The following is a 57,671-nucleotide window of genomic DNA, read 5'->3' on the forward strand; positions in this document are numbered from 1 at the left end:
GGTACCTGGTTTCTCTGAGCATGTATTCAGTGGCCAGCTTTACTATCAAGTGGGTGACTTCGATACGGCACTTATCTACAAATATCGTAGTGAGTACTTCCAGCCCTACACAAGTAACGGAACAAGATTACGTTTTGTTGATGAAGTGGGCGTTTGGGAGGCGAGAGCTTCTTACAAAATCAGCAAAAACATTCGTGTGAAAGTTGAAGCAATTAACTTGTTCAGTGAGCCGAAATCACAAGATTTCTATGTTCAGGGTAATTTAGGTGAAGTTAACGACTACGGTCCTCGTTTATTCGCGGGTATTAGCTTCAAGTACTAATAGAGCAAAGTGCTTATATCACATACACATTTGCCCACAGTGTTGGGCAAATAAGTAACAAATTAGAAGTAAATCTTTCAGGAGTAGAAAGTATGTTTAAGAAATCTCTTATACCCCTTGTTGTTGCAACAGCCTTAGTCGGCTGTGGTAGCGATGACAAGGCAGAGTTAGATAGTAATAGACCCGGCAGTATAGCGATCACGGGCAGTGATTTTATTGCGGGTGCTGAATTATCAGCGCTGATCACTGATGCAAACGGTGTTTCAGCACAATCAGTTAGCTACGCTTGGTCTACTGGCGCCACTGGCACAACATATACAATTACCGAAGCAGACGAAGGGACAGTGATTTCTGTGTCAGCAGTCTATACAGATGAGGCTGGTTTCACTGAGGGCGTAGGTGCATCGACACCCGTCATTAATCCTACTCTAGACGTATCAGCGAATGTCGTTAAAGGACCCGTGAGCGGTGCCAGCTGTGAAATTTTCGCAGTAGACGACAGTGGTGCAGCGGTAACACCAGCACAAAGTACAGCAAGCTCTGATGCAACTGGCGCAATTACCTTTAGTGACGTGCATTTTGAAGGTGCCGGTTTAGTGTCTTGTACTGGTGGTACTTATACTGATGAATCGACCGGCGAAACGCTAGACGCGCCATTAATGAGATCGGTAGTAGATGTAGTTGAAGGCGATATGGAAACACCGGCGCCTTCTTACGTTGTGTCTCCGTTAACTGAAATGACAGTGCAAGCTGCAGGTGCTAACTTAAATAATTTTGCTGCTGAAGCTGACATCATTAATGCTCGCTTTGGTATTCGCTTTGACACGACCCAAGTACTGCCTACCGCGGTCGGTGAAGTTCCTTTAGGTGCAGATGGGGCAGAGAATGCAGATCGTTACGGTTCTGTACTTGCGCTTTTATCTCAGCTTGATGCTGACGATGATGCAAAAGATATTGCTACGGTCATTGCAAATATAGTTGCAGATTTAGCCGATGGCGAGTTTTCAGAAGAAACATTAGATGCATTTGAGACAGCGCAAACGAATCTGCAAACGAGCTCAGAAGTTGCAGGTGATGTTGATGAATCATTACTCGATGTTATCGGTTCTGCAATTGGCTATAACAATGACCCTGTCACAGCAATTATTGAAGGTGTGTTGAGTGGCACTGTGCAAAATACTGCAACAGATCCACTCACGGGTACGGTTATTGTTACCGATCCAAACTTCGAAGAAGATGCGATTATTGCTCAAACAGATGTTGCTCTCGACTATGGTACTTTTAGTATCACAGCGGAAGGGAACTGGTCATATACAGTCGATACTGCAAACGAAACTGTGGCTAGTTTAGAAGTAGGAAATTCGGTGAATGATACAGTCACGATTACTTCTATTGACGGCACCACTGCAGAAATTGAAGTGCGAGTTGCTGCTTTAACCCAAGTGGTTAAAATTTCCGATATTGGCAACGACACGGGTGAAATTAGATTTAGCGTAAATAATTTACGCCAAGGTAAACTAAGTGCTTCGTTCTCGAAAGAAGAAGCATTAGGCAGTGACGGCAATGTGAAAGATGCTTACATTACCCTTTACGGTAGCTCGGGAAGCTCAAGTGAATCACTTATCGATTTGCGTATTCAAGGCACGCAAACTGACGGTGCAGGCAACGAGATAATGCCTCGCTTCTTTGTACGTAACACTGATAGTGACGCGTATCCTGGTGATATCATCACAGCGCCATTTGTTGAAAATCAATTCTACGATGTTGAAATCACTTGGGACTTAGACTCAACTGAACAGTTAACCGTATCGATTGACGGTGAAGTGATTGGTGGCGGTTCATTCTCAACTGCTGCGGTTGTTGACTCTGACTTCCAGAATTTAGACCAATGGTTTGAGGAAGGTATAAGAGCCATTCAATTTAGATTTGGTGATAACGATAGAACGATTCCTTTTGGTTCATTCTTTGTAGATAACATTGAAGTGTTCTCTGATACTGCTGGCACAGTGAGCGTATTTGAAGATGACTTTGAGAGCTACAGCGTGGGTGAAACCTTAGCTTCTGATGCTAGCCTTTACAGCTTATCTATTTATTCTGAAGTGGTCGTATTTGATGTAGGCGATGGCACATCTGAACCAACTCCGGCGGTATTCTTTGATCTCACTGGTACGTTACCAAGTGATCAAGTTGACCCTCTAACGGGTGTTGTCAGTGTGCTTGACCCGGACGAAGGTGAAGCATTTATCATTCCTTCTTCGGCAACGATGACTTATGGTTCATTCTCAATATTAGAAGATGGGTCATGGACTTATACCTTAGATACAAGTAACCCGATTATTGCTGCGCTGCTGGTTGGAGAGCGTGAGACAGATACCGTTACTATTGAATCTGTGGATGGCAGTACCGCCGAACTAGCGATTACCATTACAGGTACAATTGCGGTTGATACTGGAGCTAATAATGTTGCTGTCATTATCGATACTGACCCAGGTGATACTGGAGAGTTACGTTATGCTCTTGGAGATGGTGGTCCATTAGCTGCAGGTAGAGTGACCGCTAAAATTAAGCGCTTAGATGATGACTTGGGTAACGGCGATGCATTTATTACTCTGTTCAACTCTGCAACAAATAACGACGGTGCTATTTTAGACTTGCGTATTAGGGATGACAGCTTTGGTGTGCGCAGTCCTAGTGATACTGATACGAGTGCGGCAACTGTCTTGCTAGATCAGTTCATGGACGTAGTCATAACTTGGGAATACCCAGGCGGCGACTTAACAGTTAATCCATTGGTTACAGTAGAAGTAGACGGTGTTCGCTTCACAGCCGACGGTTTTACACCGGATAACAACTCAATTGGTGGCGTGACTCACGTATCCTTCAGATTTGGTGACAATGGTGGTGTGAGAGAAGCAACAGGTAAATTCACTGTTGACGACTTGTTCATCTATTCTGATACAGCTGGCACAACGGAAGTTTTCTCGGACGACTTTGAATCTTACGTTGATGGCGATTCATTAGATACAGACAACCCTGTTTCTCCATATAACTCCAGTACTTCTGAAGCTACCGTTGAAACTATCGGTGAAGTAGGTGGGCCGGGTACCGAAGGCAACAAAATCGGTGAAATCCGTGATACAGACCCAGGTGACACAGGTGAGCTTCGCTATGCCTTAGGTGACAATGGTCCACTGGCCCAAGGGCGATTTGAAGTTGCGATTAAGCGTTTAGATGATGACCTTGGTAACGGTGATGCATTTATTACCCTATTCAACTCTGCTACTAATAATGACGGTGCTCTTTTAGACCTGCGTATTAGAGATAACTCATTTGGTGTTAGGAGTCCTAGTGACTTAGATACGTCGGCTGCCACTGTAGTGTTGGACCAGTATATGAATGTGGTGATTACTTGGGAATATCCTGGTGGCGACTTAACCGTTAACCCTCTGATTACTGTTGAAGTTGATGGTGTCAGATTGACGACCGACGGTTTTACCCCGGATAATAACTCGATTGGTGGTTTGACCCACGTCTCAGTGAGATTTGGTGATAATGGCGGCACAAGAGAAGCAACGGGTGTTGTATCAGTAGATAATTTTGCAGTTTACTCTGATACGGCGGGCACAACTTCCGTATTCTTTGATGATTTTGAGTCTTATATGGCAGGTGATTCCCTAGACACCGACAATGCAGTTTCGCCTTATAACTCATCGACATCTGAAGCTGTTGTTGCGGTTGAGTAAGTGTTCAAAACCTCTATAAAAAATCCCCGCTAGTGTTAACTAGCGGGGATTTTTTTATCTTCCTATAGGTTTTTTTAATCTGCTCTTTTCCAGCAATTCTTGCCTTCTTTTTTCGCTTTGTACAAGGCATCATCGGCTCTTGCAAAGAGGTCACTGGCAGTATTCTTTTGGTTTGGAATCAGCGATGACACACCAATGCTGATAGAAAATTTACTCATTTTCAATAAATGATTGTGTGTCATATTTAACTTATTGAAGCGTTCGACCAAATCCCTCGCAATCTTGGATGCGCCATCATAGTTGCAGTCAGGGAGTAAAAAGATGAATTCATCGCCGCCGTAACGTGCTACCACATCTGAGCTTCGTTTATGCGCTTTCTTGAGGGTTTCAGAAGCTAACAATATGAGTTCATCACCTTTAGCATGGCCAAATTTATCGTTAAACTCTTTAAAATTGTCTATGTCTATAATTAGCATGCTGATCGTCTTTTTCGTACGTTTGCAGCGAGCCCATTCATTAATTAAGGCATAGTTATAACCACGGCGATTGATCAAGCCAGAAAGGTCATCTTTAAAAGCCATTTCCATGACTTCTTGATGACATAAGGCACTTTGTACTTTCGATTGCACTCGAGCTGCAAATTCCCTGGGGTCTATCGGTAATGAAATAAAGTCGTCACAACCTAGGGTAAAAGCTCTAATCTTATCGTCCGGGCATTGGTTGATGCAGTCGCAGAATAGTATTACCGGGATGGTTTTGCTTAATTCTGACTGCTTTAAACGTACCAATAACCTATCAACGTTCACCATTTTGCTGTGGCTATTTACCATAATAAGAGAAGGCAAACCTACATTGTAATTGAGATGATTTCCGAGTTTTGTATAGTCTATTAGATGTTCAATATCGTAGGGCAGCGTTTGTAAAGAAAGAACGATGTCGGAACTTTCTTCATCTATAAGCAGCACTTTGGGGTGCCGCTCACTACCATCATTTTGCAGATGATATATCTCTGGTTGATCAGCTACTCGATTCATCTCTTCTTACTCACAAAGGCGGCTACTAAAAAGTATTACTCTCCACGACAAACAGTGTTTATCATCCTTGCTAGCGTAAATACAGCACTTTCAGACAACTGATGATAACGTTTTCGCATCCTACACTGTAAACTTAATCGTTTATATGTCGACTCATTATCAAACTAAAGTTTATAAAATGTTACAATTTTTGATCCACATCAATCATGCTTTTATGTAGATGGCTAAGCGAAAAGCGCGTAGGATCCATTGCACTCATTTGGGGCGTTGTGGTTTTTTAAGAGGCATATGTCCTCAAACTTCCTCGTCATAATATTAAAAATAACGCCATCACTGCTTGGGAAAACTTTTTGAAATCGTTCTATATCATTATTAGCCTACTTGCTTCGATGTTCTTTCTGAGTCCTTTCAATAAAGCGCAAGCTGAATTCCCAGAGAACAAAAAGAAACCCCACATAGTCAAACAAAAATTGGTCGTGCCATTCGTTGATGAAACCATTACTGTTGATGGTAACTTATCTGATAGCGCTTGGGCTCAAGCTCATACTGTGAAGCTAAATTTTGTCCATCGACCTTTCGACAATACTAAGCCGCCGGTTACTACTACAGCTTACTTTTATGAAGATGGAAGTACACTCTTTGTTGCGTTTCGCGCGCATGATAGCGACCCTGAGCAAATTCGCTCATTTTTGCGTGACCGTGATAGTACCTGGGGACAGGATATGGTGGGTGTCAAAATCGATACGTACAACGACGGGCGGCTAGCTTACCAGTTTTATGTTAACCCATTGGGTGTGCAAACCGACAGTATTGAAAATGAAATGACGGGTAATGAAAGTGCCAGCTGGAATGGCATATGGGAGTCACAAGGTCAGCTTACAGAAGATGGCTATCAAGTAGAAATGGCCATTCCATTACGCTTACTAAACTTCGAAGAAACCAAGGATATCAAAAAGTGGGGCATTGAGTTTGTCCGCTTTTATCCGCGTAGCGATGAGTACCGTATTTCTCATCTGCCTTTCAATCGCAACAACGCCTGTGTTTTATGTCAATTGGGCGATGCCAGTGGTTTTGAACAAGCCAAGCAGGGGAATAATTTGGCTATTGTACCCACTGCTGTGCTCGGTGCGACGCGAGAGCGTGATCCAACTGCCACTAATGAATGGGAATACGATAACGCGCAAGAAATTGGACTCGATGTCAATTGGGCGATAAGTCCCGAGATGAGCTTACAGGGCACACTCAATCCTGACTTCTCTCAAGTAGAAGCCGATTCAGCACAATTAAATATTAACAATACTTTTGCGCTGTTTTTTGACGAGCAGCGTCCGTTTTTCGTTGAAAATGCCGACTACTTCACTTCATTTCAAAATCTGATATATACCCGAAATGTGAATTCGCCCGATTACGGATTGAAGCTCACTGGGCGAAAAGACCAACACTCAGTAGGTGTTTTCGTTGCGAATGATGAACAAACCACCTTTTTAGTTCCTGGTAATTTGGGCTCTAGTGTCGCTAATTTCGATGCTAAATCAACTAACCTTGCTGCGCGATATCGTTTCGATTACTCAGATAAACTCGCCATTGGTGCCGTTGTCACGGCCAGAGATGCAGAGAATTATCATAATTATGTGACCTCTATCGATATTAAATATCGTTTGAGTGATCAAGATACCTTGCGGGCGCAAGTCATTCATACTGACACTTTGTATCCTGAAGGTTTGTTTGAAAATTTTTGTGATAATAATTGTTCGCGCGATGAAGACTTTAGTGAAGCTGCATTGCGCACGCAGAAAAACGAAAGTTTCACTGGGCGCTCTTATTATTTGGACTATCGACATGAAACGAGTGACTACGATTTTCGTGCAACACGTTTAGAAACTGACGAAAACTATCGGGCCGATTTAGGTTTTCAATCACGAGTCGATCGGAAGGTCACCATTATAGGTGGTGGTTATAATTGGTGGAATGAGGACTCATGGTGGAATAGGATCAGGCTCAGCGGTGATTGGGACCAAGCTCATAATATGAATGGAGAGCTTCTTGAGAGAGAAATTGAAGCCCAAATTAATATCCGCGGCGATTATCAGTCCTACGCACAATTTGGTGCATTAAAGCGAACTAGGGTGGGTTTGCGAGAGTTCAACAACAGACTCGATATCATTAATAACGCCACTTATTTTGAAGAGGAGTCGATGTCACTCTATTTGGAAACAAAACCTAATCAGTATTTCTTTATCGGAAACTTTATTCGTGTTGGCGACGCGATCGACTTCGCGAATAACCGATTAGGTGACCAAGTTTTTATCGAACCGACAATCGATCTGAATTTAGGTACTCACGCACGTCTTCGTATTCGTCATACATATAGCAAATTAGATTCAAATAATGACAAGCTATTTGTTGCAAACCTGACTGACTTCCGCCTGACCTACCAGTTTGATCAACGCCAATTTTTTAGAGTGACCTTGGCTTACTCCGATATCAGTAGGAACTTAGATAATTATATTGTAGCGCCAGGAGAAGATTTGGGTCTTGATGCTGATTCACAACAGCTGGGTGTGCAACTCCTCTATTCATATAAACTCAATCCGCTCACTAAATTCTTTATTGGTTACGCTGATAGTGCATTTGATAATGACGACTTAAATAAGCTGAAAACCAACGGCCAGTCAGTGTTTATGAAATTCAGTTATGCATGGTTACAGTAGCCTGGGGCCAGCCTATCTCTAATCATAACAAAGCCTAGTCTATCGGGACGCTGATTGATTCCCCTGGTACTGAAAAGTAAGGTTTACCTGTTTGGATGAGTTGCGCGGGGACTTTCAAAGGTACATGAACACCTACACTTCGTTTTGCATTGATTCTGTAGTCGAGAATATAATTCCCCTCGCTGGATAAAAAGAACCAGTAAGGTGGAAATGCAAGGTCAGTCTCTTGCTTTTGCCAATACGACAATAATGGACGAAAGTGAGTATCGTTTGGGTCTGCATCGCCCATGTGAATATAGGTAGTGGCGTGTTCTTTTGATGGTAAGGTGACTCTGAACACGATATTACTGACATCTGCTCGTCCCGGCCAGCCTGCATGGGGTATGCGCACTGCATCAATAATAATATCCTTCACTTTAAATGAAACTGGCTTGTCCTTGTATTCTAGTGCAATAGCTTCAATTCGCGTTTCTATCTCTTTGAACCCCTCCAATACCGCCAGTTTTTGTATTGCCTGAGAAGGCGCCACCAAATGAACGGTATTGTGTTCTTGAAGATATGCAAGCATGTCGTCTGCATTGAAGTGGTCACCATGAGCGTGGCTAACAAAAACAATGTCTATATCATTGTAGGGAGCTTCGTTAGCCATAATAGCAGCCAATATTTTTTCTGGGACAAGTTGATAGGTTCCATAATCATTATGGAAAAATGGATCGAACAGGACTTTGTACTCTCCTGCTTCAACCATGATCCCCTCATTAGCTAGATAGTGCGCTGTTCCATGTTTTCCCGTCGTTGTCTCGTGTGAGTAGGCGTGAAGACTTGTTACCAACATGGGAAAGATCAAGGCTAGTTGCATTATTCTTTGATATTTTTTCATGAGTGGCAGGTTTTTTGTCTTGTTATCACTCGATAGTAGCACATTTTACAAAATAATTTATTGTACCCCTTGACCCGTGGGTACAAGTGGTGTTTAATTGTACCATCTAACCAAGGGGTACAATTGTTAATGATTACTATCGATCTTGACTCACCAGAACCACTTTTTCATCAATTGGTTTTGCAGATAAAGCAGGCGATCGAGAATAAGCAACTTCAGGCTGGAGATGCTCTACCCTCGATTAGGCAGCTTGCGGCAGATTTAGATATTAATGCAAAAACCGTCGCGAAGGCTTACAGGTTGCTCGAACGTGACAGCGTGATTGAATCAAAAGGCTATCGCGGTTCTTTTGTTCGCAGCGATGCCTTAGACAACTTGCATATTGATATTAACGAATGGCTTGGCTCAACTATGTTGGTCGATATTGAAAAATATCGGAAAGCGGGCGCGACAGATTCAGAAATTAGAAATGCATTTACCCAAGCGATGTCTCGCTAGAGTAATGCACACTATTTACATATTGGAGAAAAATTATGTCTGATTGGTTACCTCAATCAAATTACTTGCTCATGCTAATGCAAGTAGGCTTCACGCTTATCCTGATACCAGTGCTGAGCTATTTTAAATTAACAAACATAGCCTTAAACTATGGCATTAATCGATACCCGCAATCAGAAGCTCATGTCAAAGAATGTCTGGCCAAAGCTACCAAGGTTTATTGGAGTTCAGTTGCATTTATCTTGATAGTCGTCGGTGCTATGGTACTTCACGCTATTTTCAATGGAACTGAGCTTCTCAATTGGGATGACCATATGGGCGTGATGATAATGTACTTATTGGCGATGATCCCTGTCGTTGTAATGGTATTCATGCATAAGCGTCTTTTTACTATATTTAAGCAGTATGCGGGAAGCAAACGTAGCGCATCATTGCGTGTTAGAAGCTGGCAAGACTACATACCCATGTCTTTGCTAGTACTAATAGGCATAGCTAACCTCGTGTTTGTAGCCACCATATTATACTTTGTAAATCACCCATTCGAAGGTTTTGCTGGCTATGCAAATTTACTCGGCTTATTGGTTATAAATGGTATCTTTTTTGCGATTGTTATCTACTTGTATAGAGGTGAGAACAGCCAGGGTTATTATCACCCAGAGCACCGTGATGCGATAAAAAAGAGAGCCATTCAGATCAATCTGCTTATTTTGGCTCTCGCTTTATTTCATATCTCTTTGAGTATTTGGGTACAAGGTTCTTATTTAGTTGAGTATAAATTAATAGTGCAATCCTTGTATTTACAGCTTATTCTGGCGCTATCTGCTTTTGCACTGACCCTGCCTAAGTCAGTTTTTGATGAGAGTAGTGATTCTGAGCGCATGAAATAAGTCACAAGGAATGTAATGTATATCCCGAAAAATTTAATGCTAACCGACCCATTAGCAATTGAAAATCTTATTTCAGAATATGGTTTCGGCTTGTTGATTTCCCAAGACCTTGAAACCACTCGTTTGCCTCTTTTATACAACGCTAAAGAGGGTGATAAAGGAACGGTGATCGGTCATATGGCGCGCGCCAACCCCCAATGGCGAAACTTGAGTGGACAGAGAGTGTCCGTGGTCTTTAGTGGTCCACACTCGTACATTTCACCTACTTGGTACGTATCAAGACCCGGTGTATCTACTTGGAATTATGCGTCAGTACAATGCTTTGGTACTTTTCAGGAATTAAACAAAGAAGATACCGTTAATGCGATTGATGCTCTAATACAAAAATACGAGCCTGAAATTGCCCACAATAAAACCTTAATGCCCACTGATTATATTGAAAAACTATTAAAAGCCGTGATTGGGTTTAAGGTGGTGGTCGACGAAATTCAGGCTAAAGAGAAATTAGGCCAACAGAAAAAAACAGAGGATCAATTAGGTGTATATGAGGCGCTGCGCCACAGCGTACATAGTGAATCCCGTCAGTTGGCAGAGTATATGAAAAAACGTGGCCTAGGTGATGGCAGCAAGTAAGTTGTAAAATCATGTACCTTGCTTAACTGCGTCTGTGTATTAAGCTAACAATAAATGCTCAAAAAGCCTTGTCTCAAGGGCTTTGCGTATGTATAATGCGCGCCCTTGAAGTCAACATCTCAGTTCCTTGTCTCCATATAGACGGCTTCACTATCCGAGACTATAACCGTAGGGAGCAATAATGCGTCATTACGAAATCGTATTCATGGTTCACCCAGATCAGAGTGAACAAGTACCAGGCATGATTGAAAAATACACTGGTATCCTCGAACAAGACGGCGGTAAAATCCACCGTTTAGAAGACTGGGGTCGCCGTCAATTGGCATACCCAATCGAAAAACTTCACAAAGCACACTATGTACTACTTAATGCAGAAGCAAATGCTGAAGCAGTAGAAGAGTTGGAAACGGCTTTCCGTTACAACGACATCGTGCTACGTAACATGGTAATGCGCACTAAAGCTGCTGTGACTGAACAGTCACCAATGGCTAAAGAAGAGCGTCGCGATGATCGTAGACCTCAGCGTGAAGAAAGATCTTACGATGCTCCAGCAGCAACGGAAGAAGCTAAAACAGAAGAAGGAGACGAATAATGGCTCGTTTTTTCAGACGTCGTAAATTCTGCCGTTTTTCAGCTGAAGGTGTAGCAGAGATTGATTATAAAGATATCTCTATGTTGAAAAACTACATCACTGAAAGTGGTAAAATCGTTCCTAGCCGTATTACTGGTACTAGCGCTAAATATCAGCGCCAGTTAGCAACTGCAATTAAGCGCGCGCGCTTCTTAGCATTGTTACCGTATACAGACTCACATAAATAAGATTGGCATAGAGGTAGCAAGATGGAAATCATACTACTAGACAAAGTCGCCAACTTAGGCGGTCTAGGTGACACAGTCACAGTAAAATCAGGTTACGCACGTAACTTTTTATTCCCACAGCAAAAAGCTGTTCCAGCAACTAAAGCTAACGTTGAGAAGTTTGAAGCTCGTCGCGCTGAGTTGGAAGCTAAAATTGCTGAGCAATTGGCCGCTGCGCAAGCACGTGCTGATAAGCTTTCTGCACTAGAAGCAGTCACTATCGCATCTCCAGCTGGTGATGAAGGTAAGTTGTTTGGTTCTGTTGGTACTCGTGATATCGCTGATGCAGTTACTGCAGCTGGCGTTGACGTTGCTAAGTCAGAAGTTAAATTGCCTACGGGTACATTGCGTGAAACAGGTGAGTTTGAAATTGATATTCAACTACACTCTGAAGTCATGACTTCAATCAAATTGGTTATTATCCAAGAAGCATAAGTCATTGGCCGTAAGGCGCATTATTAACACTTAGGTGTTGATGCAAAAATATCAAGGCTGAGTATTGTTACTCGGCCTTTTTTTTGCGTGATTAATACTTGTATGTACGATTACTTAAATCCAGCTTCGCTATCTTGCTGTCTAAGGAAACGCTGATAGCCACTTATTTTTTCGCAGAGCTCTGAATTTATCTGTTGCTTAATATCTCGACCTACTTCAAGTTCGCGGATAAGCGCAGGTGAAGCGGCATAGTTGCCACATTGTATATAGTGCAATTCGTGTGGGTTTAAGCCTTGCGGATTAAAGTAAACGGGAATGTTAGTTTGCTTAATATCATCTAATGCTTCAAATGACTTCATCATACTGAGCCAATACACAATACCATTTTCTAATTCATCCACACCTCCAAAGCCAATCCCTTCATTAATGAACCATGCCACAGCACTTTTATTGCCAAAACGAACAGCATTTAACATATCCAGTTCGTCAAAAACTAAGCCCATATTACTGGATTTCACAAAAGCATTCGGATCCTTAGAGAAAATGACAACCATCATTTTTACCAAGCCCTTTTGCTCCTCAGTAAGTGCTTCTGAAAATAACTTTGAAATTGAATCACTATCCTCACCACCGAAGGCTTCGGCTGCCTTCATAAAAAACTCTCTATCTTTTTCTTCGCCAAATTCTTCATACTTTACTTTTAAGCGAGACGAGTAATAGAGTAAGTGAGCTCTTTGTACATAAAGCCTAGAGATTTTTACTAACTCCTCGTCAGCAGCCTTTAAATCATCCTTGCTTTCAATACGTTGCTCGTACCACCTTATCAACTCTTCGCCAGTCCAGTGGAATTCAGTTTCATTCTGGCAGCTTGAGTTCGGGTTTAAGCGTAAAATATAGTGGGGCCATTGAGTTTGTGCTTCTGATAGGCGTTTATCTATTTCTTCTTCACTGAAACCTGACAAGTTCTCGTTCACTGAACTCAGTAAGTATTCGTTAATATCAATGCCATATTGAATAAACATCTCTTTGGGATCTCTTTCCAGTACTTGGCTGATAGCAATTACGTCGTTAGCACTGGGTAAACCAACAATATCTGAAATCTGCCTGACTAATGCCCTGAACTCTTGTCTTCCTTCATCAGTGGGCTCTAATCTGAATGAAGTGCCGACCTTAAGTGCGTAATACAGAGATTGTGATTGCTTAGGAGTCACGCTTAAGCCAAGTGATAAGGCGTGGTGAAGGCTGTCGAAATTACCATTGAGTAATATTCTAAACAGTAAGTGAGTGCCGCTTTTGTCAGCAGATGAAGGCAAGGGGCTCTGCATATCGACTCTCTTCATGAATAAGTCGAGGAGCTCTGCTTGCGAGTTGCGCAATTCATATAAGACATCGTAGGCGAAAGTGCGGTCAAACCCAGGATGCCTGTCAAGTAGCGCTGAAAACTGAGCCTGACTCAAACCGTAAGGATTGAAGTGTAAACTAGTTAGCACCAAACTCAGGTCGTCTTTATACTGCTCGATAATGAGGTCAGCGTCTCTTTCACCTGTGCTAAACGCCATTGCAGGTTCACTGTTATATAGTAACTCCTGAACTTCCGAATTACCTTTCTCTTGAATGAAGCTAGTGCCATATTGACTCTTCATATTTTCGGCTTCATAGTGGCGATATTGTGGGTTGGTTACCAGATCTACTGTTGATAATGACCGCCAGTTTACACTTCTAGTCTTGATCGCAGCGGACATTTGGTCCCAGTCAAAGCCTACTACTTCAAGATCCGGAGCGGCACAATACGATAAGCTTGTGGTTTGCTCTGGTGCAATGGTTTTTTGAGTGATTTGTTTTTTAGTCGGCGCCTTTTCAAGGTCTTCTATCGCTTCAATTGCACTCGTTGGAGTAGTACTCATTTCTCGATTTTGCTGAACGGGTAAATCTTCATAAGGCGCGTATAGAGTATAAGTGACACCAGCAATGACAAGTAGTAGGGCAAGCAGAACCACTGTAAACAGAGTGATCCTACCGCTTTGTTTGCGACCTTGATATGAGTCCTGACGCTGAAAAAATTCGCCAGCTAGATTAAGGTTCTTTGGAATCAATATTACCCTCTTCGCTCTCTTTGTCAGCCTCTTTTTTGTCGCCCGACCACACTCGACTGAGCAGTTGCATTGCCGCCGCAACACGATTAATGGGGCGAATTAAGTCACCCGTATCAGACTGCTGCATATCTACTTTTATTGCTTCTAAAGCACCAGCCATTTGTGACAATTGCCGCACAGCCTGCAGTTGTGGATCGCCTTCAATATTCTGCGATTGCTTACTGTCAAACGCACTGCAAATATGCTCCCAACGTTGCCGCTGTTGTTCCGTCATCACGCCACGCAGCATGGCTAACTTTAACAAGTTCTCTTCCGCGCCAGAAGTCAACGTTTGGGCTTCACCAGTGTAGTGATCACCAATCAACTGCATGAGTTCCTGATGATTCATAACCGCTGAGACTTTCTCAGTCATTTTATTCATGTTGCGATAACTGCCTTGCAACTTAAATGGCGGCTCTTCGCGATAGTCTTCTGCAGTTGCTGCCGATTCAATATATTGTAGATTCACTTTTAGAATGACTTCTTGAATCGCTTGCAAGTGCTTTAATACCGATACGATTTCGTTGGTTTCGGCACCGCTATACTGATGACTAAATTCACTGCTAGCCACTTCTTCGCCATTTGCCATCGCCACAAATTGATAAACATCTTTCATATCTCTTAACGCAAGAGGCGCTAAAACAGGGTTAGATGTGAGCGCATTTTCTATGTAGCTGAGGGCGAACTGTTCTTCTTTACCACCAAGCACATCACCTAGGTTATAGATGTCGGCCCGGTTAGCTAGCATGTCTGGCACTTTAAAGACATCACCAGATTCAGTGTAAGGGTTACCGGCCATGACGACACAGAACTTCTTACCGCGCATATCATATGTTTTACTCTCGCCTTTCCAAACACCTTCAATACGACGCGTGCCATCACAAAGAGCGATAAATTTCTGCAAAAACTCAGGGTGCGTATGCTGGATATCGTCCAAATACAGCATAACGTTATTACCCATCTCTAAACCAAGATTGAGTTTTTCAAGTTCTTGCTTTGCAGTTGCGTTCGGCGCATTACCAGGATCAATTGAAGTAACATCATGGCCAAGAGACGGACAATTAATCTTCATGAAGACCAAACCGAGCCGGTCTGCAATGTATTCCATTAAGGTTGTTTTACCATAACCTGGCGGAGAGATTAGCAACAATAAGCCCATTAAATCGGTGCGCTTGTCATCACCAACGGTGCCCATTTGTTTCGCAAGGTTGTCGCCAATGATAGGCAGATAGACTTCATTGATAAGCCGATTCCTAACAAAAGAGCTTAAAGGCTTCGCGTTATAAGCTTCAAGTTGAAGCTCTTTGCGACTTTCCTTCATGAGACTATTTCTAAGCTGATGATAGCGCTCGAAGTTCAATACATGTGTTGTGTGATAATGACTTAGGCGTTGATTAAATTCATCAACGGACAGATGTAACTCACCATTTTTAATACGAGGATGGTCGCTTAATAAATCGGTGATCTTTGCGTTTAGTTTAATGGATGTCACGCGAACAGGTAAGTTTGTACCAGCAATAACCAAGGCCGCAGCCTCTTCAATATAATGCTTTTGTTGCACCAGTTCGAGGTCTGCGGTGGGTTCGCCATCAGCCTGTTGACCTAAAGTTGCCTCAATCCAAGCGCAAGCGAGTGTCCACTGTTCATGCAAGCCAGCGATTGTTGCTTGCGTTGATTTGCTTGAAAGCGCTTTGCGTCCGTCGGCTAAACGACGCTCGAACTGTTGCATTGCATCGCGGAAGTCTTTTTCGTGACCTAAGCTTTTAATTGCTTCCTCAAACTGTCGCTTGATATCAGTACCTGATTGACTGGTCACAAACTCGAGTTTATCTTGCGCCAATTCTAAACTCAGATAATCAACGGCTTGATCGATATTAGTATCGTCAAAGTGCAGTGTATAAGTGCAGACAAATGCTTTCATCGCCTGAACAAGTTGTGCTCTTAGTTGCTTAAATCCAGCCAAGGTAGAGAAAGACTTAGAAAGTATCAATGCACTTTGGGCATGACTGCACCATAGCGTACGCTGGTTGTCATCAGCTAAACTGTGTGTCCAAAACATTATCGCTAGTGCTCTAGCTTTCGGTGCGAAGCGCAACAAGTCAGCTTTTTGATGAATAGGCAATAAGGCTTGAAGTAAGCGCAAAGCATCAGCATCGTGTATGCCTTTTTCGTAGCCCTCTTGATAGCGCGCTGTCATATAATCTCGAATAATTTTCGACAATGCTGCGCTTTTATCTTTGTCTTTTGGATCGGATGCTAAGTCATATAGCTGCGTCAAACTGAGTTCATTTCGCTGGTTCTCGGCATCTTGAAGGATCACCGAGCACAAGTATTCTGCTCGACTAACCTCTGCGTTTTCTGACACTGAGTTTTGTTGCCAGTAAGGCTTTAAGGTGCTTAATTCTTCGTTTTCAACACGCTCATAATAGTCAGTACCGACTAAATGCCGGTATAAGCCATCGTCGCGTGGTAACAAAGTGAGATCTAAGTTCTGCGTATTCACACTAAACTTATGTTTACCTAACTTAATGACTGCGCCGCCGTCTTCGAAAATATCTTGTTTATCACGAAGAGAACGTATTCCTTGTTCCTTCACGGCTTTGAGTTGTGATTCTAAGTCGTCTGCTTTGATCTGATCGTTCAATTCACGCAATTGCTGTGCAAGTTCAGCGATCTTTAAGATCATAGGATCGGAAGCGAAATAAGTGTTTAAATCGGTGGGGTCGTTGAAACCATTTGCTCGCCGACTGACACCCTTGAGAATGCGCTCCGCCGCACTAAAGATATTCTGGGCACGACGTTGCTGCTCTTCCATCAGGCTTTGTTTGCGACTTTCGAATGCACTGTGAAGCTCTTCTCGCTTCTCCATGATATCGCCGAGGAACTCATCGAACTCACTGAATTTAGATTCAAGTTCTTCTAACTGAATCAACAAGCGAGACAGTTGCTCTTCAGCTTTATCGGGTGTGTCGACCATTGCAAGGGCACTACTGATACTTTGTGAGAACAGTCTAAATTGTGCAGCGAATTCAGCGCTTGCTTCACTCGAACCTAGGTTCTTACGTCGATTACGTCCTTGAGCTTTAACCTTGTTGAGTTTGCTATAGATTTCGGAAATATCATCAAGGATTTTGGTGCGCTTTGTGGCATCGTCAATTTTTAAGCCATTGAGAACTTCGGTTAATAAATCTAAGCCGAGCGATAGCGATTCTAATTCTTCGTTAACCTCATTGATAACGACCACCAGTTCAGCCGTTTCGATGCGTTTCTCAAGTGTTGTCACGCTGTCTATATAAGGTTGAAGCGCACTGTCATCGGATAAAAAGGTTACTGTAGCATTACTGACTTCATCAAAGGCGGTTTGCACTGCATCATCGAGTTCGGTAATCCGTTCTTTGTCGATGTAACGCTGGTCTTTTAGGGTGACTAAAAAGCCGCGCTGCTTGCGCAAATTCATTAAGCAATCAACGAATTCTTGTGGTGTACTCCAAGAGGTAGTGCGGATACTGCCAATCACCGCTTGTTGTTTTTCTTCTGCTTCGCTTAAAGCAAGTATCGCTTGATGGCGAATTTGCTCGACTTTTTCAAACTCATCTATCACTAGTTCGGCAGTACTGGTGATTTCTTTTATCACCTCACCTAGGCCATCTACCTCTGCATCGGCAATCCAATAGTATGTATCGAACATGGATTTCGCTGTTTTAATCAGGTCTTCATACGAAGCGCGGCTAGGGTTATTGCTGTTGATATTGCGATGTATCGAAACGATATCAGAGATACCGCGCACCAACTCTTTATTGCCAATACGGCTATAGAAACTATCTTTATTGGGTTGCTTAGCTGCGAATTCATCACTGTAATAAGGTGTTTCCCATACCTGCATAGGGTGGACGCGAGTCGCTTCATCTTCCGAGCTGAAAATAACCATTTTGCCATTGTCGAAAATGCTAAACCCGTGGGCATAAATGGGGTTTTGTAACTCTTTGCGAATAAGGTTATACGAATACAGACCGGCTAAACCAGACTCTGGTTCGTAAAAAATAAACAGAACATCCTCACCATTAGGCGAGCGAATACTGCGTTTAAAAGTCAGGCCATCAATTTCGTCAGGAAACTTTTTAGTCTCACCGTTTTGTAAATAATAACCACCTGGGAAAATAATACCGTGGTCTTCAGGTAATGAAATACAGGCTAGACCAATTGCATCGATGCGATTGACCTTTTGAGTGCGCACATTGAAAACAAGATAACGATAGTTTTTTTCGCGGTAGGGCAATATTTTCAGAAGAATTAAGCTACCGACTTGAGCATATTGGACAGTGGCGTCTGCGAGGCTTTGGGTTTCGTCGTCTACCTCTTCATTATAAATACCTAGACCGTCTTCTGTGTTGTTTTCCACCTTGATCGTCAGTTGACCATTAATTGTTTCAACGAAAACCTGATCAAGCACGTTAATATGCGGGTGGCTGCCGGTTTCGTGATGTTCGCGTCCCGCAGTTTTCCATTCAAAATCGTGAGAGGGGGCCTTCTTAATTGCACGTTCGCCCCGATTATCTATGTAGTTGGCGCTACCGTCTTTCTCAATACGCCATTGGAATACTCTAATATCTTCAAGTTTGCGACCAATTTGGAATACCGCAAATAAGGTTTGATTTTGTACTTTTAGCTGAATTAAGCGAGCTTCTTTGTAGTATACGTAAAGCTCATTAAATTCTTTTACAAAGCTCGGGTCCGCTAGAAATGAACCGGCTAGGTCTTTTTGTTCAAGCTCATAAGTGCCGTCTTGTTCTACCAAATGATAGAGACTAAAAACATCAGCCACTTGTGTTTCTTTCTTCAAGCCGATAAAAACGTTGTAACCAAATAGGAGATCCTTTCCAACTGGAACAATATCGCGTGCCACACAGTTATTTTCTGTGCGGACTCTGACTCGCCCTGCAACCTCCAGTTTGGCCTGGCCAAATTCTTCAATACGGGCGTTATTTAGGTTATCGACTTTGGTTTTTAGGGTACTTGCTTGCGAGATGAGACGCGCACGAATGACTTCATACGCACCGCCATCGGCAACAGCTTGGTCGAGTTGCTCTTGATCACTGGCCATAAATCAGTACCTATTAACTAGACGTACTATCGCTACTAGGTTTACCTTTTTGACTCAAGGCATTCGTGACCAACTCCATCAATTGAGGATTATCACCATTGTCTTTCAAGAACTTGGCAATCATCGCTGTCACTGCCGCATCTTTTGCATTTCCACTGGCACTGCCGAAACCTGCGACCAGTTCTTTCGCGTCCTCAACAAAGCTAGCCTCACCATTAAAGTGATCTTCAAAAGCCGTACCTAAGGTTTCAGACTTGCCAATGGTGCCGTCAATTGCTTTACCTACAGACAATGACTTCACAAAGCTATCGAAATAAGCCGTGTCTCCACCAACAATATCAATGTTAGCTTGTTTCAATGCTTCACCCAAGACAAGTGCTTGATGACCAGCAATGTCGACATTGGTTTCGATAGACTTGATAATTTGCTCATGTTGTTTATCTAGGCGCATTCTAAATTCTTCGTGCGCTTTTTGCTCGTCAGACATGGTCGCCATTGCTGCGAATTTCTTGGTCATGCCCTCAGCTTCTGCCTCGGCTTTCTTCGCCATGACTTCCGCTTCTGCAACACCACTTTTCTCAATTGCATCAGCCATGGCTTCTTTCACGCGAACGTCAGCCATGCCTTCTTGTTCTTTTGCAACTGCTTGCGCTTCCATGACTTTCGCTTCTGCTAGGCCATCAGCAGCACTAAGGGCTTCTTGCCCTTCTGCTTGTTTACGTTCAGAAAGCGCGCGTTTTTCAGCAACTTCCAAGTCAGCCGCTGCCGTAATCGACTTCTCTTTGGCGTGATATTCGGCTGCTTTCTCAGCGGCTTCAGCGGCTTTGATGTCTTTCACTAAGGCTTCTTCAGCTTCTGCTTCAGCATGAATCACTTTGGCTTTCTTATTGCGGTCAGCTTCAGCAACCACACGAAGTTCATTGATTTCTTCTTCGCGCTCGGCCACGGTCTTATCGACTTCAACTCTTGTTCTTATTACTTCGGCAATTTCACGTTTTTCATGTTCTACGAGCTTTTCATTAGCAATACGTTGTAATGAGGCTTCTTTTTCACGATCAATTTGTTCTAGCTCACGCGCTCGGATAACGCGTTCTTCTTCAATCGCTACAGCACGTAAACGGTTATTTTCGGCCACTTCTACTTCGCGTTGTTTGTTCTGTTCTTGTACTTGAATTTCTTGCTCAGACTGCACTCGTGCTTGTTCAGCTTTCAGGTTTTCCTCATGCTGTACGCGCTCAGTTTCGGCTTTTTCACGCGACTTAACCGTTTCTACTTCACGTTGTTGCTTCGCAGTTGCATCGGCTTCTTGGCGCTCAAGCTCTAAAATAGCTTCACGTGTTTCAACATCTTTGCGTTTGATTTTCATTTCTTCATCACGCTGGAAGATATTGGTTTGAATATGCTGCTCGGCAGTGAGTTGCGTGATCTTGCGAATACCTTGCGAATCAAGAATATTATTGGGATCAAGCTTCTCGATAGGTGTTTGTTCGAGGTAATCAATGGCAACATCTTCAAGCACGTAGCCATTGAGGTCGGTGCCGATGTTGTCGATAATTAAGTCTCTGAAGTTATCTCGCTTAGCGTATAGGTCTTCAAACTCGAGTGATTTACCCACTGTTTTTAGGGCTTCTGAGAATTTTGCGCTGAATAAATCTTCTAGGGTGGCGATATTTGATGCACGTTCACAACCGATTGCTTGAGCCACTTTAAGTACATCATCACTGTTTTTGTTTACCTTGACGAAAAAGCCCACTTTGATATCTGCTCGAATATTGTCCTTACAGATCAAACCGTCAGAGCCGCTGCGGTCAACTTCAATCGTTTTGAGAGAGATATCCATGATTTCAAGTTTATGGAAGACCGGTATAACAATACCACCTGTAAAGGTTACTTTAGGTTCCGCACGCATGGTGTTGACGATCATTGCTCGGCCTTGCTCGACCTTTCGGTAAAGCTTACCCATAATCAAGACAACCAATAGGAAAAGAACAACAATGGCAATAGCCACTGAACCCCAAAATATAATGATATCGCTCATTCGTTTACTCCTTAAACTTCACGATACTTGACTGCCAAAATACAGACCAAGTGCGAGATAAAACTTAAATTAAATTAAATGTGTTGGGTTGATGACATGGCCATCAATTCTGCTTCGGTGACGACAGTAAAAGTGTCATTGTCTTTGTTGAAATCGATAAGTACAACACGAGAGCCACCAGCAATTTGATGGTCGGGTGCTGTTCTCACACTGTAAACCATGCCGTCTTCGGCTCTTGCTTGCCCGAAACTTTCGTTAACCGTTTGTGTGGTGACAATGCAATAGGTGCCAATTAAATCAGACTTTGTGACGGCTTCGTGGGTGATAAAAATTTTGCGAAAAGGCCGGCTTGTGTAGGTCGCAAACGGTAAGGCTATTACCAGGGCGAGTACAGCGACCACAAAACCAGCAGCGGTTGCCGTAAGCACGCCATCAAATAGAGGCATGATGAACTTTCTCGCCAGATAGGCGAAGGCAAAACCGTAGATTTCGACAATAGTAATAGCGACGGTAAGCGGCACGCCATCGAGACCAAGCGATTCAAGAAAGGAAGAACCCGTAGAGTCGGTGCTTTCGGCGTCTGCGTCACCAGTGAAATCAAGAATTTCTATATCGAGCATACCGATGAGTGCAAATACCCAAAACACTATCATGATCATTAACGGGATGGTGAATGCTACGATTGGCATACTGAAGATGTATTCGAGGAAGACTTCCATTTCTCGTCCTTGCCTTAAATGTCCATATAGAAGAACCATTGAAATTACCCTGTGTGGTGGAATCTGTCAATCGTTTGCGCCCCGTTTTACGCTTATTTCAAAGTAACTATAAGTCAACTAAATTTATTTTTATAAGAAAGCAAAATGCTCGATAGCTTGCTATCAGTTTGGTTTAGTTTCACTATCGCTTAACTAACTTGAGTGTACGTGGATAACATGCCCACTCAAATATCTTGCTAACTGAGGGTAAACAAATGAAAGAAGCTGTCATTGTATCAACTGCACGCACGCCAATTGGTCGCGCTTATCGCGGCGCATTTAATAACATAAAATCACCAACCTTAACTGCGCACGCGATTCAGCACGCGGTTGAAAGGGCTGGCGTAGAAGGTGCAGAAATTGATGATGTCATCATTGGTTCTGTACTCAACGCGGGTAGCGCAGGATCGAATGTTGCTCGACTTGCCGCGCTAGCTGCCGGTTTACCTTATTCAGCTTCCGGGCAAACGATTGATCGTCAATGTTCATCAGGTTTGATGGCGATAGCGACGGCGGCTAAACAAGTCATGGTTGACGGTATGGATGTTGTGGTAGCTGGTGGTCAAGAAAACATCTCAGAAATCCAAGCAAAGTATTTTGAATGGGTTAGCAAGAGCTTAGATAAAAATGTGACTGATAAAGCCCAGCACGCCTACATGCCAATGCTATATACCGCTGAGAATGTTGCTAAAAAGTACAACATTTCACGTGAAGCGCAGGACGAATATGCATTGATGTCGCAACAGCGCACAGCTGCGGCACAAGCTGCGGGCAAATTTGACGATGAAATTGTGCCAATGACGTCTACTATGGGCATCATGGATAAAGAAACCAAAGAAGTTTCTTTTAAAGAAGTGACCCTAGCAAAAGACGAGGGTAACCGCCCATCGACGACATTAGAAAGTTTGCAATCACTTAAACCAGTCATCGACGGTGGTTGTATTACTGCTGGAAACGCGAGTCAATTGTCAGATGGTGCCTCTGCCTGCGTAGTGATGGAATCTAAGTTAGCAGAACAACGTGGTTTGGCGCCTTTGGGTATCTATCGTGGCATGATGGTTGCGGGAAATGAGCCTGAAGAAATGGGTATAGGTCCAATCTACGCCATTCCTAAATTACTAAAAGCCAATGGTTTAACTATGAATGATATTGGCCTATGGGAGCTGAATGAAGCCTTTGCATGTCAAGCTTTATACTGTCGTGATAAATTGGGTATCGACCCTGAGATCTACAATGTTAACGGTGGTGCAATTTCAATCGGCCACCCATATGGAATGACAGGTGCGCGTGCAGTCGGTCATGCCTTGATTGAAGGTAAACGTCGTGGCGTAAAATATGTAGTTGTAACGATGTGTGTGGGCGGCGGAATGGGCGCTGCAGGTTTGTTTGAGATAGCGTAAACGACCTACAACATTACGTAGATTAGTTACTACGATAGACGACGACCAAACCTTCGGGCAGCGGCGTCGTCGATTTTATGTAGGTGATGGTACCCGCATTAGCTGTCACATATTCAAGTGCTTGCGCTTCATTTTCTGCAGTATCCGGTTGTTGCTTCCTACCTGAAAACCGCATTTGCGCCCAGTATGATCTTACTCTAGCGTCTGTAAGGCCTAGTACTCGTGCATGAAATAAGGTGCGTTCTTTATTCGCTGCGGTTAAGGTAATAGGCCTTAAGTCGTAGTCAATGACACCACCCATGAACAGGTTTTTTACCTCTTGCTTAGTGAGTGAAAGTTCAGAGTCAACATTGGCGACTATAAGTAATTTAGTTGATCGCAAGCTTTCCTCAGCGCAAACTCGCTTACTTATGCCACAGCAAGCAATAGAAAGAAGTGTCAATACAACAACCGAAAAGCGCATTAGAACACCCATTCCACGGCAACTTGGAAAAAGTTAGCTTTGTTGCCCGGGTTGCTCACGCTGTTTTCTGTAAATAGACCTCTCGCATTGTCATCACCATTAAGCTTAGCCAGCTCAGTCTTAAACGCGACATTATCACTATAATCGTATCTAAGCCCTAATGTGACGCTTTCTAAACCATCACTGTTAAGCTGCATCAGGATTTGATCAAAACCAAAAGAAAGTGCATCTAATTCCGAATTGATCCCCACTGGGATGAGATTATCGGGTCGGTCATATTCTTCGACGCTGTTTGCATATGTTAGGTGGAGTGAATAAGGGTAAAAATTATAACCTAGGGTAATGTAGCCGTTCTTAACATCGGGAAAGGCGAGGAAATCGGAGTCGTATCGGGTTAGTTCAGTTTTCATAAAATAGTCAAAACTGTCATAACTAAGACTAAGCTGGGAAAACTCGATGCTGCCCTCTACACCAATTGAGTCGGCTGCGTCATTTAGTTCTGCTGAGCGCAAAATATCGCGAAATTCGACGATTGGCTTAAGGCCTAAATCTACTTGAGTAATATGATGGGAAGCACGAAATGTAAAACTATCGTAGTTGAGCTTCAGAATTAAACCACGACTGTTATTCAGCTTAGTCTGACTGCTTGTTTCTGCTACTGTTAATTCGCCTTCAAATTCTCCAAAGTAGCTTTCAATTGCCCCTGAAACATCCTTGCCAGAAAATTCATAACTGGCCATGATTCCATCGATGTCGAAAAACAAAAAGTCTGTGTAGACTTGAATGGGTGGTGTTATCCAAGGGTAAGCGAATCCGACATCATTTGTCTCGCTAAAGTCGAAAAATGGCATTCGTTGTCTACCCAAGCGAACACTTAAAGAACGAGAGGCTTGATACTGTAGGTATAGCCATTGCACTTCGTTCTCTCGAATAGTCCCAGTATGCAAAATACCTTGGGTAACTAATTTGAGCTTATCGCTTAAGTGAGCATCAACACGCAGCGCCAATAAGCTTTGCTCAGTGAAACTTAAATTATTTTGATAATGTTGAAATGCTAAGTCTTTATCATCTAAGTAACCGCCCACTATTCTGCCAAAACCTGAAAACTCGATGGTTTCTTTTGTGTCGAATATATTCTCGCGTGCGGAAGCCGTTTGCATGCATTGGCAAAAAAGAAGAATAGCGACAAGAAAAGTACGTGATATAGACAAAATGAAAGCGCAGCTCTGTTTAAAGTGACTCTAAGAACTTATCGGGCGTAATCCCAGTTTGTTGAGATTAAATCTGGCGAGTGAACGAGATAATCGAGTTTTACTTATAGTTGGCAGTGACTTACGCACTAAAACTTCTTCAGCTTACTTACCCACTCTTTTGCTAAGGCTGGAATTTCAGCGGCTATTAGGCGTGCATGTAAGTCTTTGTCTTTATCTCTGACTAATCTAATGATGTCTTTCACCGACTTGGTGTTCTGTAGCCGATGCACTAATTTCATTTGGTCGCCGACTTTTATTGTCCCTGTTTCCAATACTCGGAAATACCAGCCAGTAATCCCTTTCTGAGCGACGAAGACATCAACGTTTTTGGTTTTATATCGTTGATTGATCTTAACGCAAGGGGCGCGAGGCGAGTTAACTTGTATTACCACATCACCAATTTCATAAGTATCGCCAATATAGACGTTTTCATCGTTCATATCGGGCGCAGAGATATTTTCGCCTATACTGCCTGGCGTGAGTTTATCTGCAATTTCTGGAAATCGTTTTTGTAAGACGGCGTAGCTTTCTAATGAATACTGATGAAGTGCCATTTCTGGACCTCCATGGAGCTTTTTATTGCCTTGCTCATCTTCAAGTGCACCATCCAACTCAATTGTAAGTTGATCATGGGGTGTTTTAATAATGCTACTGGGCTTTTGTCTAGGACCAAAGGCTTGCGGCTTTCCAGCATACAGTGCTTGAATAATCATATATTCTCAAATGGTTAAATGGATATAAAGCTGCTGGACTCTTATGCAGAGACAACACTCAACAGTGATACCGGTGGCATATATTTAGCCAGAGTTCAGCACAAGTAGTATAGTCCTAAAGTACGCTTTCTTATTGTCTCAAGTCAACTGACTCTGAGAGTTTTTAAATTATTTAAACCTTTTTGAGTAGCCTTGCGACTTACTCTTTGAAGCCGAAATATAAACCGAGAATGATACGCATATTATGCCAGCTGATTTAACACTGATAAAAAAACAAGTGTCACGATCTTCAGAACAACAAGTTGAAGAAACGCAGCTTATTGCAGCGGCTAAGCAGCAGGATGTGAAAGCATTTAAAGCACTTTATGATCAATACCTCAATATGGTTTATGGCTTATGTTTACGATTGTGCGCAGATAAATCCCTAGCAGAGGATGCGACGCAAGAGGTATTTATTCAGCTGTGGCGCAAAATAGATAATTTTGATGGAAACAGCCAGTTCAGCACTTGGCTGCATAGTGTGACCTCCAATGTCACTATTTCCTATATTAGAAAGCAGCGTGGCTGGTGGCAAAAAATGATCAATATTGAACAGTCTAGTGCGTTTGAGGAAGTCACCTATGGCTGCCTCGAAGATGTTCAATTGGAAAAGTACATATATAAATTACCAGAGCGAGCCAGATGGGTTTTTGTGCTGCATGCTCTTGAAGGTTATCGTCATGAAGAGATCGCAAAAACTTTAGGTATGGCAGTGGGGTCAAGCAAAGCCCAGTTTCATCGAGCAAAAAATTTACTACAAGGGTGGATAAGTGATGAGCAGTAATTCACAACAAAAACTGGATCAAATGGTAAAGAAAGGAACTTGTGAACTTGCGCCCGAGCGAGAGCTATGGACTGGTATTGAGCAGGCCATAAACCAAGCCAACAATCATGAAAACAGCGATACGGGAAACAATATCGAGAAAGTGGGGAAAGCAGCTTGGCGAGCACCTACTTTTGCCATTGCTGCAAGTGTTTTTGTGGCGATAACAGTCGGCTTATTTGCTTATGAAACAGGAAAGTCAGTGCAAGGTGATGCCTTAATTGCGGCGATTAGCGAGCAACACCAAAACCAAAAACAATCTTTACTTATTCGTTTTAAGGATAGGCCTGCAGCAACTAATAATTGGCAACAGCAGTTGGATGAATTAGATGAAGCAGCGGCCGCAATTAAGAAAGCGCTTGAAGAAGAGCCTAATAACCCCGCACTGTTAAAAATGTTAAAAAATGTATACGAACAACAAATGGCCATTATTGAACGCGTACATGCACCTACTTGGAATCAAGCGTAAACGTAGAATTTCAACATATTAATCTCTCTGAGTAAGAGTTAGGAGTCATACAAATGAACGTAAGAATACAAAGACTAGCACCGTACTTTTGTGCGTTAACGCTTCTCGTTTTAAGCAGTGTTTCGGCACAAGCAAAACAATCTGTAGATGAAAAAATGGCAGCTGACCCGAACGGTAGCGTCGAAATTGAGCATCAGAATGGAAGGGCGAAAGTCATTGGTTGGGATAAAAGTGAGGTCTCAGTTGTTGGTGAACTAGGTGACAATACCGAAGAGTTCCAGTTTGAAAGAAATGGCTCTTCTATTGTGATTCATGTGAAAACGAAAAAGAATAGAGGCTGGGGAAACTGGGGTAGCAACGATGGCGATAATGGAGACTATTTAACGATACATGTGCCTAAAAATAGTAAAGTGGAATATACCTCGGTGAATGCAGATGTGGATGCAAATAATATCCATGGTGGATTATCGGTAACCGTTGTCAATGGCAATATGGATATAGAAGACCTTAGTGGACGTATTCGTTTGCAGTCGGTCAATGGTGACATTGATGCCGATAAATTAAATGGTGACCTTGCTATTGAGACCGTTAATGGTGATATCGATGGTAAGCAAATGAACACCCAAGGCAGTGAGAATGAACTGAAGGTAAGCACCGTTAATGGCGACATAGAGATGGAAAGTAACAGCACAGAAGTTGAAGCTGAAACCGTCAATGGCAGCATCGAACTTAACCTACAAGAAGTAGAAGAATTAGAGCTAAACACGGTGAATGGTTCTATTGATGTTCAAATGCATCTTCTAGCGGATGGGAGCGTTGACGCAAGTTCAGTAGGGGGCACTATTGAGTTGATATTTCAAAAAGGGGTTGGGGCTCGTTTCGACATAGAAGCGCACGCCGGTGGTTCGATTAAAAATAAGATTACAGATGATAAGCAAAAGCGCGCTGAACATGGGCCAAGACGTTGGTTAGAATTTAGTACCGCCAACCCAACAGCGTCAGTTGAAGTATCCACCGTACATGGCAACATTCGCCTTAACACGAAATAGCTATGGGGAACGGGATTCCTGCCTTCGCAGGAATGACGGTGGTTTATAGTCATCCCCGCGAATGCGGGGACTGGATTCCTGCCCCTGCAGGAATGACGATGGTTTATGTGCTACTCTAGCGTTTCAAGTCACTTCTGTTGGTAAGCTTTTATATGTATAAACACTACTTTTTGGCCGCGTTGGCGCTCTCGTTACTCTCAAATACGGGTCATGCCACGGCAAAACAGTCCTCCGAAGTGGACTCGTTTTGTAAGTCAATTATAGATACTGAAATAAGGAGAGGAGCAAAAGCTTTCACGGAGAGTATGGTGCAGCGAATGACCAAGCGCGTGATGAAAAAGCATAAGGTGACAACAACTGAACAAGCCAAGCGCTGCATTATCATGCAGCTCATTGAACACAAAGTACCGTTTGAAGACTAGAGATTTTGCTGGTTGATTTGAAAAGTTAAGCGAAAGATTACGCCGCGGACATTCCTTTAGGCCAAAATGTCGTTATACTAAAACTACTTTTTCGATAGATCTTAAAACAAGCCCGACAGCCCATGACTGAAGAACTCGTCAAAGCCGAAATATCCAATATTATATACTTTGTTGGTGGTGGCGCAGATAAAACACGTGAACGATTTGGTGTTGTGCGCTGGGGTCCCACCAATTTGATGGGCTTTGCACAAGTTGCATTCAACATGAAAAAAGGTCCTTACTCGGAAACGGCCTATTTCGGTTATCTTGATAAAAAGAAAATCATCCAAGATATCGTAAAGCGTAAACTCGCTAACCCCAAAATTCGGATTAACCTGATTGGGCATAGTAGAGGCGGAGCTGTGGCCAAAGATATTGCGATGAAAGAACTCAGAAAGCTGAATATCAAAGCCAATATTGTTATTTCCCTCGATCCTGTGAAAGCAAAACGGCGACACCCATTTCGTGTCCCTTCTAAGAAAGGGGTAAAAAACGTGAAAACATATGTTTGTATATTTGCGAATCCGAGCCGTCGCGACCCTACCGATTTTATTGCAAAAGTTGGCGGGCAATATGGTTTTCGTTTGCAAACACAAAGTCACTATTTTGTTGAGGCCGATCTAAATCACGGGCAGCCTATACCTATGATGCAGTTTCCTTTGAACGATAAAGGGAAAACTGTTTTCGATATTTTACTTAAAGAATCCAATAAAAAATGACCGGCTTAGTAAGATCACAGAAAGCTGATCTGCGAACCATATTCGTTTCTTTCCTAACTCTTGGCTGTGTTGCGTTTGGCGGGCCGGTGGCTCATCTAGCCTTCTTTCAACAAGAGTTTGTTGAAAAAAGAGCTTGGTTTAGCAAAGATGAATACGCTGAAATCGTTGCTTTATGCCAGTTCTTGCCCGGGCCGGCAAGCAGTCAAGTGGGTATATCAATTGGCCTGTTGAAAGGCGGATATTCTGGAGCCGTGCTTGCCTGGTTTGCTTTTACTTTGCCTTCAGCGCTTCTACTATTTGGTGTTGCAATGGCGCTAGTTTATGGGTCTGAACAAATACCTAAACTAGTACTATTGAGCTTAAAAGCCGTAACGGTTGCCGTTGTTGTAAATGCGGTGTGGGGAATGGCTAGCAGCATTTGTCATGATGCTGGGCGAAAAACCATCGCGGTAATTGCTGCGTGTGCTGTGTTGTGGTTTGAATACAGTGCAACGCCTATTATATTGATAGTCTTAAGTGGCGTGTTCGGCGCGATAGTTTACCAGAGGGAATGCGTGCCAAAGACCACGATGGTCCAGTTTGGCGCATCGAGAAAAACAGGTTTTATTTTCTTATTGACCTTCGTCTTACTTTTAGTGTTTTTACCTATACTAGCGACTATGTTTTCCCATACAGAACTGACGCTGTTTTCTTCCTTTTTTCAAGTGGGTAGTTTGGTGTTTGGCGGAGGGCATGTTGTTTTGCCTATGCTTGAGGCGGAGGTCCTTGATAAAGCTTGGATGAGTCGCGAAACTTTTCTCGTTGGTTATGGAGCAACACAAGCAGTTCCCGGACCATTGTTCACGTTTGCTACCTTTATCGGTGCAGTTTCACCGCTTGGTATTTCGGCCTTGACTGGTGCATTGATAGCAACGATTGGCATATTCCTGCCTTCTTTTTTGTTGGTATTTGGGGTGATGCCCCTATGGCAAAGCACGCGAACGAAATCAGTTTTTCGTGGCGCATTGGCCGCAATCAACGCCAGCGTAGTCGGTTTGTTGCTTGCGGCTTTATATCGGCCAGTATTTACTGCAGGTGTGCAAGATGCCGATAATCCGGTCCTGCAACTCATCATTGTTCTGGTTGCATGGCTAGCGCTAGCCGTTTGGAAGCTCCCACCTTGGCTAGTTGTTTTGTCAGCCGTAGGTTTTGCTTATGTCTTCAGCTTTATCTAAGTATGTGTCGTTATCGAAAAATAGAACGGTGATAAATTAGTTTCTTTTGGCGCAGACAATTCATATTTTTTCACGCATAATAGCAGGCCGAAATTTTTAAGCCATTGTGTAAAAGTAACCAGTTTGAAATTCCAAGAAGACAAAAAAAAGAGCGACGTCGAACAGCTGAAAATACCGCCTCATTCTATTGAAGCGGAACAATCAGTGCTGGGTAGTATGATGATTGCGCCTGATTCTTGGGATAAAGTTGCTGAAATAGTGGTTGAGGACGATTTTTACAATCGCTCACATCGTATTATCTTCAATGCGATCATTAAGCTACTGAATAACAACCAATCGGTAGATACCGTTACTGTGAAGGACACCTTGTCACAGAATGGTATGTTGGATGAAGCCGGTGGATTTGCTTATCTCATTGAACTCGCCAAAAACACGCCAAGTGCTGCAAACGTGAGTGCATATGCCAACGTGATAAGAGAGCGAGCTGTTGTTCGCGAGCTAATCGGGGTTGCACATGATATTGCAGACGTGGGATATAATCCTGAAGGTCGAGATAGCGCAGATATTCTAGATTTAGCCGAAACAAAAGTGTTTGAAATTGCTGAGAAACGCACTGGTGAAAACGAAGGTCCAAAAGATGTTACAGCGGTATTAACCAAAACGGTTAACCGTTTGGACGAGCTAGTGAAGCAAGGACAAGAGATAACCGGAGTTTCAACTGGCTATTCCGACCTAGATCAGAAAACCAGTGGTTTGCAACGTTCAGACCTCATTATAGTGGCTGCTCGACCTTCAATGGGTAAAACGACTTTTGCAATGAACCTATGTGAAAACGCAATGATGTTGCAAGATAAGCCTGTGTTGGTCTTCAGTTTGGAAATGCCTGCTGAACAAATCATGATGAGGATGCTGGCTTCACTTTCACGCGTGAACCAGACACATATTCGTACTGCTCAGTTAGATGACGAAGAGTGGGCTCGAATGTCCGGAACAATCAAAACGCTGAAAGAAAAAGATAACCTATATATCGATGATTCCTCTGGTCTGACACCAATGGAGTTGAGAACAAGAGCGAGAAAAATAGCCCGTGATAAAGGTGGGATTTCACTCATAATGGTGGATTATCTTCAGTTGATGCGTGTGCCTTCACTTAGCGATAACCGAACACTTGAGATTGCTGAAATATCACGCTCATTGAAAGCCCTTGCTAAAGAACTTGAGGTTCCAGTCGTTGCGCTATCGCAGCTTAACCGTGGTTTGGAGCAACGAGCTGACAAACGACCAATTAACTCGGATTTGCGTGAATCTGGTTCTATTGAGCAAGATGCCGATTTGATCATGTTTATTTATAGGGACGAAGTGTATAACGAAGCATCTGAATTAAAAGGTATCGCTGAAATCATCATCGGGAAACAGAGAAACGGTCCTATCGGTACCAGCCGGTTAACGTTCCAAGGTCAGTTTTCTCGTTTTGACAATTATGCTGGTCCAGCATTTGATGACGAATATTAGGATCAGAGTAGTCATAAGTCTGTTATTTGCTAACTACCTTGTCTTCGAAGTCCCATAAAACTCACTAATATTCAGTTAATCCTTCAACTTTTTGAATAAATCCACAAGATGTTTCTTGCAAAACGTAGAAAATGCATAATTCCGCCATTTATTAAGTGCTTTTTGCATATCTATTCACTTATTAAATTTTGCCAATAGTCAAATATATAGTGCATATTGAACTATTCTTATCACAAATCGTAATATATTCCCTAGATTTATGAATGCAGTTAATTTCAATAAAAACAGCATCTTGTATTATTTTTTGTTTGTTTTTATCCCAGATGGACTGGATTAACTCATAATGTTCAATAAGCCCTGAAAAGCACGCACTTCTATATGTAAATTATTTAAATCTAAAGTGATCGAAATATGGTGTTTTTTAACATACTAAACCCGAAATAGATTAAAAATTAAGCCAACATAGCTCATAAAACAACCAGTCAAAAAATAATCAATATTTTTTTAGGTATAATTTTTCATCATTAGGTATATTAATTTTAAAGGGCTGCAAGAGAGATCTCCTCATACCTGACCTTTGGGATTGGCTTTTTTCTATTTTTTTGTGTTTACACGCCAAAATTTTGACGCATACTAAATCTCGAGTCTGATAGTTTGATGATGCAGTGATTTGGTAGTTTGTATCATTTAAAGATTTATCCCGCTCACACATTCAATCTAGAATTAACATTGGAAGTAAGTAATGAGCAAATTATTAAAAAAATTCAAATTAAAGAACACCAAAAAAGCAACTAGTGCGGTTTTAGCAGCTGCACTTGCAGTCACTGCTTTCGTTTCAAACGCAGTCGATTTCTCAAACAGCGATAAATACATTTTGCAAGGCGCGAGCAACTCTGCCCTTATTTCAGCAATTCAAGCTGAGCAAGGTGAAGTAATTCATGAGTTCAAGTTAATCCAAGCTGTTTCAGCTCGTTTAACGCCAGAGCAAGTAGAGAGCATCTCTTCTAAAAATGGTATGATCCGCTTCGCCAATGAAGGCGAAACTGCAGGTATCATCTGGCGTCCAGCGGCAGAAGAGCAAACTGCAGGTATCATCTGGCGTCCAGCGGCAGAAGAGCAAACTGCAGGTATCATCTGGCGTCCAGCGGCAGAAGAGCAAACTGCAGGTATTATCTGGCGTCCAGCGGCAGAAGAGCAAACTGCAGGTATTATCTGGCGTCCAGCGGCAGAAGACATGACTGCGGGTATTATCTGGCGTCCAGCGGCAGAAGAGCAAACTGCAGGTATTATCTGGCGTCCAGCGGCAGAAGAGCAAACTGCGGGTATTATCTGGCGTCCAGCGGCAGAAGAGCAAACTGCAGGTATCATCTGGCGTCCAGCGGCAGAAGACATGACTGCGGGTATTATCTGGCGTCCGGTTACACAAGATCAAACTGCATAAGTCAGTTGGTGATTGATTTAGTGTTAAAAACGTTGAGTTTTTCACCATTGTTATACAAATGAATACTTAAGTAACAAAACAGAATAGTTTCATACTATCTGCTAGTTACCAAATAAAACATATAATAAACAAGTGTTTATACCATTAATAGGCCTCTGCTACTATGCAGGGGCTTTTTTGTTTAAGTATATCGAAAACATATCTTTGGTAAGGCTTGTATAAATGGATTAGACTCGATTTAACCTTTTTAGAGAGTAAAACTTAACACCATGTTTGTGAGTAAAATTAGTCGCTTAATGAAACGAACTCTCTTCGTTTCTTCAGTTTTCGCTTTAGTCGGTTTTCCCTCTATCGCGACTGCTGACGATCATTTTTACGACCGTTTGAATCATGACATGTCATTTACGACCTTAGACCAAAGACATGAGCTTTCTGGTCCGGTCATTAACGACATTGAACAGGACGATCAAGGCTTTATTTGGATAGCTACTCAAAAGGGACTGAACAGATATGACGGTAAAAAAGTCGTATCTTACCTTCCCGATAGAGATGATCCGAACTCTCTTCCGGACTTCTTTGTAGAAGATATTCTATCTGACAGCGAAGGCCGTTTATGGATTGTAAGTTTATCTGGCGTTAGCTTATATTTGCCAGAGGTTGATAGCTTCTACAACTTTGACTTACCAGAAAAGTATCAATTTAGTCAGCCACCAAAATTCAGAATAGCTGCACAGATCAGTGATAACCAACTATGGTTTGGCACAGACAACGGCATTGCGGTTTTTGATATTAAGCAATCCCAATTTATCGATATGATTGACACAAGAGATGGATTGGGCGCTAAAGACATTTTGGATATCGTCGTCGATAAGTCTGACAACGTCTGGGTTGGCACAAATCAAGGTGGTTTGTCTTATTTGGCCAAGGGAGCCACTTCTTTCCAAACATTTAATCCAAGCACCCCAATCGCTTTGCAAACAGATCAAGTCACTGCAATTATGGTCGACACTCAATCTCGCACTTGGCTGGGCTCTGAGAATTCTGGCTTATTTATTTTTGATAGCGAAATTGGCGTTGTTCAACACTTTATTAGAAATGATCAAGATACTAACAGTTTGTGTTCTAACTCCGTAGCTGACATTTTCCAAGATGATCAGGGAGAGATTTTCGTTGCCACTGATAAGGGGTTATGTGTATGGAATGAAGCGAAAGATAGATTTATACAGCACACCCACAAAGACACTCGCGCATCTAGTTTATTAGACGACAGGGTACTTAATTTATTCCAAGATGAAGGTGGCGTTCTATGGATTGGTACTCGAGAAGGCATTAATAAATGGAATCGAGCGATTAGCAAATTCCAACTCGTTAATAGTAAGACTTCTATCGGTGAGTCAATCACCAGTGATCTCATCATGTCGTTCGCCGAAGACAAAAGCGGTAATTTGTATGTCGGTACTTATGGCGACGGTGTGGATGTTATTGATGTTACAACATCTGAGGTCACTAACATCGCCGCTATGCCTGGTGTAGAAGGTGCCCTTCAAGATGGCAGGATAACCACAGTATTGGTCGACTCTCAGGAAAATTTGTGGGTCGGTACTTTTATGAGCGGCCTACATCTGCGAAAGAAGGATAGCGATAAGTTCAGCGTTTTTGCAAATGATCCCAATGACTCCGCTACTCTAAGTTCAGACACAATTAGCAGTATCTTGGAAATGGGTAATGGTAACTTGGCAGTAGGTACTTATGGCGGCGGTTTGAACATACTCACCAATGCTGGCGATATTGTGAGGTATCTTCATGATCCAAATGATCCAAGCTCTTTGTCAAACGACCAAATTACTCACCTTGCTCATGGCGACAACAACACGCTCTGGATTGCGACGCTTGGAGGAGGTTTAAACTGCTTAGACTTAGACACGAAAGAATTCATGCGCATTCCTTTGGAAAGCAATAATATTTTAAGTGTCCTGAGTACAGATGATGCCATTTGGTTTACTACCAACAACCTGGGTGTCGGTAGAATCGACAAAAAAGAAGTAGAAAGCCGAGAGTTTACAGCGCGATATATCGGGCAAAAACAAGGTTTGTCTACAAACCTGACTTACGGCGTGCTGAGCGATGATAAGGGTTATATTTGGTTGAGCTCTGATAAGGGTCTTAGCGTTATCGATTATGCAGAAGATAAAATCTTAAACTTCACTATCAATCATGGTTTGCAAGGGAAAGATTTTAATAATACAGCCTTCTATAAAAGCGACTCTGGCCGACTATTTTTCGGCGGAAACAATGGCTTTAACACCTTTCTTGGCGACACCATTCCAATAAATAATTACAAGCCTAGAATGGCTTTGACTCAATTTAATTTATTTAACGAGTCCATTCCAATACATCGAGTATTCAACAGTGAAGGCAGTATTGAACTGGATCATAACGAAACATTTTTCGATTTTAGTTTTGCTGCTTTAGATTTTACTAAGCCGGAAAACAATCTCTACCAATATCGCTTGAAGGGAACGAGTAGCGATTGGATAGATTTAGATAACTCTAACAAGGTTAACTTCTCTAATCTAACTGACGGCTCTTACGTCTACGAAGTGAGAGGAAGCAATAATGATGGCATTTGGTCTGACGATATCCTTGAAGTCCCCGTGCTCGTTAATCCTCCATTTTACCGTTCGACACTCGCATATTTGGTCTATTTTTGGTTGTTAGTGTTTATCTCTTACCGTTTATTTACTAATTCTCAACGCAAGAAACTCCAACAAATAGCACGACGTCTAGATCTTGAAAGAGAAGTGAAGGTTAGGACTAAAGAGCTTGAGAACGCGAATGAACAACTCGCATTTGCCATCGAAGAAACAAATAGTGCAAAAGAACTCGCTTTGAAAGCCGCTCAAGCTAAATCCAACTTCTTAGCCATTATGAGCCATGAAATTCGCACTCCCATGAATAGTATTATTGGTATGAGTGAGTTACTGCTGACGTCTAAGTTAAGCGACAACCAGAAGCGCTATGCTACGGCCGTCAGCCGAGCGGGCGAAAGTTTACTGCAGCTAATAAATGATATTCTCGATCTCTCAAAAATTGAGGCGGATAAGATTGAACTTGAACATCATGAGTTTGATTTTCACTCCTTAGTAGAAGAGCTACTTTTCTTATTTTCAGTTCGTGCCTCTGAAAAGGAACTAGAACTGGCTTATGAAATCTCTCCCGATTGCCCCAGAAATATCATGGGCGATGCTCACCGAATTAGACAAGTTCTCTCTAACCTACTAAGTAACGCGATTAAATTTACGTCTAAGGGCAGTATTATTGTTCGTGCTTGTGTAGAAAACGGCGAAATTAAAATTACTGTGACAGATACTGGGATCGGCATCGAAAAAGAACACTTTGATAAAATATTTAAAGAGTTCCAACAAGCTGATTCAACAACTACACGTAACTTTGGTGGCACGGGTCTTGGGCTTTCAATTACGCGAAAAATCATCGATCAGATGGGTGCGAAAATTAGCGTTGAATCGACAGTTGGGAAAGGCACTAGTTTCTATGTTTATTTGCCGATTGAACTCAATAAACGGAGTACAATTGAAGCCGTCAACAACGAACAAATTATTACTAAGCCTCTTTTTGTTATAGCTGAGAATCATGTCGTTCGTGAAATGATGAGAAGTATTTGTTTGCGACTGGGTGTCGAACTCTCGGTCATTAGCATAGAAGAACTTCGCAATAGTATTGAGCCTATTTATCAATCCTTGGTGTTTATAGATCATAGTGACTTTTTGAGCAATCGTGCATTTATCTCGACCACACTAGATAACACCGACTATTGCGTCTTATTGCGCACAACAGAAAAAGCAGAAGCAGTGAATGAGTTTAAGTTGCGCAGGATAGAAAAGCCGGCAAGACTTGATCATGTAAGAGAAGAAATTCTATATGCAAATGGCTTGTCTGAGGGCGGTAATGAAGACGCATTCGACGATGAAGAGAGTGCGTTAACAGAGGATAATTCACGCTTTAGTGCCAGCATCTTGCTCGTGGAAGATGTGATTGCGAACCAAGATGTCGCTGTGACAATGTTAGAGATGTTCGGTTGCGAAGTGGACGTTGCGGGAAATGGGCAGATTGCCGTTGATATGACTCAGAAACGAAGATATGACCTTGTTTTTATGGACTTGCATATGCCGGTTATGGATGGACTTACCGCCACCTGTATTATCCGTGAGAATGAAAAGTCGAGCTCACAAGATGGCCCTGTACCTATTGTTGCTTTAACAGCAGGCATTTTTGAAGAAGAAAAAGGTTTGTGCCTAGAAATAGGTATGACGGATTTTATGCTGAAGCCTTTTGCGGCATCGCAATTATTCGACATGATGGCAATACACATTCCTGAGAAGCAGATCAGGATAAACCCGGTCGATATGAACGTGCCCGCGGCCGCAAACAAGACCTTAGAAGTCGACCGATGGATTGATGCCAAGGCCGTCGCCGCTATTCAAGAAATTGAAGCAAGAACGGGTAAAAAACTCTATTTGAAAGTCGCCGACTCTTTTAGAACAGTTATGAAAGAACAAATGCCAGCGTTATTAGATGCCTGTAAAGAAAATGATAGAAGCAGCGCGATGGAACTTGCCCATGCTATGAAGTCCCTATCAGGTAACGTTGGTACAATGGCCTTTACAGAGTTGCTATTGTCCATAGAGATAGCGGCTAAATCAAATCAAGTTATTGACGATATAGATGCATTAAACGAGCTAGAAGTCGTTTATGACAATTCACTAAGAAGCTTAGAAGCGCTAATTGAGAAGATGTATGACTGAAGTAACGCAGAGTCGCAGTATGGAAGCAACGGTATTAGTTTGTGACGATGACCCAACTTACTTAATGTTAATGGAAGAAACCTTAAGTAGTGATGATCTGCGCGTAGTTACCGCTACCGATGGAGCTCAAGCTCTGCAATTGTTTTTAAAACACAAGCCAAGTATTGTCCTCTTAGACGTGCACATGCCCAAGCTGAGTGGCTTTGAAGTTTGCAAAGAAATACGACACTATCCTTTCGGAAAAGATGTGCCTATTTTGATGGTAACAGGCGCCGATGATATCAAGTCGATTGAAGCTGCATATGAACACGGCGCGACCGATTTTCTGCCGAAGCCGATTCGTTGGCCAATGGTGGTTCATCGAGTACGCTACATGTTAAAAGGCAGTGAAACGTTCCAGAGCTTACGTGCTAGTGAAAAGAAAATGCGACAACTTGCTTACTTCGATGGCTTAACCGGTTTGCCAAACCGTCAGAACTTCGATGACACCTTAAATTTATCCATTACAGACGCGGAAATTCATGGGCAAAACCTCTGCATCATGTATATCGACTTAGATAATTTCAAGCGTATAAATGACACCTTAGGTCATGACTTTGGAGACAAGCTATTAAAGCATATAGCGCACCGAATTGGTAATTGCTTAAACAACGATAAGTCCCTTGAAGACGCCTTAAAAACGACCCATGTTGAAGTGTCTCGACTCGGCGGGGATGAATTTATGGTGCAATTAAGCGATGTAAATTCAGACGAAGCAATGCATCAAATCGCAAATGCCTTGGTAGCGTGTGTGTCAGAAATGATTTCTATCGATGAGTATGAAGTTGCTTTAACGCCAAGTATTGGGATTGCTGTATTCCCGCGTGATGGCATGTCGGTGACCGAGCTGAAAAAGAATGCTGACATTGCGATGTATCATGCTAAAAGCAAAGGCCGCAGTTGTTATCACTTTTATTCTGAGTCCCTTAATCAGGGGGCCATGAAATCGCTCAGAATCGAAGGTTGTTTGCGTAATGCACTGCAAAATAACGAGTTTGAAATTCATTATCAGCCTCAGGTGTGCTTAAAGACCAAAAAATTCATTTCAGCGGAAGCATTATTACGCTGGAATAGTCCTGAGCTTGGTCCCGTTGGTCCAAGTGACTTTATTCCTGTTGCCGAGAGCGCCGGTCTGATTAATGACATTGGTGAGTGGGTCACCCGTGAAGCGTGCAGACAAGCTAAAAGATGGTCAGATGAAGGACTTGAAAATTTCCGAGTGTCGGTGAACTTATCGAGTTTACAATTTCAGCGGGCAACATTGGTAAGCATGATAAAGCGCGCGTGTGAAGATGCCAACTTATCGCCCAAGCTCTTAGAAGTTGAATTAACCGAAAGTGCTGTAATGGCCGATGTCGAGCATAACGTTAAGCGCTTAAACCAAATACGTGACATGGGTGTGAGTATTTCCATCGATGATTTTGGTACAGGGTATTCCTCACTTAGTTACTTGAAAAAATTCCCAATAAATACCCTAAAAATCGATCGCTCATTTGTGATAAACATTGCTCAAGACCCTGATGATGCCGCAATAGTAGAGGCTATTATCGCATTGGCTAAAACCTTAAATTTAGAAATTATTGCTGAGGGTGTTGAAACCTTGGGACAATTAAAAACCCTGAATGACTTCTCCTGTGACATCATTCAAGGCTTCTATTTTAGTAAGGCGATTCCGGCTGATGACTTGAGTCAGTTGATGAAAAAAGCCTTGGACCCAAGCTTGTTTGAGCTAGGGTAAACCAATTGACAGAAAGCTGTAAAAAAGAGTAGAGAAGACGGCTCATTATGATTGCGAGGCGTCTTCTTTTTTGTCTTGAGTGTTAGTATCAAAATCGCTGGCATCATGTCTTTCATGTAACTGACCTGAAGGATCCCCCCAAGTTCGATTGACCATTTTTGCGCGTTTAACCGGTGCTCTAGCATCAATCTGCTTAGTCCACCTTTGCACATTTTTATACTCTCCAACCTGCAAAAACTCACCTGCTTCATATAATTTACCTAGTGCCAGGCCACCATACCAGGGCCAAATTGCCATATCTGCAATAGTGTATTCACTACCGCTAATAAACTCGTTATCTGCTAATTGGCGATCTAATACATCAAGTTGTCTTTTCACTTCCATTGCGTAACGGTCAATGGGGTACTGATATTTTTCAGGAGCATATGCATAAAAGTGTCCGAAACCACCGCCTAACATTGGTGTGCTACCCATCTGCCAGAATAGCCATGACATGGTTTCGGCGCGTTGTACTGGGTCTCTCGACAAGAAGGCATCAAATTTATCAGCAAGGTAAAGCAATATAGAACCCGATTCAAATACGCGAGTAGGAGTTTCCGTGCTGTGATCGACAAGTGCGGGGATTTTCGAATTAGGATTTGCGGATACAAAGCCACTGGTGAACTGGTCACCTTCCATTATATTAACTAGGTACGCATCATACTCAGCACCTTGTTTACCTTTGGCGAGCAACTCTTCTAGCATCATAGTCACTTTTACACCGTTTGGTGTCGCTAGGGAGTATAGTTGTAATGGGTGCTTTCCTACAGGTAAGGCTTTTTCTGAGGTTGCACCCGCGATAGGGCGATTAATATTCGCAAATTTACCGCCACTTTCTGAATCCCATGTCCAAATTTTGGGTGGTGTATAAGTTGGGTCAGCCATCATCATTTCCTAAAGTATTTTCACTAGATACGTAATAGGAACAATAAAGTGCATGACTTCTTTCAGCAAGTGTAAAATGTATCTAAATTGGCACTCTTACATTTCCTTCCATCAACACCCGAGCGCTGCGGCTCATACTAACGCGATCCACTGACCAGTCGCTTTCCTGAGCACTATTTTGGAGTGCCTTAGCGCCTACTTTCAAGGTTCCTGAAGGGTGGCCAAAGGTCACAGCCTCTAAGTGACTATTGGCAACACCATTCCCTGCAGCAAGGTTGATTAAAGTGCCAGGGATAGCGGCGGCAGTGCCAATGGCAACGGCTGCAGTTCCCATCATGGCATGGTGCAGTTTACCCATTGATAAGGCTCTGACATTCAGGTCAATATCTTCTTTACGAATCGCTTTTCCACTCGATGAAACATAGTCCTGAGCAGGAGATACAAACGCTATTTTTGGCGTGTGCTGGCGCGTCAAAGCTTCTGCTACATCACTAATCAAGCCCATTTGTTTTGCACCATACGCTCGGATAGTTTCGAACTTTAAAAGTGCTTCAGCATCGCTGTTGATAGCATCTTGAAGTTCTGTTCCGGTATAACCAAGCTCATCAGCATTTAGGAAGATTGTTGGGATCCCAGCATTGATCATAGTGACTGTAAAGTCACCAATCTCAGGCACATGTAAAGATTCCACTAACTTTCCACTGGGGAGCAGGGCACCTTCACCGTCGGCTGGATCGACAAACTCTATTTTTACTTCTGCGGCAGGGAAGGTGACGCCATCTAATTCAAAATCACCTGTCTCTTGTACTTCACCATTGGTGATTGGTACGTTAGCAATAATCGTTTTTTTGATGTTTGCCTGCCAGATACGCACTACCGCGATCCCATTTTCAGGTACTTGTGAGGCATCAACAAGGCCATTACTGATAGCAAATGAACCCACCGCTGCAGTCAAGTTGCCACAGTTACCAGACCAATCAATGAAAGGCTTATCGATACTCACTTGCCCAAACAAATAGTCGACATCGTGGTCGGCCTGCTCGCTTTTGCTTAACAACACCGTTTTACTGGTACTCGACGTTGCTCCGCCCATGCCGTCAGTATGCTTCCCATAAGGATCGGGACTGCCGATGACACGCAGCAATAGCTTATCGCGGTACTCACCAGCAGTTTGTGCTTCTTTCGGCAAGTCCGACACTGCAAAGAAAACACCTTTGCTAGTGCCGCCACGCATATACGTGGCAGGGACTTTGGTTTGTGCTTTAAAAGTCATTTGTGACTCCTATGCTGTTGCTTCTAAGAAGTCTTGTGCGAAACGCTGCAGCACTCCGCCGGCTTCATAGATAGATACTTCTTCACCGGTATCCAAACGGCACTTCATGGGTACACTCACCACCTCGCCATTCTTGCGCGTGATGATTAAGGTTAATTTTGCACCCGCTGTGCGCTCGCCCTCTACATCGAAGTCTTCAGTACCGTCGATACTCAAGGTATGACGCGTCGTACCGGGTTCAAATTCTAGTGGCAACACACCCATTCCGATGAGGTTGGTTCTGTGAATTCGTTCGAAACCTTCCGCAGCAATCACTTGCACGCCAGCTAAACGTACGCCTTTAGCAGCCCAGTCACGCGAGGAGCCTTGACCGTAATCAGCTCCAGCAATAATGATCAAAGGTTGTTTACGTTCCATATAGGTTTCAATGGCTTCCCACATGCGGACAACTTTACCTTCCGGTTCAAGTCGAGCTAGTGAACCTTCTTTCATCTCACCATCAACAATAGCCATTTCATTTTTCAAACGAGGATTAGCAAATGTAGCGCGTTGTGCGGTGAGGTGATCCCCTCGGTGCGTCGCGTAAGAATTAAAGTCCTCTTCCGGTAGACCCATTTTATGTAAATATTCACCAGCAGCGCTATTCATTTGAATAGCATTAGAAGGTGACAAATGGTCAGTAGTAATGTTGTCAGGCAACACAGCTAAGGCTTTCATTTTCTTCATGCTGCGCTCACCGGCCAAAGCGCCTTCCCAATAGGGTGGGCGACGAATATAGGTGCTCTGTGGGCGCCAATCATATAAGGGGGGTGTTTTCGGCTTACCGCCTTCACCGTAATCCACACTTAAGTCAAACATCGGCTGATATACTTTGCGGAATTGCTCAGGCTTCACACTGGTTTTAATGACGGCATCGATTTCTTCATCGCTTGGCCAGATATCCTTTAAGCGAATATCCTTACCATTTTGATCTTGACCTAATACGTCTTTCTCAATATCAAAGCGAATTGTGCCTGCAATAGCATATGCGACAACCAAAGGCGGGCTGGCTAAGAATGCTTGATCAGCATGCGGATGGATCCGGCCATCAAAGTTTCGGTTACCAGACAAAACAGCAGTTGAATACAAATCACGATCTATGATTTCTTGCGCTATTTTCGGGTCTAAGGCACCGCTCATCCCGTTACACGAAGTACAAGCAAAGGCGACAACACCAAAACCAAGGTTTTCTAGTTCGGGCAGCAAACCTGCTTCTTCAAGATAGAGTTGTACGGCTTTTGAACCTGGTGCGAGGGAGCTTTTCACCCATGGCTTTCTAAGCAAACCGAGTTTATTCGCATTGCGAGCGATTAAACCTGCGGCGATCATATTTCTTGGATTACTAGTATTGGTGCAGCTCGTGATGGCGGCAATAATGACGGCACCATCTGGCATCAAACCTTCTTCGTTTTCAACCACACCGCTAATCCCTTTCATAGCAAGATCGGCTGTCGAAACTCGACTATGTGGATTAGAAGGGCCTGCAATGTTGCGGCCTACCGATGATAAATCAAAGGACAAGGTTCGTTCATATTCGGCCGTTTCTAAGTCATCTGCCCACAAGCCAGTGTGTTTAGCGTAGTGCTCAACCAATTTGACTTGTTCATCTTCTCGCCCAGTCAGGGTTAAATAGTCGATGGTTTGTTCATCAATATAAAACATAGCTGCTGTGGCACCATACTCTGGTGTCATGTTAGAAATTGTCGCGCGATCACCTAGTGTGAGATGTTTGGTGCCAGCACCATAAAACTCCAAGTAAGATGAAACTACTTTCTGTGCACGTAAAAATTCAGTTAATGCGAGTACAATATCGGTAGCAGTAATGCCTGGCTGAGGTTTACCTGTGAGTTCTACGCCGATAATATCCGGCAAACGCATATAAGATGCTCTGCCCAACATAACACTCTCAGCTTCTAAGCCACCAACACCAACCGCGATAACACCTAATGCATCCACCATCGGGGTATGGCTGTCCGTTCCTACTAAGGTGTCTGGAAAAGCGACACCATCGCGAGCTTGTATTACTGGTGACATGCGTTCTAAATTAATCTGATGCAGTATGCCGTTACCTTGCGGGATAACATCGACATTTTCGAACGCCGTTTTTGTCCAATTAATAAAGTGGAATCGGTCTTCATTGCGTCGATCTTCTATGGCTCTATTTTTGGCAAAAGCATCTTTATCGTCACCGCCATGCTCAACGGCCAAAGAATGATCAACGACCAACTGAGTGGGAACCACAGGGTTTACTTTCGCTGGGTCGCCACCCTTGGCAGCGATTGCATCTCGTAAACCTGCTAAGTCAACTAACGCAGTTTGACCCAGAATATCATGACAAACTACGCGCGCAGGAAACCACGGGAAATCGAGATCGCGTTTGCGTTCAATAATCTGTGATAAACAAGCGTTTAATTCACTTGGCTCGCATCGTCGCACAAGGTTTTCAGCGAGTACACGTGAAGTAAAAGGCAACTTTTCATAGGCGCCTGCTTTGATGTTGTTTACCGCTTCTCGAGTATCGTAGAAATCGAGATCGGAGCCCGGTAGGGGTTTTCTATGTTCGTAGTTCATGATTTCCTCTTAGCGTTCAGTAATATCTGGAACTGAGCGAAGCTCTTCACCTGTGTAATCCGCAGAAGGACGAATAATACGGTTATCAGCGCGTTGTTCCATGACGTGTGCTGCCCAACCTGTTAAGCGTGACATCACGAAAATGGGGGTGAACAATTTAGTTGGAATGTTCATAAAGTTGTATGCAGACGCGTGGAAAAAGTCAGCGTTACAGAATAATCCTTTCTCTCGCTTCATGACTTCTTCACAGCGGACAGAAACCGGATATAACACCGTGTCTCCAACGTCGTTTGCTAATTTTTCTGACCACGTTTTAATGATTTCATTTCGCGGGTCAGATTCTGAGTAAATAGCATGACCAAAGCCCATGATTTTTTCTTTGCGCTCTAGCTTACCCATCATTTCTTTTTCAGCATGGTCAGCTGAGGTAAAGCCTTCAATCATCTCCATTGCTGCTTCGTTTGCACCGCCATGCAGTGGACCGCGAAGTGAACCGATTGCACCAGTAATACACGAATGCATATCAGATAATGTAGAAGCACACACGCGCGCTGTGAACGTTGAGGCATTGAACTCATGCTCAGCATAAAGAATTAACGATACATGCATTACTTGCTCATGCAGTTCATTCGGTTTTTCGCCGTGAAGCATGTGTAAGAAGTGTGCACCAATTGAATCATCATCGGTTTCAACATCGATACGCACGCCATCATGCGAGTAGCGATACCAGTAACAAATAATACTTGGGAAACAGGCCAACATACGGTCTGTTGCATGATCTTGCTGAGAAAAGTCTTCTTCCATCTCCAAGTTTCCGAGCATAGAACAACCGGTTCTTAGCACGTCCATCGGGTGGGCGTTTGCAGGAATTCTCTCAAGTACTTCTTTCAGCGCTTCTGGCAGGTTTCTCATGCTTTTTAGGAGTGCTTTATATTCATCTAATTCAGTCTGGTTTGGCAGCTTTCCTTTGAGAATTAAGTATGCGACTTCTTCAAATTGGCAGCTATTTGCTAAATCTTTAACATCATAGCCTCGGTAAGTTAAACCAGAACCTGATTGACCCACAGTTGATAGTGCAGTTTTACCTGCTACCTGACCACGCAATCCTGCGCCACTGAGTACTTTAGCCATCGTTGTTTCTCCTCGCTTTAAATGGGTTAATTGCTCTCATGTGATATGAACACGAGAGATCAAATTTGTATTTATGAATATTGTTTTATAAGTTTTTGTTTTCAGCAAACAGGGCATCTAGCTTTTGTTCGTAGTCGTGGTAGCCCAAATAATCATACAAATCCATGCGTGTTTGCATGGTGTCCACCACTGCTTTTTGGTCACCGTTTTCTAACACAGAGCGGTATACCAACTCAGCCGCTTTATTCATTGCTCTGAAAGCGCTCAATGGATAAAGCACCATAGATGCTCCCCATTCACCCAACTGCTCCTTGTTCCAAAGTTCGGTTTGGCCGAACTCCGTAATGTTTGCCAAAATAGGTACATCAAGAGCGTCGGCGAATGCACGGTAATGCTCTTCGGTTTTCACAGCTTCAGCGAAAATCCCATCGGCACCTGCGGCAACATATGCTTTTGCGCGTTCAATTGCCGCGTCTAAGCCCTCTTGAGCAAAAGAGTCAGTGCGAGCCATAATGAAGAAATCGGGATCGGTACGAGCGTCTACAGCAGCTTTGATACGGTCAACCATTTCTTCTGTGCTAACAATGGCTTTGTTTGGACGATGTCCACAACGCTTCTGAGCCACTTGGTCTTCCATATGAACGGCCGCTGCCCCCGCTTTCTCCATATCGCGAATCGTCTTGGCAATATTAAATGCGCCACCCCAGCCGGTATCGATATCGACTAAGAGAGGAAGATCGCAGGCAGATGTAATTCGATTTACGTCGACCAATACATCATTCAGTGATGTCATGCCTAAGTCAGGAAGGCCATAAGAAGCGTTTGCTACGCCGCCACCAGATAAATAGATAGCCTGATGGCCAATTTTCTTCGCCATCATTGCAGAGTAAGCATTGATAGTTCCTAAAATCTGTAAAGGCTTATTGTTTTCCAATGCTAAGCGAAACTTTTTACCTGGGCTGTTGTGTGTCGTCATATTAACCTCGTGTTTTTGGTTGATTGCTGTAACGAAAGCGAGCGTCTCAAAGCAAATTTATTGCTGAGATGTTTAGCTCAATCGTGCCTCAATATTTTGTTTTGAATAAAGTATATGTCTTCGCATTAACATTTCAGCGAGCTCTTCATCTCGGTTACTGATTGCTTGTACGATATTTTTATGTTCGTCGAAGGCTGTGCTAACGCGCGGTCCAGCCATACCAAGTTGGACGCGATACATCCGAATGAGGTGGTAGAGACCATTAATCAGCAGCGAAATAAGATGATCATTTTTGCTGCCAACAATAATGCGGTAATGGAAGTCCACATCACCTGCTTCTTGATAGTAAGTCTCGCCACCTTTCACTTCTTGGAAGTGCGTATTCAATAAGCCTTTCAGATCTTCTATCTCTTCATCGCTCATATTCTTCGCGGCGAGTCGGGCTGCCATGCCTTCTAAGGATTCTCTAACTTGATATAGTTGCACTAAACCGTTAGGTGTTAAGGACACAACTCGAGCACCTACATTAGCTTTACGCTCTACCAGGTGACAGCTTTCTAATCGATTAATTGCCTCTCTAATTACCGCTCTACTGACGGCATATTTTGTCGACAATTCCATTTCACTTAACTTACTGCCAGCAACAATTTCACCTTCAACGATGGCACTTCTTAGCTGGAAGAATGTTTTGTCTGCTCCAGTGATAGCTTGTTCAGTAAACGCGTTCATTCAAAGCCTAGTGAAAATTATCAAGTTCTTATTAATTGTCGACAATGTAGGGTTATTTGTTGATTTTGTCAAGTTGCAGGTGTCATTTTGTCGACAATATGGGCCGTATTTACTTAACACTTTCGTCGTAGCATGCAGCAAGATACGTAGGTGATTACCTTAGGCAAGGGCTTAATAAAAATCAGTGTGGGAGCTTTTACGAAGGCAGATAAAGGTAGTAACCCCCTTAATGTAGCGCAGCTGGGCTAATAAAAGTAAGAGGGTTATCAGGGGGGTTGTTGACTAGCTGCAGCTAGGGCTTGTATCCGCGTCGAGTCGAGGCGAGCACAAAAACTTCAGGCGTCTGTTCGGTAGCTTGAATGGTGTCTATAAGCGCTAAATCTTCATTCTGCGCCATAATGTCATTCACTTGTTCCGATTTTAAGGCAAGTGTTTGTACTTGATATAAGCCGCCATCTGTCTCGATGTACAAAGGGGTATAGGCAAGCTCAGTTGAATTCATATCTTTAACGTGGTGGCCATTGTAGGCAATATTTCCAGTGCGTTTCGCACCCATAATGTTTGCAATCACTTCACCTGAGGTCCCATCGTGAATGGTATACGCTATTTCTCCGTCAATATTTTTGAGGATATCGTCAGTAGTATCCTTGGTCGCTGCGATGTGAGTCACCTCAATCATCGTACCTTTTAGGTTAGCGAAGTAGCGCATGCCATCATTGCTTGATTCGAGTGTTTGCTTATCTATCGTCATAGTATTCCTTAATGCTATTAGGGCAACAGCAGAGTTGCCATACTAATGGTTTATCATAGGATCTGGGTGTTACGCAAGATAAGTTGGATGCAAAAAAGGCGCTACTGCAAAACAGTAGCGCCTTTTTATTCAGCTTGCTTACTTAGCGAGTCGCTTTCGTTTTAACCTTAGCTGATACTTTTACTTCAATACGACGGTTAACGCGATGCGCTTCAGCCGTATTTGCAGGGTCTTTCAATTGAGTTTCACCGTAACCTACCGCAGTCAAACGTTCAGCAGCGATACCATATTTGGTAATAAGCATTTGTCTAACCGAGTCAGCACGCTTTTGAGAAAGGAACTGATTGTACTCAGCACGACCTACTGAAGATGTGTGACCTTCAACAACAGCATTTGTGTTGCCGTAACGCTGCATGAATTCAACAAATTCAAGGATCTTAGCTGATTCAGGGTTTTCAATCTGACTACTGTTATTCGCAAATAACACGTCTAGTGCGATTGAGACTTCTTTTTCGACCAAGACACTACAACCATCTGCATCTACTTTATCAGTCATTGGTGTATCTAGACATTTGTCTTTGCTATCTAGTACGCCGTCGCCGTCTTTATCTAAGTCGACAGCACAACCTTTAGCATTTACTTCAGTGCCAGCCGGTGTATTCGGGCAAGAATCATTTGCATCAAGTACACCGTCTTTGTCTGCGTCTTTTAATGCACAGCCATTTGATGTCACTGTTGTGCCAGCAGGTGTGTTTGGACACTGGTCAGCAGTATTAAGCACACCGTCGCCGTCGGTATCGACATTACAACCTGTTGCGTCAACCTGCACACCTGCTGGTGTGGTAGGGCAACGGTCAACTGCATCATAAACGCCATCATTATCTGAATCTTTACGAACAGGTGTCGAGTCAGCTTGACCGAAAATATAAGCTAAACCGAGTTTAACGCTGTATTCATTATAAGCTTGGCCAAAATCACGATAGCCTGCTAATTCAGTGATAACACGAACGTTTTCGCTCGCTTCCCAATGCTTACCAACACCATAGCTAAGCATACGGTAGCTGTCTTCGATTGACTGCTCACGTAAACCGCCGAACAAATAGGCAACGTCATCTTCCAAGAAATACATTGCGTCAGCACCTAGCATTGTGCCGTCATCGCCATTGCCTGGACGGTTAGGCCCTTGCATATCTAGGAAAATACGGGATAGTTCAAAACGAACAGCCCATTGCGGATCGAAACGGAAACCAAGTTCTCCACCGAAAGTGTGACCATTATCTAAATACCCTAGTGGTTCAGGTTTCTCTGAATCTGGAGAATAGTATTGTGCAAAACCCCCAACCCAATTTTCATAAGCGGGCGCTTCTTGAGCTTGAATGTTTGCAGATGCAACAGCTAAAGCGATAGCTGAAAAAAGCAGTGAACGTTTCATTTTTGACTTCCTTTTATCCGAATAGTAATCGTGTTTTTAACGCCCCAATTATCGCTTATGTTGTAGGGAAATTCCAATAAAAGTCAGGTATTTGACGGTTTTTTAACGCAAGAGGGGTGAAACTGTTGTCGAAGAGAGACACTTTTAGCGATCAAAGCAGATTTCTAGGTACGCTTTACCAAGGTCACTCGCAAAAGTAATGATAATTTTGGGACCGTCGACCTTATGCTGAATGCAATGATTAGCACCTGAGATAATGACTGGCACTGCCATCTCAAATTGATATCCTTGTTCTGAAAGAGCGTTTTTTGCCCCACCACAAATCATATTGGTCATTTCACCCACCATATCGCGAACTTCTTCATCGATTGTTGTGGCGGCGTCACCTAGCATATTCTTCATGATATTAAAGGCGAGGTCTCTGTCGAAGGTTATTGCCATGCTGCCTTTCACTTGGGGGCCAACCATGCCAATTATTCCGCTCACATCACCGAAAGACACTTCATTCTTTTTGCGCTTTGGTTTTTGGACCTCGAGCTCAATCATCGCCATCGTACCAACGACATTTTTCAAAGATGTAATAAAGGGATTGACGAATTCGACTTTCATTATTTAAACAAGGGCTCGATGGTATTTACTGACATTTTTGGCACACGCCATGTGCTTCTATTGTCTGTCTTTCAATAACGAAGGCATTTTGCTTTGCTTGCGCTTCTAAGGTTTCTTTCACACCCGCGGATTGGATCTCTTGAACATCCCCACAAGTATCACAAATTAAAAACTGTACAGGGTGGCTGCAACCAAAGTGGTGGCAAGCCATGAATGCATTGGTAGATTCTACTTTATGAACTAAGCCTAGATCTAAAAAGAAATCGAGTGCACGGTACACAGTCGGGGGTTTAGCATTATCGTCCGTCTTGCGTAATTCATCCAGAAGGTCATAGGCTCCGATAGCACTTTCTTGCGCCAATAAAATCTGATAAACACGCTCACGTATGGGCGTTAATCTTGCGCCTTTTAAGTCGCAAAAGGACTTTGCTTTAACCAATATCGCTTGATTTTGCTCAGATAACGTCAACGCTTTATTCCTTCCACTGCCATTCTTGCATGATAGGATCAGTATAACACTAGAGTGATCTTGAACAACTACTATAGATTGGTTTTTCTCCAAAATAAGCCGATACATTCGTTGTTTTTATCAGTATATTAATTACTAGCATGACGCTTACCAGCAATCTAATGGGGTTTGCGCAAGACTAACAGTAACAATGGGTTTTTATGACACAGACTCTACGCAATATCACGAAACGCTATTTCGTTTTCTCTAATGACCGATTACTTGTTCCAGCACAAGCTGATCTGAGTTTGGGTGTGAACCTGCTCGCCGATTTACCCATCGATGTGTTTGCTGAGTACACGGAACAAGTCGTTAGTATCCGCGCGATTGACAAAGTGGAACATCACCTAGTCGATGCGCAAAAGGAGCTTTTAGAACACCCTGATGTACGCTCCGTTAGTCTGCGGGAAATAGTGAGCACTATGCCCCGAGAAGATTTTCAACATGTCGCACAAGCTTGGCAATATGCGGTGTTTTTAAGAAATCACCAATTCTGTGGCCGTTGTGGTTCAAGAATGGATAGAGTGCAATGGGAAATGGCAATGCATTGTCATACTTGCCATCATCGCTGTTACCCTCGAGTATCTCCTTGTATTATTGTGGCGATACGCAGCGGCAACAAAATATTATTGGCGCAAGGAGCGCGGCAGAAAGAGGCTGGTTTTTATTCTACACTTGCAGGCTTTGTTGAAAGCGGCGAGACACTCGAAGAGGCTGTGCATCGTGAAGTCTTTGAAGAGGTTGGTGTTAAAGTAAAAAATGTAGAATACTTCAATAGTCAGCCATGGCCATTTCCTCATTCATTGATGGTGGGTTACTTAGCGGAATATGACGAGGGTGAGATAGTCGTCGATGGCAAAGAAATACATAAAGCAGATTGGTTCGACATCGACAATCTACCCGTAGTGCCACCAAAATTTTCCATTGCTGGGCGTTTAATTGAGGAAACGCAAAAAAGAATGGCGCAAGATAAGATATAATGCCTGAGTAATCCCAAATTCAGCTTGCGATTATTGTGTGCAAGCTATGTTTTTTCACAACAGATCCAAGTTTTAAGATCAGTTTACATTTTAGTAGAGTAAAGAATGACCCCATTGAAGAACGATAGATATTTACGTGCCTTGTTAAAGCAGCCTGTTGACGTCACTCCGGTATGGATGATGCGTCAAGCTGGACGATATTTACCGGAATATAAAGCAACACGTGCAGAAGCGGGTGATTTTATGGCTTTATGTACAAATCCAGAACTGGCTTGTGAAGTCACTCTTCAACCACTAAGACGTTTTCCCTTAGACGCCGCTATTTTATTTTCGGACATATTGACTATTCCTGATGCCATGGGCTTAGGTCTGTATTTTGAAACTGGCGAAGGCCCTAAATTTAAACAGCCTATTGTAGACAAAGCTGGGGTTGATAATTTACCTATTCCTGATCCAGAAGACGAACTTAAGTATGTGATGGATGCTGTTCGTACTATTCGCAAAAACCTCAAGGGCGAAGTGCCCTTAATTGGGTTCTCAGGAAGCCCTTGGACTCTGGCTACTTACATGATTGAAGGTGGTTCTAGTAAAGCGTTTACTAAAATAAAGAAAATGGCCTTCGCTGATCCAGAAATTTTGCACGCGCTGTTAGATAAGTTAGCTGACTCTGTTATTTTGTATTTGAACGCACAAATAGCAGCAGGTGCTCAATCTGTCATGATATTTGATACTTGGGGCGGAGTGTTAAGTCCGCGCGACTACAAACTCTTCTCTTTACAGTATATGGAAAAAATCGTTGCTGGTTTGACTCGCGAATATGATGGTCAAAAGGTACCCGTTACGCTTTTCACTAAAAATGGTGGTATGTGGCTTGAGTCTATAGCTGCGACAGGCTGTGATGCCGTTGGTTTAGATTGGACCATTGATATTGCAGAGGCCAAAGCACGTGTAGGCGACAAAGTTGCCTTACAAGGTAATATGGATCCAAGCATTCTATATGCGCCAGCGCCTCGCATTGAGCAAGAAGTTCAAGATATTTTGGCAGGCTTTGGTGAAGGCGAAGGCCATGTATTCAATCTTGGACACGGCATTCATTTAGATGTGCCACCAGAAAATGCGGGTGTGTTTGTTGACGCTGTGCATAAATACAGCGCGCAATATCATAAGTAAGTAGATGAAATTTTTATACGGCCTGATTATAGCGTCTATGTTGATAATTTAGGCCGTATTTTAGCTCTTTATGCGCCATTGCGCCTTCCGACCCTAGAATCAACGACATCTCGCTTCTTACTCATGGTCACCCTGCTTGGGTTGAACCGCTCTACAATGACATTACTCGTTATTTTAATCGCTTTAAGCACACACCATAGTCAGTATTTATCGCTTTATGGACGAATTGCACCAAAGTAAGTGATATTTGCTGCAATTTAAATCGGCTTTCCTCTATCTTATTCCTCGTAGTTAAAAACAACAGCTTGTACACAAACGTACCCAAACTAATAAAGAGGAATACAAAATGAAATTACCAACTATCTTAAGAGCAACCGCCGTGGCAACTACACTGGCATTCAGTGCCTTCACATTTGCTGCAGACGTTGATCACAACGCAAACGCAAATGACGTAGCCATTCAGGGTTATGACACAGTTTCTTACTTTACACCTGGTGCGCCAGTAAAAGGTTCAAGTGACTTTACTGCAACATATAAAAATGCAATTTATCAGTTTTCTAGCGCTGAAAACCGTGATGCGTTTAAACAAGATCCTGCCAAATATGCACCACAATATGGCGGTTTTTGTGCCTTCGGCGTGACTATGAATCGCAAGTTTGATACTGATCCTTTGGCGTTTAAAATCGTTGATGAAAAACTCTACTTGAATCTTAATTCACAGGTGCAAGAACGTTGGTTAACTGACGTTGATGGTTTTATTAACACAGCAGAACAAAACTGGGGTGGTATTAAAGCAAAGCCAGATTCAGTTTTAGCGGAATAACTACTCGCTATTTGTAAACGCGTGGTCACGCAACACCGCACTCTCTAACTTGGTAGTGCGGCTTTTTTGCTTTAAGTTTATGTGATCGAATGTCGCTCTCGGGAAATTAAGCGTGTTTGGGCATTCCTTTCTCTACGCTTCGCGCAAGCCGCAGGTTTTGGCGGTGAAAGCGAGTGCGTGCTTGCGATTCATTATTTGGAATTTCTTGAAGACTATTGAGCTCTTCCAGTGCCCATTCAATATGTTCTCTAACCATATCATCCGGAAAATCAGAGGCGACTTGCAGTGCGTCGATTAAGACATGTAGCTCTTCAGTTGAAGTAGGAATGACATTCCCTATACCAACGGCGAGGTTCCGTTTCCATTTTTTGTATCCTATACGACGAATTGCCGACCCTTCTGTATGACTTAAGAATTCTTCTTCTGTCCAAGAAAATAGATCCACTAAGCTGCGATTATGAAGCTGCTGTCGCGCAAAAAAGTCTTTTTCTTCGGTTACTTCAGCGTACTTGTTCCAAGGACAGATGAGCTGACAATCGTCACAACCATAAACGCGATTCCCAATCGCCTTGCGATATTTCAGCGGAATGGCTTTGTCATTTTCAATCGTGAGGTATGAAATGCACTTGCGTGCGTCAACCACATACGGCTCTACTATTGCTTCAGTGGGGCAAATTGAGATACAGGCAGTACACTTTCCGCATTTTTCTTGCACGGGATCGTCAACAGGTAGGGGTAAGTTGATAAAAAGCTCACCCAAGAAAAAATACGAACCAGCTGATTCATTAAGAGTGAGAGAGTGTTTACCAGTCCAGCCTAAACCTGCTTTTTCGGCAATTGCGTGTTCAAGCACGGGAGCTGAATCAACAAAAGGTCGAAAGCTTAAGTCTGCTGTGAACTCACTGATTTTATCCGCGAGTTGCTGCAGACGTTTGCGTATCACTTTGTGATAATCGCGTCCTAATGCATATCGACTAATGTAAGCGGTGGAAGAAGATTTCAAATTTTTTGCAAATGAAGCATCTGGTGGCAAGTAATCTAAGCGCACGCTGATGATTCGGAGTGTGCCAGGTAGCAATTCCTCAGGAAGTAAGCGTTTTTCGACGTTACGTTCAAGAAAACTCATTTCCCCCTGAAATCCTTTCTCTAACCAACGTTTGAGAGCGGCTTCGTGCTGACTCAGATCAATATCACTGATACCAACTTGTTGAAACCCTAGCGCCTTTCCCCAAGTCTTGATATTGTCAGCAAGCTGATTTACATCTATTGAATTAATTACGGACATTTTCCACGGACACAATCGCATGTTGCATAAAAACACAAAATCCAGTTTAACACAGAAACTCTATCGCGCTGACCAAGTTAAGCATCTTGAACTCGAAGCCGCTGCAAAAGTGGGCTTGAGTAAATTTGAGTTGATGCAGCGAGCAGGCAAAGCCGTCTTTGAATGTTGCCTTTCACTGATGCCCAATACCGAAACCTACCTGATATTAGTTGGTGTAGGTAACAATGCTGGCGACGGTTATATTACTGCCTTGAATGCGGTGAACGCAGGTAAAAAGGTTATTTTGTGTGCGATTGAACCAGAACGAGAAGTGACCGGTGATGTAGCTCGAGCTCAAAAAGCTTGGTTGGACAATGGCGGTCAGGTCGAAGCATTTTCGGTAGATATGCTTGAGCGTTGTGACATTGTCATTGATGCCCTACTGGGTATTGGCATTGTGGGTATTATTCGTAACGAGTTCGCGGATGTTATCGATGCTATTAATCAATCGGGATTACCTGTATTGAGTGTCGACCTCCCCAGCGGTTTAGATGCAGACACAGGTGAATCTCTCGGGCGCTGCATTCAAGCGGATATTACAATCACATTCATTGGCATTAAGCTTGGCCTAACTACTGGCGCAGGCAAGCAATCATGTGGCCAACTAGTGTTTGAAGACTTAGGCATTGGTAAAGCCTTTGCTGAAATCGCAAGAAGTGACGCGAGTGCGCTCGACATTGCTCACTTCAAAGGTTTAGCGCCACGCCCTGTGCACAGTCACAAGGGGTCTTATGGTCGTCTTTTGTGCGTTGGTGGTAACGCAGGTATGGCCGGGGCTATACGCCTAAGCGCAGAAGCTGCTTTACGTAGCGGTACAGGTTTGGTCAAAGTATACGCTCACAGTGCTTCGCAAGTGCAAATAAGCGCGGGCCGCCCTGAAATCATGGTGACATCTGAAGGATTAGAAGAAGCGCTAGAGTGGGCTACCTGTATTGTAATCGGGCCAGGCCTTGGGCAAAACGAGTGGAGTAAGGCAACTTACGACACTGTCATTACCTATTGTCAGAATAATCCAAAGCCAATGGTCATTGATGCCGATGCTTTAAATATCATGGCGAATACAGCGTCATTCGTAACGATCCCGGACTGTGTTTTCACCCCACATAGTGGTGAGGCTGCGCGTTTATTAAATGTGAGTGTTGAAGAGGTAGAAAACAGTCGGTTTATTTTTGCACGCCAATGTGCAGAGCGTTATCACACGACCTGCGTATTAAAAGGGGCTGGCACAATTATTGATAATGAAGAAAAATCTTGGGTATGCCGTCACGGTAACCCTGGAATGGCTACCGCGGGTATGGGTGATGTTCTAGCTGGCATTATTGGCTCTCTCATGGCGCAGGGTGTTGAAACTGATCTGGCGTGTCAGTATGGCGTATCATTACACGCTAAAGCGGGGGATTTAGTCGCCCAAGAAAAAGGCCAGCGCGGTTTACTGGCGAGTGATTTATTCGATACTGTGAGGTTATTAATCAACGAATGAAAACGGTCAATGTTGCCTGTATTGAAGAAGACAATACAAAACAATTAGCGATAAGTTTGGCGGCGGGTTTAAGGGCAGTTGGACTCGGTGGACTCACTATTTATTTGGAAGGTGATTTGGGAGCGGGCAAAACGACATTCACGCGTCACCTTATTCAAGCGTTAGGTCATCAAGGTAGTGTAAAGAGCCCAACCTACACTTTAGTTGAACCTTATGAAATAAATGATATCAAAGTATATCACTTTGACTTATATCGTTTGGCTGATCCCGAAGAACTGGAGTTTATGGGGATTCGAGATTATTTCAATGCGCAGAGTATGAGTTTAATAGAGTGGCCACAAAAGGGTTGGGGCTTATTAGCACCAGCAGATGTACATATCGACATTACTATTGATGGTAATGATAGACGGTTTAGTCTGCAGGCGAAAACTGACGCTGGGGATAAGCTCTTAGCACAGGTATTTTAAGGACGCCGCTGGCTTGGATGGATAATATGGGCAGTAAGGATTTTATGTTATTATCAAGATTCAAATCGAGTAGTAAGCTAATAATAATAAAAAACGATGAAAATTTTTAATCTAACCCGCCACATCATTACCTTGTTGGCCTTTGTGATTTTTGGCTTAAATGCTAATGCTCAAACAAAAGGTGATATTGAGGCAGTACGCATTTCCCCCGCAAATGAAAATACTCGTGTTGTGCTTGACGTGAGTAAAGAGACGAGTTTTTCATATTTTCGTTTACGGTCCCCTGAGCGTTTAGTGG

General features: G+C 43.0%; 46 protein-coding genes (2 of these 46 cut by a window edge). 26 read left to right on the forward strand and 20 right to left on the reverse strand.

Going from position 1 to position 57,671, the window contains the following annotated elements:
* Together RM556_RS13685 and RM556_RS13690 are read left to right on the forward strand one after the other, a co-directional pair.
* Positions 1 to 322, forward strand: the end of a protein-coding gene (locus RM556_RS13685; RefSeq protein WP_311362234.1) for a TonB-dependent receptor. 2,714 nt of this gene lie to the left of the window's left edge; 322 of the gene's 3,036 nt are visible here — the last part of the coding sequence; its start codon lies beyond the left edge, outside the window; it ends in the stop codon at positions 320 to 322.
* 92 nt (positions 323 to 414) lie between these two features.
* Positions 415 to 4,065 (forward strand): VCBS domain-containing protein, encoded by a 3,651-nt coding sequence (locus RM556_RS13690; protein WP_311374874.1) that lies wholly within the window; start codon positions 415 to 417, stop codon positions 4,063 to 4,065.
* A gap of 74 nt (positions 4,066 to 4,139) precedes the next feature.
* Here RM556_RS13690 and RM556_RS13695 read toward each other — a convergent pair whose 3' ends face one another.
* The gene (locus RM556_RS13695; protein WP_311374875.1) at positions 4,140 to 5,099 is read right to left on the reverse strand and encodes a diguanylate cyclase; all 960 of its coding nucleotides are present in this window, start codon (positions 5,097 to 5,099) and stop codon (positions 4,140 to 4,142) included.
* A gap of 350 nt (positions 5,100 to 5,449) precedes the next feature.
* Here RM556_RS13695 and RM556_RS13700 point away from each other — a divergent pair, with 350 nt between their 5' ends.
* Complete coding sequence (locus RM556_RS13700; RefSeq protein WP_311362237.1) at positions 5,450 to 7,810, forward strand: DUF5916 domain-containing protein; 2,361 nt, start codon at positions 5,450 to 5,452, stop codon at positions 7,808 to 7,810.
* A 34-nt stretch (positions 7,811 to 7,844) separates the two neighbouring features.
* On the opposite strand, the gene RM556_RS13705 is transcribed toward RM556_RS13700, so the two are convergent.
* On the reverse strand, positions 7,845 to 8,690 hold the full coding sequence (locus RM556_RS13705) for an MBL fold metallo-hydrolase (protein WP_311374876.1): 846 nt from the start codon (positions 8,688 to 8,690) through the stop codon (positions 7,845 to 7,847).
* Positions 8,691 to 8,819: 129 nt separating this feature from the next.
* On the opposite strand from RM556_RS13705, the gene RM556_RS13710 reads away from it, so the two are divergent.
* The 6 genes from RM556_RS13710 (at position 8,820) to rplI (ending at position 12,001) form a co-directional block, all read left to right on the forward strand.
* Positions 8,820 to 9,188, forward strand: coding sequence for a GntR family transcriptional regulator (locus tag RM556_RS13710; RefSeq protein ID WP_311374877.1), 369 nt, complete (start codon positions 8,820 to 8,822; stop codon positions 9,186 to 9,188).
* Positions 9,189 to 9,223: 35 nt separating this feature from the next.
* On the forward strand, positions 9,224 to 10,075 hold the full coding sequence (locus RM556_RS13715) for a hypothetical protein (RefSeq protein ID WP_311374878.1): 852 nt from the start codon (positions 9,224 to 9,226) through the stop codon (positions 10,073 to 10,075).
* A 15-nt stretch (positions 10,076 to 10,090) separates the two neighbouring features.
* Entirely contained in the window at positions 10,091 to 10,708 is a 618-nt protein-coding gene (locus RM556_RS13720) for an FMN-binding negative transcriptional regulator (protein WP_311362241.1), read from the forward strand.
* Between the two features lie 181 nt (positions 10,709 to 10,889).
* Positions 10,890 to 11,300, forward strand: coding sequence for a 30S ribosomal protein S6 (rpsF, locus tag RM556_RS13725; protein WP_311362242.1), 411 nt, complete (start codon positions 10,890 to 10,892; stop codon positions 11,298 to 11,300).
* Entirely contained in the window at positions 11,300 to 11,527 is a 228-nt protein-coding gene (rpsR, locus tag RM556_RS13730) for a 30S ribosomal protein S18 (RefSeq protein ID WP_311362243.1), read from the forward strand. Before rpsF ends, rpsR begins: the two co-directional genes overlap by 1 nt.
* A gap of 21 nt (positions 11,528 to 11,548) precedes the next feature.
* Positions 11,549 to 12,001 (forward strand): 50S ribosomal protein L9, encoded by a 453-nt coding sequence (gene rplI / locus RM556_RS13735; protein ID WP_311362244.1) that lies wholly within the window; start codon positions 11,549 to 11,551, stop codon positions 11,999 to 12,001.
* Positions 12,002 to 12,111: 110 nt separating this feature from the next.
* On the opposite strand, the gene RM556_RS13740 is transcribed toward rplI, so the two are convergent.
* The 4 genes from RM556_RS13740 to RM556_RS13755 form a co-directional block, all read right to left on the reverse strand.
* The gene (locus RM556_RS13740) at positions 12,112 to 14,094 is read right to left on the reverse strand and encodes a hypothetical protein (protein WP_311374879.1); all 1,983 of its coding nucleotides are present in this window, start codon (positions 14,092 to 14,094) and stop codon (positions 12,112 to 12,114) included.
* Complete coding sequence (locus RM556_RS13745; protein ID WP_311374880.1) at positions 14,075 to 19,234, reverse strand: DNA repair ATPase; 5,160 nt, start codon at positions 19,232 to 19,234, stop codon at positions 14,075 to 14,077. The genes RM556_RS13740 and RM556_RS13745 overlap by 20 nt, the downstream gene beginning before the upstream one ends.
* Positions 19,235 to 19,247: 13 nt before the next feature.
* Entirely contained in the window at positions 19,248 to 21,272 is a 2,025-nt protein-coding gene (locus RM556_RS13750) for a hypothetical protein (protein WP_311362247.1), read from the reverse strand.
* A gap of 74 nt (positions 21,273 to 21,346) precedes the next feature.
* The gene (locus RM556_RS13755) at positions 21,347 to 21,991 is read right to left on the reverse strand and encodes an OB-fold-containig protein (protein ID WP_311374881.1); all 645 of its coding nucleotides are present in this window, start codon (positions 21,989 to 21,991) and stop codon (positions 21,347 to 21,349) included.
* Positions 21,992 to 22,245: 254 nt separating this feature from the next.
* Here RM556_RS13755 and RM556_RS13760 point away from each other — a divergent pair, with 254 nt between their 5' ends.
* Entirely contained in the window at positions 22,246 to 23,430 is a 1,185-nt protein-coding gene (locus RM556_RS13760) for an acetyl-CoA C-acyltransferase (RefSeq protein ID WP_311362249.1), read from the forward strand.
* 22 nt (positions 23,431 to 23,452) lie between these two features.
* Here the strand turns inward: RM556_RS13760 and RM556_RS13765 are convergent, their stop codons facing one another.
* From RM556_RS13765 to RM556_RS13775, 3 genes are all read right to left on the reverse strand, one after another.
* Positions 23,453 to 23,812: a hypothetical protein gene (locus tag RM556_RS13765; RefSeq protein ID WP_311362250.1), complete on the reverse strand. Its 360-nt coding sequence runs from the start codon at positions 23,810 to 23,812 to the stop codon at positions 23,453 to 23,455.
* A gap of 80 nt (positions 23,813 to 23,892) precedes the next feature.
* Positions 23,893 to 25,053 (reverse strand): hypothetical protein, encoded by a 1,161-nt coding sequence (locus RM556_RS13770; protein WP_311362251.1) that lies wholly within the window; start codon positions 25,051 to 25,053, stop codon positions 23,893 to 23,895.
* 179 nt (positions 25,054 to 25,232) lie between these two features.
* Positions 25,233 to 25,859 carry an MOSC domain-containing protein gene (locus RM556_RS13775; protein ID WP_311362252.1) on the reverse strand — a complete coding sequence of 209 codons (627 nt, stop codon included), beginning with the start codon at positions 25,857 to 25,859 and terminating at the stop codon, positions 25,233 to 25,235.
* Positions 25,860 to 26,103: 244 nt separating this feature from the next.
* Between RM556_RS13775 and RM556_RS13780 the strand changes: the two genes are divergently transcribed.
* The 10 genes from RM556_RS13780 to RM556_RS13825 all read left to right on the forward strand — a co-directional run bounded on the left by RM556_RS13780 (position 26,104) and on the right by RM556_RS13825 (position 40,186).
* On the forward strand, positions 26,104 to 26,682 hold the full coding sequence (locus tag RM556_RS13780) for an RNA polymerase sigma factor (RefSeq protein WP_311362253.1): 579 nt from the start codon (positions 26,104 to 26,106) through the stop codon (positions 26,680 to 26,682).
* Positions 26,672 to 27,190, forward strand: coding sequence for a hypothetical protein (locus RM556_RS13785; RefSeq protein WP_311362254.1), 519 nt, complete (start codon positions 26,672 to 26,674; stop codon positions 27,188 to 27,190). Before RM556_RS13780 ends, RM556_RS13785 begins: the two co-directional genes overlap by 11 nt.
* A gap of 53 nt (positions 27,191 to 27,243) precedes the next feature.
* On the forward strand, positions 27,244 to 28,239 hold the full coding sequence (locus tag RM556_RS13790) for a hypothetical protein (RefSeq protein ID WP_311374882.1): 996 nt from the start codon (positions 27,244 to 27,246) through the stop codon (positions 28,237 to 28,239).
* A 152-nt stretch (positions 28,240 to 28,391) separates the two neighbouring features.
* The gene (locus RM556_RS13795; protein WP_311362256.1) at positions 28,392 to 28,661 is read left to right on the forward strand and encodes a hypothetical protein; all 270 of its coding nucleotides are present in this window, start codon (positions 28,392 to 28,394) and stop codon (positions 28,659 to 28,661) included.
* Between the two features lie 122 nt (positions 28,662 to 28,783).
* The gene (locus RM556_RS13800; protein ID WP_311362257.1) at positions 28,784 to 29,419 is read left to right on the forward strand and encodes a hypothetical protein; all 636 of its coding nucleotides are present in this window, start codon (positions 28,784 to 28,786) and stop codon (positions 29,417 to 29,419) included.
* Positions 29,416 to 30,633 carry a chromate efflux transporter gene (gene chrA, locus RM556_RS13805; RefSeq protein ID WP_311374883.1) on the forward strand — a complete coding sequence of 406 codons (1,218 nt, stop codon included), beginning with the start codon at positions 29,416 to 29,418 and terminating at the stop codon, positions 30,631 to 30,633. The genes RM556_RS13800 and chrA overlap by 4 nt, the downstream gene beginning before the upstream one ends.
* Positions 30,634 to 30,756: 123 nt before the next feature.
* Positions 30,757 to 32,145 (forward strand): replicative DNA helicase, encoded by a 1,389-nt coding sequence (dnaB, locus tag RM556_RS13810; RefSeq protein WP_311362259.1) that lies wholly within the window; start codon positions 30,757 to 30,759, stop codon positions 32,143 to 32,145.
* A 742-nt stretch (positions 32,146 to 32,887) separates the two neighbouring features.
* The gene (locus RM556_RS13815) at positions 32,888 to 33,586 is read left to right on the forward strand and encodes a hypothetical protein (protein WP_311374884.1); all 699 of its coding nucleotides are present in this window, start codon (positions 32,888 to 32,890) and stop codon (positions 33,584 to 33,586) included.
* A 296-nt stretch (positions 33,587 to 33,882) separates the two neighbouring features.
* Positions 33,883 to 38,409, forward strand: coding sequence for an ATP-binding protein (locus RM556_RS13820; protein ID WP_311374885.1), 4,527 nt, complete (start codon positions 33,883 to 33,885; stop codon positions 38,407 to 38,409).
* A complete protein-coding gene (locus RM556_RS13825) occupies positions 38,402 to 40,186 on the forward strand; it encodes an EAL domain-containing protein (protein ID WP_311362262.1) in 1,785 nt (594 codons plus the stop codon). Before RM556_RS13820 ends, RM556_RS13825 begins: the two co-directional genes overlap by 8 nt.
* Before the next feature lie 45 nt (positions 40,187 to 40,231).
* On the opposite strand, the gene yghU is transcribed toward RM556_RS13825, so the two are convergent.
* The 10 genes from yghU to RM556_RS13875 form a co-directional block, all read right to left on the reverse strand.
* A complete protein-coding gene (gene yghU / locus RM556_RS13830) occupies positions 40,232 to 41,110 on the reverse strand; it encodes a glutathione-dependent disulfide-bond oxidoreductase (protein ID WP_311362263.1) in 879 nt (292 codons plus the stop codon).
* Between the two features lie 82 nt (positions 41,111 to 41,192).
* Positions 41,193 to 42,383 carry a 2-methylaconitate cis-trans isomerase PrpF gene (prpF, locus tag RM556_RS13835; protein ID WP_311374886.1) on the reverse strand — a complete coding sequence of 397 codons (1,191 nt, stop codon included), beginning with the start codon at positions 42,381 to 42,383 and terminating at the stop codon, positions 41,193 to 41,195.
* A 9-nt stretch (positions 42,384 to 42,392) separates the two neighbouring features.
* Positions 42,393 to 44,993, reverse strand: a complete 2,601-nt coding sequence (gene acnD / locus RM556_RS13840) for a Fe/S-dependent 2-methylisocitrate dehydratase AcnD (RefSeq protein WP_311362265.1) — start codon at positions 44,991 to 44,993, stop codon at positions 42,393 to 42,395.
* Positions 44,994 to 45,002: 9 nt separating this feature from the next.
* Complete coding sequence (prpC, locus tag RM556_RS13845) at positions 45,003 to 46,124, reverse strand: 2-methylcitrate synthase (RefSeq protein ID WP_311362266.1); 1,122 nt, start codon at positions 46,122 to 46,124, stop codon at positions 45,003 to 45,005.
* A gap of 85 nt (positions 46,125 to 46,209) precedes the next feature.
* A complete protein-coding gene (prpB, locus tag RM556_RS13850; RefSeq protein ID WP_311362267.1) occupies positions 46,210 to 47,100 on the reverse strand; it encodes a methylisocitrate lyase in 891 nt (296 codons plus the stop codon).
* A 72-nt stretch (positions 47,101 to 47,172) separates the two neighbouring features.
* A complete protein-coding gene (locus RM556_RS13855) occupies positions 47,173 to 47,829 on the reverse strand; it encodes a GntR family transcriptional regulator (protein WP_311362268.1) in 657 nt (218 codons plus the stop codon).
* Positions 47,830 to 48,121: 292 nt separating this feature from the next.
* Positions 48,122 to 48,580: a hypothetical protein gene (locus RM556_RS13860; protein WP_311362269.1), complete on the reverse strand. Its 459-nt coding sequence runs from the start codon at positions 48,578 to 48,580 to the stop codon at positions 48,122 to 48,124.
* Between the two features lie 142 nt (positions 48,581 to 48,722).
* Complete coding sequence (locus tag RM556_RS13865; protein WP_311362270.1) at positions 48,723 to 50,012, reverse strand: OmpA family protein; 1,290 nt, start codon at positions 50,010 to 50,012, stop codon at positions 48,723 to 48,725.
* 144 nt (positions 50,013 to 50,156) lie between these two features.
* Complete coding sequence (locus tag RM556_RS13870) at positions 50,157 to 50,621, reverse strand: chemotaxis protein CheX (protein WP_311362271.1); 465 nt, start codon at positions 50,619 to 50,621, stop codon at positions 50,157 to 50,159.
* A 25-nt stretch (positions 50,622 to 50,646) separates the two neighbouring features.
* A complete protein-coding gene (locus RM556_RS13875; RefSeq protein ID WP_311362272.1) occupies positions 50,647 to 51,090 on the reverse strand; it encodes a transcriptional repressor in 444 nt (147 codons plus the stop codon).
* Between the two features lie 200 nt (positions 51,091 to 51,290).
* Here RM556_RS13875 and nudC point away from each other — a divergent pair, with 200 nt between their 5' ends.
* The 3 genes from nudC (at position 51,291) to RM556_RS13890 (ending at position 54,102) form a co-directional block, all read left to right on the forward strand.
* Positions 51,291 to 52,109: an NAD(+) diphosphatase gene (gene nudC, locus RM556_RS13880; RefSeq protein WP_311374887.1), complete on the forward strand. Its 819-nt coding sequence runs from the start codon at positions 51,291 to 51,293 to the stop codon at positions 52,107 to 52,109.
* A 105-nt stretch (positions 52,110 to 52,214) separates the two neighbouring features.
* A complete protein-coding gene (gene hemE / locus RM556_RS13885) occupies positions 52,215 to 53,279 on the forward strand; it encodes a uroporphyrinogen decarboxylase (protein WP_311362274.1) in 1,065 nt (354 codons plus the stop codon).
* Between the two features lie 346 nt (positions 53,280 to 53,625).
* Positions 53,626 to 54,102, forward strand: coding sequence for a YHS domain-containing (seleno)protein (locus RM556_RS13890; protein ID WP_311374888.1), 477 nt, complete (start codon positions 53,626 to 53,628; stop codon positions 54,100 to 54,102).
* A gap of 106 nt (positions 54,103 to 54,208) precedes the next feature.
* On the opposite strand, the gene queG is transcribed toward RM556_RS13890, so the two are convergent.
* Positions 54,209 to 55,387: a tRNA epoxyqueuosine(34) reductase QueG gene (queG, locus tag RM556_RS13895; protein WP_311374889.1), complete on the reverse strand. Its 1,179-nt coding sequence runs from the start codon at positions 55,385 to 55,387 to the stop codon at positions 54,209 to 54,211.
* 19 nt (positions 55,388 to 55,406) lie between these two features.
* On the opposite strand from queG, the gene RM556_RS13900 reads away from it, so the two are divergent.
* The 3 genes from RM556_RS13900 to RM556_RS13910 all read left to right on the forward strand — a co-directional run.
* Complete coding sequence (locus RM556_RS13900) at positions 55,407 to 56,906, forward strand: NAD(P)H-hydrate dehydratase (protein WP_311362277.1); 1,500 nt, start codon at positions 55,407 to 55,409, stop codon at positions 56,904 to 56,906.
* Positions 56,903 to 57,373 carry a tRNA (adenosine(37)-N6)-threonylcarbamoyltransferase complex ATPase subunit type 1 TsaE gene (gene tsaE, locus RM556_RS13905; RefSeq protein WP_311362278.1) on the forward strand — a complete coding sequence of 157 codons (471 nt, stop codon included), beginning with the start codon at positions 56,903 to 56,905 and terminating at the stop codon, positions 57,371 to 57,373. Before RM556_RS13900 ends, tsaE begins: the two co-directional genes overlap by 4 nt.
* Before the next feature lie 96 nt (positions 57,374 to 57,469).
* Positions 57,470 to 57,671, forward strand: the beginning of a protein-coding gene (locus RM556_RS13910; protein WP_311362279.1) for an N-acetylmuramoyl-L-alanine amidase. It continues 1,133 nt past the right edge of the window; 202 of the gene's 1,335 nt are visible here — the first part of the coding sequence; its start codon is at positions 57,470 to 57,472; the stop codon falls past the right edge of the window.

Source organism: Alteromonas sp. W364 (assembly GCF_031846205.1).
Taxonomy (GTDB): Bacteria; Pseudomonadota; Gammaproteobacteria; order Enterobacterales; family Alteromonadaceae; genus Glaciecola; species Glaciecola blandensis.

Bases quoted from the DNA above. Each gene is read 5' to 3' on its own strand.
- RM556_RS13690 (WP_311374874.1), top strand. From the start codon at position 415: ATGTTTAAGAAATCTCTTATACCCCTTGTTGTTGCAACAGCCTTAGTC.
- RM556_RS13695 (WP_311374875.1), bottom strand. From the start codon at position 5,099: ATGAATCGAGTAGCTGATCAACCAGAGATATATCATCTGCAAAATGAT.
- RM556_RS13705 (WP_311374876.1), bottom strand. From the start codon at position 8,690: ATGAAAAAATATCAAAGAATAATGCAACTAGCCTTGATCTTTCCCATG.
- RM556_RS13710 (WP_311374877.1), top strand. From the start codon at position 8,820: ATGATTACTATCGATCTTGACTCACCAGAACCACTTTTTCATCAATTG.
- RM556_RS13715 (WP_311374878.1), top strand. From the start codon at position 9,224: ATGTCTGATTGGTTACCTCAATCAAATTACTTGCTCATGCTAATGCAA.
- RM556_RS13720 (WP_311362241.1), top strand. From the start codon at position 10,091: ATGTATATCCCGAAAAATTTAATGCTAACCGACCCATTAGCAATTGAA.
- rpsF (WP_311362242.1), top strand. From the start codon at position 10,890: ATGCGTCATTACGAAATCGTATTCATGGTTCACCCAGATCAGAGTGAA.
- rpsR (WP_311362243.1), top strand. From the start codon at position 11,300: ATGGCTCGTTTTTTCAGACGTCGTAAATTCTGCCGTTTTTCAGCTGAA.
- rplI (WP_311362244.1), top strand. From the start codon at position 11,549: ATGGAAATCATACTACTAGACAAAGTCGCCAACTTAGGCGGTCTAGGT.
- RM556_RS13745 (WP_311374880.1), bottom strand. From the start codon at position 19,234: ATGGCCAGTGATCAAGAGCAACTCGACCAAGCTGTTGCCGATGGCGGT.
- RM556_RS13750 (WP_311362247.1), bottom strand. From the start codon at position 21,272: ATGAGCGATATCATTATATTTTGGGGTTCAGTGGCTATTGCCATTGTT.
- RM556_RS13755 (WP_311374881.1), bottom strand. From the start codon at position 21,991: ATGGAAGTCTTCCTCGAATACATCTTCAGTATGCCAATCGTAGCATTC.
- RM556_RS13760 (WP_311362249.1), top strand. From the start codon at position 22,246: ATGAAAGAAGCTGTCATTGTATCAACTGCACGCACGCCAATTGGTCGC.
- RM556_RS13770 (WP_311362251.1), bottom strand. From the start codon at position 25,053: ATGCAAACGGCTTCCGCACGCGAGAATATATTCGACACAAAAGAAACC.
- RM556_RS13775 (WP_311362252.1), bottom strand. From the start codon at position 25,859: ATGATTATTCAAGCACTGTATGCTGGAAAGCCGCAAGCCTTTGGTCCT.
- RM556_RS13780 (WP_311362253.1), top strand. From the start codon at position 26,104: ATGCCAGCTGATTTAACACTGATAAAAAAACAAGTGTCACGATCTTCA.
- RM556_RS13785 (WP_311362254.1), top strand. From the start codon at position 26,672: ATGAGCAGTAATTCACAACAAAAACTGGATCAAATGGTAAAGAAAGGA.
- RM556_RS13790 (WP_311374882.1), top strand. From the start codon at position 27,244: ATGAACGTAAGAATACAAAGACTAGCACCGTACTTTTGTGCGTTAACG.
- RM556_RS13795 (WP_311362256.1), top strand. From the start codon at position 28,392: ATGTATAAACACTACTTTTTGGCCGCGTTGGCGCTCTCGTTACTCTCA.
- RM556_RS13800 (WP_311362257.1), top strand. From the start codon at position 28,784: ATGACTGAAGAACTCGTCAAAGCCGAAATATCCAATATTATATACTTT.
- chrA (WP_311374883.1), top strand. From the start codon at position 29,416: ATGACCGGCTTAGTAAGATCACAGAAAGCTGATCTGCGAACCATATTC.
- RM556_RS13815 (WP_311374884.1), top strand. From the start codon at position 32,888: ATGAGCAAATTATTAAAAAAATTCAAATTAAAGAACACCAAAAAAGCA.
- RM556_RS13820 (WP_311374885.1), top strand. From the start codon at position 33,883: ATGAAACGAACTCTCTTCGTTTCTTCAGTTTTCGCTTTAGTCGGTTTT.
- RM556_RS13825 (WP_311362262.1), top strand. From the start codon at position 38,402: ATGACTGAAGTAACGCAGAGTCGCAGTATGGAAGCAACGGTATTAGTT.
- yghU (WP_311362263.1), bottom strand. From the start codon at position 41,110: ATGGCTGACCCAACTTATACACCACCCAAAATTTGGACATGGGATTCA.
- prpF (WP_311374886.1), bottom strand. From the start codon at position 42,383: ATGACTTTTAAAGCACAAACCAAAGTCCCTGCCACGTATATGCGTGGC.
- acnD (WP_311362265.1), bottom strand. From the start codon at position 44,993: ATGAACTACGAACATAGAAAACCCCTACCGGGCTCCGATCTCGATTTC.
- prpC (WP_311362266.1), bottom strand. From the start codon at position 46,124: ATGGCTAAAGTACTCAGTGGCGCAGGATTGCGTGGTCAGGTAGCAGGT.
- prpB (WP_311362267.1), bottom strand. From the start codon at position 47,100: ATGACGACACACAACAGCCCAGGTAAAAAGTTTCGCTTAGCATTGGAA.
- RM556_RS13855 (WP_311362268.1), bottom strand. From the start codon at position 47,829: ATGAACGCGTTTACTGAACAAGCTATCACTGGAGCAGACAAAACATTC.
- RM556_RS13860 (WP_311362269.1), bottom strand. From the start codon at position 48,580: ATGACGATAGATAAGCAAACACTCGAATCAAGCAATGATGGCATGCGC.
- RM556_RS13865 (WP_311362270.1), bottom strand. From the start codon at position 50,012: ATGAAACGTTCACTGCTTTTTTCAGCTATCGCTTTAGCTGTTGCATCT.
- RM556_RS13870 (WP_311362271.1), bottom strand. From the start codon at position 50,621: ATGAAAGTCGAATTCGTCAATCCCTTTATTACATCTTTGAAAAATGTC.
- nudC (WP_311374887.1), top strand. From the start codon at position 51,291: ATGACACAGACTCTACGCAATATCACGAAACGCTATTTCGTTTTCTCT.
- hemE (WP_311362274.1), top strand. From the start codon at position 52,215: ATGACCCCATTGAAGAACGATAGATATTTACGTGCCTTGTTAAAGCAG.
- RM556_RS13890 (WP_311374888.1), top strand. From the start codon at position 53,626: ATGAAATTACCAACTATCTTAAGAGCAACCGCCGTGGCAACTACACTG.
- queG (WP_311374889.1), bottom strand. From the start codon at position 55,387: ATGTCCGTAATTAATTCAATAGATGTAAATCAGCTTGCTGACAATATC.
- RM556_RS13900 (WP_311362277.1), top strand. From the start codon at position 55,407: ATGTTGCATAAAAACACAAAATCCAGTTTAACACAGAAACTCTATCGC.
- tsaE (WP_311362278.1), top strand. From the start codon at position 56,903: ATGAAAACGGTCAATGTTGCCTGTATTGAAGAAGACAATACAAAACAA.